Annotated in this window: 50 protein-coding genes (1 of these 50 cut by a window edge); 23 read left to right on the forward strand and 27 right to left on the reverse strand. The window is 65.9% G+C overall.

The window, feature by feature from the left end:
- Positions 1–76: 76 nt before the first annotated feature.
- The 5 genes from U1H99_RS09800 to U1H99_RS09820 form a co-directional block, all read right to left on the reverse strand.
- Positions 77–1,810 carry a tannase/feruloyl esterase family alpha/beta hydrolase gene (locus tag U1H99_RS09800; RefSeq protein ID WP_323141547.1) on the reverse strand — a complete coding sequence of 578 codons (1,734 nt, stop codon included), beginning with the start codon at positions 1,808–1,810 and terminating at the stop codon, positions 77–79.
- 133 nt (positions 1,811–1,943) lie between these two features.
- Positions 1,944–3,110: an ABC transporter substrate-binding protein gene (locus U1H99_RS09805; protein ID WP_323141548.1), complete on the reverse strand. Its 1,167-nt coding sequence runs from the start codon at positions 3,108–3,110 to the stop codon at positions 1,944–1,946.
- Between the two features lie 50 nt (positions 3,111–3,160).
- On the reverse strand, positions 3,161–5,032 hold the full coding sequence (locus U1H99_RS09810; RefSeq protein WP_323141549.1) for a feruloyl-CoA synthase: 1,872 nt from the start codon (positions 5,030–5,032) through the stop codon (positions 3,161–3,163).
- A gap of 12 nt (positions 5,033–5,044) precedes the next feature.
- Complete coding sequence (locus U1H99_RS09815) at positions 5,045–6,490, reverse strand: aldehyde dehydrogenase (protein WP_323141550.1); 1,446 nt, start codon at positions 6,488–6,490, stop codon at positions 5,045–5,047.
- A 95-nt stretch (positions 6,491–6,585) separates the two neighbouring features.
- Positions 6,586–7,419: a p-hydroxycinnamoyl CoA hydratase/lyase gene (locus tag U1H99_RS09820; RefSeq protein ID WP_323141551.1), complete on the reverse strand. Its 834-nt coding sequence runs from the start codon at positions 7,417–7,419 to the stop codon at positions 6,586–6,588.
- 89 nt (positions 7,420–7,508) lie between these two features.
- Between U1H99_RS09820 and U1H99_RS09825 the strand changes: the two genes are divergently transcribed.
- Positions 7,509–7,976, forward strand: a complete 468-nt coding sequence (locus U1H99_RS09825) for a MarR family winged helix-turn-helix transcriptional regulator (protein WP_323141552.1) — start codon at positions 7,509–7,511, stop codon at positions 7,974–7,976.
- A 54-nt stretch (positions 7,977–8,030) separates the two neighbouring features.
- Here the strand turns inward: U1H99_RS09825 and U1H99_RS09830 are convergent, their stop codons facing one another.
- Positions 8,031–8,399, reverse strand: coding sequence for a VOC family protein (locus U1H99_RS09830; RefSeq protein WP_323141553.1), 369 nt, complete (start codon positions 8,397–8,399; stop codon positions 8,031–8,033).
- A 408-nt stretch (positions 8,400–8,807) separates the two neighbouring features.
- On the opposite strand from U1H99_RS09830, the gene U1H99_RS09835 reads away from it, so the two are divergent.
- A complete protein-coding gene (locus tag U1H99_RS09835) occupies positions 8,808–9,959 on the forward strand; it encodes a hypothetical protein (protein WP_323141554.1) in 1,152 nt (383 codons plus the stop codon).
- Positions 9,960–10,054: 95 nt separating this feature from the next.
- Here U1H99_RS09835 and U1H99_RS09840 read toward each other — a convergent pair whose 3' ends face one another.
- The gene (locus tag U1H99_RS09840) at positions 10,055–10,597 is read right to left on the reverse strand and encodes a hypothetical protein (protein ID WP_323141555.1); all 543 of its coding nucleotides are present in this window, start codon (positions 10,595–10,597) and stop codon (positions 10,055–10,057) included.
- Positions 10,598–10,990: 393 nt separating this feature from the next.
- On the opposite strand from U1H99_RS09840, the gene U1H99_RS09845 reads away from it, so the two are divergent.
- Positions 10,991–11,683 carry a DUF1349 domain-containing protein gene (locus tag U1H99_RS09845; RefSeq protein ID WP_323141556.1) on the forward strand — a complete coding sequence of 231 codons (693 nt, stop codon included), beginning with the start codon at positions 10,991–10,993 and terminating at the stop codon, positions 11,681–11,683.
- A gap of 150 nt (positions 11,684–11,833) precedes the next feature.
- Here the strand turns inward: U1H99_RS09845 and U1H99_RS09850 are convergent, their stop codons facing one another.
- The 3 genes from U1H99_RS09850 to U1H99_RS09860 form a co-directional block, all read right to left on the reverse strand.
- Complete coding sequence (locus U1H99_RS09850) at positions 11,834–12,232, reverse strand: phosphate ABC transporter substrate-binding protein (RefSeq protein ID WP_323141557.1); 399 nt, start codon at positions 12,230–12,232, stop codon at positions 11,834–11,836.
- Between the two features lie 44 nt (positions 12,233–12,276).
- On the reverse strand, positions 12,277–13,539 hold the full coding sequence (locus U1H99_RS09855; protein WP_323141558.1) for a hypothetical protein: 1,263 nt from the start codon (positions 13,537–13,539) through the stop codon (positions 12,277–12,279).
- A gap of 216 nt (positions 13,540–13,755) precedes the next feature.
- Positions 13,756–14,688 carry a LysR family transcriptional regulator gene (locus U1H99_RS09860; protein ID WP_323141559.1) on the reverse strand — a complete coding sequence of 311 codons (933 nt, stop codon included), beginning with the start codon at positions 14,686–14,688 and terminating at the stop codon, positions 13,756–13,758.
- Positions 14,689–14,791: 103 nt separating this feature from the next.
- On the opposite strand from U1H99_RS09860, the gene U1H99_RS09865 reads away from it, so the two are divergent.
- The gene (locus tag U1H99_RS09865) at positions 14,792–15,823 is read left to right on the forward strand and encodes an NADP-dependent oxidoreductase (RefSeq protein WP_323141560.1); all 1,032 of its coding nucleotides are present in this window, start codon (positions 14,792–14,794) and stop codon (positions 15,821–15,823) included.
- A gap of 57 nt (positions 15,824–15,880) precedes the next feature.
- On the opposite strand, the gene U1H99_RS09870 is transcribed toward U1H99_RS09865, so the two are convergent.
- On the reverse strand, positions 15,881–17,026 hold the full coding sequence (locus U1H99_RS09870) for an ABC transporter substrate-binding protein (RefSeq protein WP_375341605.1): 1,146 nt from the start codon (positions 17,024–17,026) through the stop codon (positions 15,881–15,883).
- A 198-nt stretch (positions 17,027–17,224) separates the two neighbouring features.
- Between U1H99_RS09870 and U1H99_RS09875 the strand changes: the two genes are divergently transcribed.
- A complete protein-coding gene (locus tag U1H99_RS09875; protein WP_323141562.1) occupies positions 17,225–18,337 on the forward strand; it encodes a porin in 1,113 nt (370 codons plus the stop codon).
- 16 nt (positions 18,338–18,353) lie between these two features.
- Here the strand turns inward: U1H99_RS09875 and U1H99_RS09880 are convergent, their stop codons facing one another.
- Positions 18,354–19,199: an IclR family transcriptional regulator domain-containing protein gene (locus U1H99_RS09880; protein WP_323141563.1), complete on the reverse strand. Its 846-nt coding sequence runs from the start codon at positions 19,197–19,199 to the stop codon at positions 18,354–18,356.
- 174 nt (positions 19,200–19,373) lie between these two features.
- On the opposite strand from U1H99_RS09880, the gene U1H99_RS09885 reads away from it, so the two are divergent.
- The 8 genes from U1H99_RS09885 to U1H99_RS09920 all read left to right on the forward strand — a co-directional run bounded on the left by U1H99_RS09885 (position 19,374) and on the right by U1H99_RS09920 (position 26,687).
- Positions 19,374–20,039 carry a 3-oxoacid CoA-transferase subunit A gene (locus tag U1H99_RS09885; RefSeq protein ID WP_323141564.1) on the forward strand — a complete coding sequence of 222 codons (666 nt, stop codon included), beginning with the start codon at positions 19,374–19,376 and terminating at the stop codon, positions 20,037–20,039.
- Complete coding sequence (locus U1H99_RS09890) at positions 20,036–20,698, forward strand: CoA transferase subunit B (RefSeq protein ID WP_323141565.1); 663 nt, start codon at positions 20,036–20,038, stop codon at positions 20,696–20,698. The genes U1H99_RS09885 and U1H99_RS09890 overlap by 4 nt, the downstream gene beginning before the upstream one ends.
- Before the next feature lie 9 nt (positions 20,699–20,707).
- Entirely contained in the window at positions 20,708–21,913 is a 1,206-nt protein-coding gene (pcaF, locus tag U1H99_RS09895) for a 3-oxoadipyl-CoA thiolase (protein WP_323141566.1), read from the forward strand.
- Between the two features lie 87 nt (positions 21,914–22,000).
- Entirely contained in the window at positions 22,001–22,867 is an 867-nt protein-coding gene (locus U1H99_RS09900; protein WP_323141567.1) for a branched-chain amino acid ABC transporter permease, read from the forward strand.
- Entirely contained in the window at positions 22,864–23,901 is a 1,038-nt protein-coding gene (locus tag U1H99_RS09905) for a branched-chain amino acid ABC transporter permease (protein ID WP_323141568.1), read from the forward strand. Before U1H99_RS09900 ends, U1H99_RS09905 begins: the two co-directional genes overlap by 4 nt.
- The gene (locus U1H99_RS09910; protein ID WP_323141569.1) at positions 23,898–24,659 is read left to right on the forward strand and encodes an ABC transporter ATP-binding protein; all 762 of its coding nucleotides are present in this window, start codon (positions 23,898–23,900) and stop codon (positions 24,657–24,659) included. Before U1H99_RS09905 ends, U1H99_RS09910 begins: the two co-directional genes overlap by 4 nt.
- A complete protein-coding gene (locus tag U1H99_RS09915) occupies positions 24,652–25,353 on the forward strand; it encodes an ABC transporter ATP-binding protein (RefSeq protein ID WP_323141570.1) in 702 nt (233 codons plus the stop codon). The genes U1H99_RS09910 and U1H99_RS09915 overlap by 8 nt, the downstream gene beginning before the upstream one ends.
- Positions 25,354–25,502: 149 nt before the next feature.
- Positions 25,503–26,687 (forward strand): ABC transporter substrate-binding protein, encoded by a 1,185-nt coding sequence (locus U1H99_RS09920; protein WP_323141571.1) that lies wholly within the window; start codon positions 25,503–25,505, stop codon positions 26,685–26,687.
- A gap of 85 nt (positions 26,688–26,772) precedes the next feature.
- Here the strand turns inward: U1H99_RS09920 and U1H99_RS09925 are convergent, their stop codons facing one another.
- Positions 26,773–27,264, reverse strand: coding sequence for a MarR family winged helix-turn-helix transcriptional regulator (locus U1H99_RS09925; RefSeq protein WP_323141572.1), 492 nt, complete (start codon positions 27,262–27,264; stop codon positions 26,773–26,775).
- A 136-nt stretch (positions 27,265–27,400) separates the two neighbouring features.
- Between U1H99_RS09925 and U1H99_RS09930 the strand changes: the two genes are divergently transcribed.
- Together U1H99_RS09930 and U1H99_RS09935 are read left to right on the forward strand one after the other, a co-directional pair.
- Positions 27,401–28,492: an aromatic ring-hydroxylating dioxygenase subunit alpha gene (locus U1H99_RS09930; protein WP_323141573.1), complete on the forward strand. Its 1,092-nt coding sequence runs from the start codon at positions 27,401–27,403 to the stop codon at positions 28,490–28,492.
- Positions 28,489–29,457, forward strand: coding sequence for a PDR/VanB family oxidoreductase (locus U1H99_RS09935; protein ID WP_323141574.1), 969 nt, complete (start codon positions 28,489–28,491; stop codon positions 29,455–29,457). The genes U1H99_RS09930 and U1H99_RS09935 overlap by 4 nt, the downstream gene beginning before the upstream one ends.
- 139 nt (positions 29,458–29,596) lie before the next feature.
- Here the strand turns inward: U1H99_RS09935 and pcaCD are convergent, their stop codons facing one another.
- The 4 genes from pcaCD to pcaH are packed head-to-tail and all read right to left on the reverse strand — an operon-like array spanning position 29,597 to position 33,532.
- Positions 29,597–30,859 carry a bifunctional 4-carboxymuconolactone decarboxylase/3-oxoadipate enol-lactonase PcaCD gene (gene pcaCD / locus U1H99_RS09940; RefSeq protein WP_323141575.1) on the reverse strand — a complete coding sequence of 421 codons (1,263 nt, stop codon included), beginning with the start codon at positions 30,857–30,859 and terminating at the stop codon, positions 29,597–29,599.
- Between the two features lie 8 nt (positions 30,860–30,867).
- Entirely contained in the window at positions 30,868–32,262 is a 1,395-nt protein-coding gene (gene pcaB / locus U1H99_RS09945; RefSeq protein ID WP_323141576.1) for a 3-carboxy-cis,cis-muconate cycloisomerase, read from the reverse strand.
- Positions 32,263–32,292: 30 nt separating this feature from the next.
- Positions 32,293–32,826 (reverse strand): peptidase associated/transthyretin-like domain-containing protein, encoded by a 534-nt coding sequence (locus U1H99_RS09950; protein WP_323141577.1) that lies wholly within the window; start codon positions 32,824–32,826, stop codon positions 32,293–32,295.
- A gap of 10 nt (positions 32,827–32,836) precedes the next feature.
- On the reverse strand, positions 32,837–33,532 hold the full coding sequence (gene pcaH, locus U1H99_RS09955; RefSeq protein WP_323141578.1) for a protocatechuate 3,4-dioxygenase subunit beta: 696 nt from the start codon (positions 33,530–33,532) through the stop codon (positions 32,837–32,839).
- A 144-nt stretch (positions 33,533–33,676) separates the two neighbouring features.
- Between pcaH and U1H99_RS09960 the strand changes: the two genes are divergently transcribed.
- Entirely contained in the window at positions 33,677–34,453 is a 777-nt protein-coding gene (locus tag U1H99_RS09960; RefSeq protein WP_323141579.1) for an IclR family transcriptional regulator domain-containing protein, read from the forward strand.
- Positions 34,454–34,795: 342 nt separating this feature from the next.
- Positions 34,796–37,054, forward strand: a complete 2,259-nt coding sequence (gene katG / locus U1H99_RS09965; protein WP_323141580.1) for a catalase/peroxidase HPI — start codon at positions 34,796–34,798, stop codon at positions 37,052–37,054.
- Between the two features lie 157 nt (positions 37,055–37,211).
- Here katG and U1H99_RS09970 read toward each other — a convergent pair whose 3' ends face one another.
- Both U1H99_RS09970 and U1H99_RS09975 read right to left on the reverse strand, forming a co-directional pair.
- Positions 37,212–37,583, reverse strand: coding sequence for a DUF427 domain-containing protein (locus U1H99_RS09970; protein ID WP_323141581.1), 372 nt, complete (start codon positions 37,581–37,583; stop codon positions 37,212–37,214).
- 198 nt (positions 37,584–37,781) lie between these two features.
- The gene (locus tag U1H99_RS09975; protein ID WP_323141582.1) at positions 37,782–38,480 is read right to left on the reverse strand and encodes a glutathione S-transferase family protein; all 699 of its coding nucleotides are present in this window, start codon (positions 38,478–38,480) and stop codon (positions 37,782–37,784) included.
- A gap of 163 nt (positions 38,481–38,643) precedes the next feature.
- Here U1H99_RS09975 and U1H99_RS09980 point away from each other — a divergent pair, with 163 nt between their 5' ends.
- Positions 38,644–39,555, forward strand: coding sequence for a LysR family transcriptional regulator (locus tag U1H99_RS09980; RefSeq protein ID WP_323141583.1), 912 nt, complete (start codon positions 38,644–38,646; stop codon positions 39,553–39,555).
- Positions 39,556–39,651: 96 nt separating this feature from the next.
- Here U1H99_RS09980 and U1H99_RS09985 read toward each other — a convergent pair whose 3' ends face one another.
- The 3 genes from U1H99_RS09985 to U1H99_RS09995 all read right to left on the reverse strand — a co-directional run bounded on the left by U1H99_RS09985 (position 39,652) and on the right by U1H99_RS09995 (position 41,681).
- Complete coding sequence (locus tag U1H99_RS09985; RefSeq protein WP_323141584.1) at positions 39,652–40,131, reverse strand: DUF4188 domain-containing protein; 480 nt, start codon at positions 40,129–40,131, stop codon at positions 39,652–39,654.
- A gap of 132 nt (positions 40,132–40,263) precedes the next feature.
- The gene (locus U1H99_RS09990; protein WP_323141585.1) at positions 40,264–40,593 is read right to left on the reverse strand and encodes a hypothetical protein; all 330 of its coding nucleotides are present in this window, start codon (positions 40,591–40,593) and stop codon (positions 40,264–40,266) included.
- A gap of 143 nt (positions 40,594–40,736) precedes the next feature.
- On the reverse strand, positions 40,737–41,681 hold the full coding sequence (locus U1H99_RS09995) for a helix-turn-helix domain-containing protein (RefSeq protein ID WP_323141586.1): 945 nt from the start codon (positions 41,679–41,681) through the stop codon (positions 40,737–40,739).
- Between the two features lie 126 nt (positions 41,682–41,807).
- Here U1H99_RS09995 and U1H99_RS10000 point away from each other — a divergent pair, with 126 nt between their 5' ends.
- Together U1H99_RS10000 and U1H99_RS10005 are read left to right on the forward strand one after the other, a co-directional pair.
- Positions 41,808–42,974, forward strand: coding sequence for a 4-hydroxybenzoate 3-monooxygenase (locus tag U1H99_RS10000; RefSeq protein WP_323141587.1), 1,167 nt, complete (start codon positions 41,808–41,810; stop codon positions 42,972–42,974).
- 104 nt (positions 42,975–43,078) lie between these two features.
- Complete coding sequence (locus tag U1H99_RS10005; RefSeq protein WP_323141588.1) at positions 43,079–44,497, forward strand: MFS transporter; 1,419 nt, start codon at positions 43,079–43,081, stop codon at positions 44,495–44,497.
- Positions 44,498–44,501: 4 nt separating this feature from the next.
- On the opposite strand, the gene U1H99_RS10010 is transcribed toward U1H99_RS10005, so the two are convergent.
- On the reverse strand, positions 44,502–47,252 hold the full coding sequence (locus U1H99_RS10010) for a TonB-dependent receptor (RefSeq protein ID WP_323141589.1): 2,751 nt from the start codon (positions 47,250–47,252) through the stop codon (positions 44,502–44,504).
- Between the two features lie 329 nt (positions 47,253–47,581).
- Here U1H99_RS10010 and cyoE point away from each other — a divergent pair, with 329 nt between their 5' ends.
- Positions 47,582–48,520 (forward strand): heme o synthase, encoded by a 939-nt coding sequence (gene cyoE / locus U1H99_RS10015; protein WP_323141590.1) that lies wholly within the window; start codon positions 47,582–47,584, stop codon positions 48,518–48,520.
- A gap of 16 nt (positions 48,521–48,536) precedes the next feature.
- On the opposite strand, the gene U1H99_RS10020 is transcribed toward cyoE, so the two are convergent.
- The 3 genes from U1H99_RS10020 to U1H99_RS10030 all read right to left on the reverse strand — a co-directional run bounded on the left by U1H99_RS10020 (position 48,537) and on the right by U1H99_RS10030 (position 52,733).
- A complete protein-coding gene (locus tag U1H99_RS10020; RefSeq protein WP_510980331.1) occupies positions 48,537–50,468 on the reverse strand; it encodes an AI-2E family transporter in 1,932 nt (643 codons plus the stop codon).
- A gap of 166 nt (positions 50,469–50,634) precedes the next feature.
- Positions 50,635–51,255: an SAM-dependent methyltransferase gene (locus U1H99_RS10025; RefSeq protein ID WP_323141592.1), complete on the reverse strand. Its 621-nt coding sequence runs from the start codon at positions 51,253–51,255 to the stop codon at positions 50,635–50,637.
- Entirely contained in the window at positions 51,252–52,733 is a 1,482-nt protein-coding gene (locus tag U1H99_RS10030; protein WP_323141593.1) for an APC family permease, read from the reverse strand. The genes U1H99_RS10025 and U1H99_RS10030 overlap by 4 nt, the downstream gene beginning before the upstream one ends.
- Positions 52,734–52,970: 237 nt before the next feature.
- Between U1H99_RS10030 and U1H99_RS10035 the strand changes: the two genes are divergently transcribed.
- Positions 52,971–54,200, forward strand: a complete 1,230-nt coding sequence (locus U1H99_RS10035; RefSeq protein WP_323141594.1) for a zinc-dependent alcohol dehydrogenase — start codon at positions 52,971–52,973, stop codon at positions 54,198–54,200.
- Between the two features lie 19 nt (positions 54,201–54,219).
- Here U1H99_RS10035 and U1H99_RS10040 read toward each other — a convergent pair whose 3' ends face one another.
- Positions 54,220–55,101, reverse strand: a complete 882-nt coding sequence (locus tag U1H99_RS10040; protein ID WP_323141595.1) for a LysR family transcriptional regulator — start codon at positions 55,099–55,101, stop codon at positions 54,220–54,222.
- A gap of 118 nt (positions 55,102–55,219) precedes the next feature.
- On the opposite strand from U1H99_RS10040, the gene U1H99_RS10045 reads away from it, so the two are divergent.
- Positions 55,220–56,324, forward strand: partial view of an NADH:flavin oxidoreductase gene (locus tag U1H99_RS10045; protein WP_323141596.1) — the 5' portion only. 11 nt of this gene lie beyond the right edge of the window; 1,105 of the gene's 1,116 nt are visible here — the first part of the coding sequence; its start codon is at positions 55,220–55,222; its stop codon lies off the right edge, out of view.

A 56,324-nucleotide genomic window follows, 5' to 3' on the forward strand; every position in this document is an offset into this window, starting at 1 on the left:
CCGCATGCCGTCGTGCTGGCATGCGGCCACCGGAGGGGAGGGTTTGTCGGGCGCCTGTTGGACGCCTGTCGGATTCTTACTGGCAGCTGAAACTGGCAGCGTCCTCGACGCTGCCGCTGCCCTTATAGCGCGCCACCTTCGGATACGCGCACAGCGGGCGCGTGCGCGAGGCCGACCAGCCGGCCGGCAGGTCGGCATTGGCGCCGCCGGGGTTGCCGCTGGCGCGGGCGGCGGCGCCGACGCTGTCCGGCGCCTGGCCCTTCTCGACCCAGGCGACCAGCGGCGTCAGCATGTCGAACTGGTCGGTCGCCGGGCCGCCCGAGCAGTGGTTCATGCCCGGCACCCGGAAGAAGCGCGCGAAGTTGGACGCATCGCCGTTGTTCGCCGCGCGCAGCGCCTCGTACCAGGTGGTGGTGTCGTCGCTGGAGAAGATCGGGTCGCTGGTGCCGTGGTAGACCAGCATCTTGGCGCCGCGGTTCTTCAGCGTGCCGAGGCTGGCCGCGTTCGGCGGCGTCATGAAGGACATGGCGGACTCGGCATAGACGCCGCCGATCGCATTCACCTTGGCCAGCATGCTGTCGAGGTTCCCGCCAGACACGAAGGCGGCGCCGTTGAAGCTGGCCGGATTTTCCGGCGGCACCTGGAAGATCAGGCCGACGGCGCCGGCATCGCGCTCGATCGGCGACGAGAACTTCCAGCTGGCCCAGCCGCCGGGCGCCAGGCCGGCGTCGTACGGGAAGCTGGCGTAGATCGTCTTGCCGGTCTCGGTCTTGGCGCCCGCAAACAGCCCGGCGATGGCGGTCTTCTGGGCCGTGCTCAAGCAGGTGCCGTCGCGCGCGCCGCTGCAGGTCGGGACGTCGCGGTTCAGGTCGAAGGCGGCCTGGCAGGCGCCGGTGTCCTGCACCAGGCCGTCGGCGCTGCCGTCGAGCGCATCGCACTTGCCGAGCACCGCATTCGACACCAGCTTGCGCTCGGCCTGGGTAAAGCCACTGCCGAGGTCGCCCGGCGTGCTGGCCAGCGCGGCATAGGTCTTGCCGCCGGCGATGTTGGCGACGGCCGCCAGCGGCAGGCGGAAGCCGGGGTCGCCCACCAGGTAGCCGTCGTACTGGTCGGCGTAGCGCGCCGCCGCCACCATCGTGTGGCGGCCGCCGTTCGAGCAGCCGCCGATGTAGGAACGGTCCGGCGCCTTGCCATAGGCGAGGCGGATCAGGGCCTTGGCCATCGGCGTCAGCTTGCCGACCGCCTGGTAGCCGTAGTCGAGGCGCGCCTGCGGGTCGATGCCGAAGAAGGGTGTCGGCGCGCCGTGGCCGGCGTCCGAGCTGATCACGGCGAAGCCCTGGTTCAGCGCATTGTCGAGCGGACCGCCGCCGCCCACCGGACCGAGCGCGGTGACCACGCTGCCGTCGACGCCGCCGTTGGCCTGGTAGAAGAAGCGGCCGTTCCAGTCGAGCGGCAGGCGCATTTCGAAGCCGATCGCGTAGCTCTGGCCGTCGACGCTGCTGGTGCGCTGGGACATCTTGCCTGCTACCAGACAGTGGGCCGCGACCGGCTTGCCGCCGACCGTGACGGTGCCGGCGGCGATCGGGTTGACCGCGCTGATGGTGGTATCGGTAAAGCTGAGTTTCGCGGCCAGGTCGGCGCAGCTGGCCAGCTTGGCGCCGGTGGCGGCCGCCAGCTGGGGCAGGGCCTGGACCGGTGTGCCGCCGTTGCCGTTGTTGTTGCCGTTATTGTTGTCGTTGTCGCCGCATGCGGCCAGGCTCGATGCCGCGAGCGCCGCTGCCACCATGGCGTGCAGGTGTCGGATGTTCATTACGTGTGTCTCCCCTGTAGGATAAAACTGGATGCGACAGTCCGGATGTGGAAAGCTGGAACGAACGGGCCCGCGCGGCGCGTCCGGTGAGCGGACGCCGCGTCGGGGTACTGCAAGCAACGGAGGAAGCGCCTCAGTCGGGCATGACGTCCTTGAGCGTGCCGATCGGTGCGTTGACCAGCTTGCCGTTCACCTTCTTGACCTCGCGGATGTACATGTTCTGCACGATGTCGCGCGTCTTCGGATCGATGCTGATCGGTCCGCGCGGGCTGTTCCACTTCATCCCGGACAGGGTCTTGACGGCCTGGTCGCCCGTCACCTTGCCGTTCAGCTTGCGGATGGTCTCGTAGATCATGCCCATGGTGTCGTAGGCGGCCACGGTGACGAAGGTCGGCGCCGGCCGGTTCGGATTGGCGGCGGCGTAGGCCTTCAGGAAGCTCTTGTTGGCGTCGTTGTCGAGCGCGGTCGAGTAGTTCAGCACCGTAACGGCACCCAGGGCGCGGTCGCCCAGCGCTTCCAGGGTCGGGGTGTCGCTGGTCATGTCGCCGACCCCGAGGAACTTGATGCCGGCCTTGTCCAGGCCCTTGTCGCTGAAGGCCTTGAGCATGCCGGTGCCGTCCTCGACGCCGGGCGCGAAGAAGAACACGGCGTCCGGCTTCTGGTCCTTGATGCGCTGGACGAAGGGCGAATAGTCCGGGTTCGCCAGCGGCACCCGCGCCGAGCCGACGATCTTGCCGCCGCCGGCCGTGAGGCCCTTGGTGAAGCGCGCCTCGGCATCCAGGCCGGTGCTGTAGTCGGTGACCAGCGAGTACACCTTGCCGATCTTGTTCTTCGCGGTCCAGTCGCCGAACGGTTCGGTCATCTGCTGCATGCTCATCGAGGTACGCAGCATGTAGGGCGACTTCGCCGTGATGCCGGTGGTGACCGCGTTCATGACGATCATCGGCACCTTGCCCTGGGTCGCCACCGGTGCCACCGCCAGCGCGCTCGGCGTCAGCGAAAAGCCGATCAGGAAGCTGACCCTCTCGCGTCCGATCAGTTCCTGCGCCGCGCGCTTGGACAGCTCCACGTTGCTGCCGCCGTCGTCGCGGTACAGGATCTCGATCTTCTTGCCGGCCACCTTGTCGCCGTACTGCTGCATATAGGTCTTGATGCCGTCCTCGAAGGGCTTGCCGATGTTGACGAAGGGCCCGGTGAGGGCCGCGATCACGCCGATGCGGATGGTATCGCCTTCCTGCGCGTGGGCGGCGGCGAGGGGAAGGAAGGCCAGTCCGATGCAGGCCAGTGCTTTCAGTTTCATGCTGTCTCCTGTAATTGTCGTTGTGAGTGTTTCAGAAACTTCAGTCGGCCTCAGTTGGCGTAAATGGTCTGCGCCTCCGTGCCGTCATACATGGCGTCCACCAGCGCGGCGCGGCGCTGCAGCACCACCGCCTGGTTGATCGAGCCCTTGTCGGTCTGTTCGCGCGCGTCGATCGAGGGTGGTTCGGCCAGCAGCAGCAGGCGGTCGACCCGCTTCGAAGACCCGCCGCAGTCGCGGTTCAGCGCATTCAACAGGTCCTTGAAGAAGGCGCGCACCGGCGCGCTGGCCAGCACCTCGGTTGCCGGAATGCCCGCCGGAAGGCCCGACAGGGCGAGGCAGTGATCCATGCGCGGGAACACCAGCAGCCCGGTGAATGGCCGGTTGATGCCGGTGACCACCGCGTCCTGCACGTAGGGCGCGCCCATGCTCACCACGCGTGCGCGCAGCGGCCCGACGCTGACGAACACGCCGGAGCTGAGCTTGAAGTCCTCGGCGATGCGGCCGTCGAACATGAAGCCGAGCGTCGGCTGGGCCTCGTCGACGAAGCGCAGGGCGTCGCCGGTGCAGTAGTAGCCGTCGGCGTCGAAGGCCTCGGCCGTCAGGTGCGGCGCGCGCCAGTAGCCGGGCGTCACGTGCGGGCCGTGGAAGCGCGCTTCCAGCTTGCCGCCGATCGGCACCAGCTTGACCTTGCAGCCCGGTGCCGGCACGCCGACGTAGCCGGCCTTGACGATGGGGCCGGTGCCGAAGGTGCACGAGGGCGAGGTCTCGGTCATCCCGAGCCCGGTCATGATGCGGATCGACTCGCCGCAGCAATCCACCGCCACCTGGTCGAGGCGCTCCCAGGCTGATTGCGATAGGCCGGCGCCGGCGCAGAAGAACAGCTTGACGCGCGAGAAGAAGGTGTCGGCCAGGACGGTGTCCGTGCGCAGCGCCTCGGTCAGCATCTCCCAGCCGGCCGGGATGTTGAAATACACCGTGGGCGCGATCTCGCGCAGGTTGCGAAGTGTCGCAGCGAAGTCGCGCGGCGTCGGCCGGCCGTCGTCGATGTACAGCGTGCCGCCGTTGTACAGCACGATGCCGACGTTGTGGCTGCCGCCGAAGGTGTGGTTCCAGGGCAGCCAGTCGAGCAGCACCGGGGGCGCCTCGGCAAAGAAGGGAAAGGTCTGCAGCAGCATCTGCTGGTTGCTGCACAACATGCCGTGGGTGGTGATCACCGCCTTCGGCTTCTTGGTCGAGCCGGAGGTGAACAGGAACTTGGCGATGGTGTCCGCGCCTACTTGGGCATTGCGCGCGTCGACCGTGCTCGGTTCGGTCGCCAGCAGTTCGGAAAAACGGGTGGCGGCCTGGCCCGGCACCTCGCCGTCGCACAGGATCAGCTCCGCGTCCGCCGGCAGCACGGCCCCGATCGCCCGGGCGAAAGTGGTGCCGTTGCAGGCGAAGACGGCGCCCGGCGTCAGCTGGGCGATCAGGTCGGCCAGCTTGGACGGGTCGGTCGCCACCAGCGAATACGCCGGCGACAGTGGCGAGAATGGGATGCCGGCATACATGGCGCCGAGCGCGAGCTGGAAGTGCTCCAGGTCGTTGCCAGACAGGATGGCCAGCGGCCGCTCGGCACTCAGGCCGCGGTCGAGCAGGGCCTGGCCAATGCGGCGCGCGCGCTGCAGCACCTCGGCATAGGACAGGCGGATCCACGCGCCGTCCGGGCCGCGCCTTGCCACCAGGGTGCGCTCGGGGTGCTGCTGCGCGCCCTCGACCAGGCGGTCGGTGAAGCGCACCGGGAAGGGGCCCAGCGGCGTGACGGCATCGACGTGCCAGGTGCCATCCACCTGGAACGCCGCGACCTCGGGGTTGCCAAGATCGACCTGCCGCCGTGTCGCCTGCTGCTGCACCGCCTCGCCGGACTCAATCGTCGATTGGGTCATGGCGGCCTCCGCTCAGATCGGGTAGTGGCGCGATCCGGTCTGCACCGTGATCCAGCGCAGGTCGGTGAATTCGGCGATCGCCGCCTTGCCGCCGAAGCGGCCGTAGCCGCTGCCCTTGACGCCGCCGAACGGCATCTGCGCTTCGTCGTGCACGGTCGGGCCGTTGATATGGCAGATGCCGGATTCGATGCGCTGGGCCACCGCCATGGCGCGCCCGATGTCGCGCGAGAACACGCTCGAGGACAGGCCGTATTCGCTGTCGTTGGCCAGCCGGATCGCTTCCTCGTCGCTGTCGAAGCGCAGCACCGAGACGATCGGGCCGAACGATTCTTCCTGGTAGACGCGCATCTCGGGCGTGACGGCATCGACGATGGCCGGCTGCATGATGTTGCCGTCGGTCCCGCCCTGGGATTGGATCACGGTGGCGCCGCGCGTACGGGCATCTTGCAGCATGGCGTCGACGCGGGTGGCCGCGGCCGGGTCGATCATGCCGGCCAGCGGGGTGTCGCCGCGCGAGGCCTTCAGGGTGGCGGTCTTGGCGCCGAGCTTCTCGATGAACTGGTAGGCGATCTTGCGGTCGACCAGGATGCGGTCGGCCGACATGCAGATCTGGCCCTGGTTGAAGAAGGCGCTGAAGGCGGCCGCTTCGACGGCGGCGTCGAGGTCGGCGTCGTCCAGCACCACGACCGGGTTCTTGCCGCCCAGTTCCAGCAGCACCGGCTTCAGGTGCCTGGCCGCCTGCTCGGCGATGATGCGGCCGACGCGGGTGGAACCGGTGAAGTTAATGCGGCGCACCGCCGGGTGCGCGATCAGGCGCTCGACCACCTGGGCCGCATCCTGGGGCGCATTGCTGATCAGGTTGACCACGCCGGCCGGGAAGCCGGCGTCGACGAACACCTGGGCGATCAGGCGGTGCAGCAGCGGGCACAGTTCCGACGATTTCATGACCACGGTATTGCCGCAGGCGAGCGGCATCGCCAGCGCGCGCGTGCCAAGGATGATCGGTGCGTTCCACGGCGCGATGCCGACCACCACGCCGCACGGCTGGCGCACGCCCATCGCCAGCGAGCGGGGGACGTCGGACGGGATCACTTCGCCGCTGATCTGGGTGGTCATGGCCGCGGCTTCGCGCAGCATGTTGGCGGCCAGGGTCACGTTGAAGTGGTACCAGCCGGGTGCGCCGCCGCATTCCTCGACGGCGGTTTCGACGAAGCGGCCGCGCATGGTTTCCATGCCGTCGGCAGCTTTCAGCAAGAGGGCACGCCGTGCGCCCGGCAGCATCGCGGCCCAGGCCGGGAAAGCGGCGCGGGCGGCGTCGCAGGCGGCGTCGACGTCATCCAGGGTGGCGGCGGCAGCGCGGGTGGCGACGGCGCCGGTGGCGGGGTTATGGCGCTCGAAGGTGGCACCGTTCGATGCGGCGCGGGCTTCGCCGCCGCACAGCAGGTCTGATTGCAGCATGAGGGTCTCCTCGTGAGATTGGAAAGCGGCAGTCCGGGCAAGGGCCCGGCTGCCGTTGTTGTTTTTCTTCTCTTGTTTTATAGCGGCGCGATCGCTCAGCCGCGCTTGTAGCTCTGCAGGCCCGGCTTGATCGTCTTATCGTCCAGGAACTGCTTCAGGCCTTCCTTGCGGCCCTTTTCGGGGTCGCGGTAATTCGACTGGTCGGTCTTCGCGTACAGGTAATCCTCGCCCTGTTCCCAGGTCAGTTCGCGGCAGCGCTTGAAGCCGACTTTCGCATAGCGCAGCACCACCGGGTTCTTTTCCAGCAGCTTATTGGCCAGTTCGATCACCGCTTCGCGCAGCTGCTCTTTCGGCACGCTCTTGTTGATCAGGCCCATCGCGGCCGCTTCCTTGCCGGTGAAGGTGTCGCCGGTCATGATGTAGTGCAGCGCCTGGCGGTGGCCCATGGTGTCGGCCACGGCCTTGCTGACCAGGTTGCCCGGCGGGATGCCCCAGTTGACTTCGGACAGGCCGAACACCGCATCGTCGGCGGCAATCGCCAGGTCGCACGCCACCAGCGGCGAGAAGGCGCCGCCGAAGCACCAGCCGTTGACCATCGCGATGGTCGCCTTGCTGTACATGCGCAGCAGCTTCCACTGCCATTGCGAGCAGTCGCGGCGCATCCGTTCCTGCATGATCTCCGGCTTGCCGTCGGTCTCGCGGAAGTACTCCTTGAGATCCATGCCCGCGGTCCAGGCTTCGCCGGCGCCAGTCAGTACCACGACCTGCGCCTCGTCGTCGAGCTCGAGGGTCTCGAGCACGTCGATCATTTCGCGGTTCAGGGTCGGGCTCATCGCATTGCGCTTTTCCGGACGGTTCAGGGTGATCCAGCCGATGCCGTTTTCGACGTCGACCTTGACTGTTTGCCAGCGCGCTTCGTATTTGGACATAATGTCTCCTTCTTGGTAGGTTTATTATCAGGCTACCTGATATGCAACTTATACTATACGCAGCGGTTTCCCCTGACAAGCATCTTTTTATGGCAAGCGAAAAAAAATCCGATTCCACCTACACCGCTGTCAAGCCGATGGGCCTGGCCTACCTGGTCGGACGCCTCGACCACATCCTCAGCCAGCGCCTGCGCGAGACCCTGGCCCCGGCCGGGCTGACGGTGCCGCAGTACACGGCGCTGTCGGTCTTCCGCGCGCATGGCTCGCTTTCGAACGCCCAGTTGGCAACACGCACGATGATGGCGCCGCAATCGGCCAACGAGATGGTCAAGCAGATGGAAGCCCGCGCCTGGATCGAGCGCCGCCCGGACCCGGCGCACGGCCGCATCATCCAGATCAGCCTGACGGCCGCCGGCGAAGCGGTGCTGCGCGACTGCGACCTGCGCGTGGCGGAAGTGGAAAACCTGATGTTCGCCGAGCTGGGCAAGGAAGAGCGCGTGCAGCTGCAAGGGCAGTTGCGCGCCGCGGTGCGTGCGCTGAGCACCCAGCGCACCTGAAGCGGGTCTAACTTCGTTCAGTCAGCTACATGGTGCTTCCGTGATTGGTCGCGGTCACACTTCGCGCACATGCCACAACACGCCGGCGGGATCGCAGAACTGCATCATGATCCCGCCTTCCTGCGCATGCGGAGGGGAGAGGACCTTGGCGACGCCGCCGTAGCGGTGTGGCAAATCGAGGCTGTCCAGGTGCCGGACCCACGCCTGGATGTCTTCCACATACAGGCATAACATGGTGTTTGCCGCCCAGGTCTCGACATAGTAATCCTGCAGCCAGAAGCCATACTCGTCCAGCATGAATTGCGCCGCGTTGTCGGTCGCGCCGGTCTTGGTGAAGCCGATATCTTCGTAGAACCGGCTGCTTAACTGGAAATCCCTGGACGGAAGAAACGCCATCACGTTCTTGGGGCGGAGTCGATGCATGGTTGGTATCCCGTTGCGTGCCTCTCGGCGAAAATGAAACCTGCTGGTTAAAACTTTAGCAGCGATCGAGGCGGGATGGATGAGATTTCTATCCGCAGCCCGTCCTCTATGCACATATGTTAACGGTCGCCTGCCGTTATAAATATGACATGTGCATTTGTGTAAATCAATTTCGTTCGTTACAATGCGCCCCAGTTCAAGCCGCGTTCGCCGCGGCCTGCGCAAATGCGCGCCCGTCACCCTCTACCATGCATATCGCGCACCGGCCGCCCCGGTCGCAGTGGCGATTTGCACATATGCCCGTTCGCCGCTGTTGCGTCCGGCGCAGTCGATCTTGGAATTTCACACAGCGTTATGAGTATCGTTATCAGGAGAATCATTGCCGCCGCGTTCACCGCAGGAGGCCTGTTGACCAATCCGGCCTGGGCCGACGGGCCACCCCCTCCAGCGCTGACAGTCGGTGGCGCGATCCGCTTCAATTACGTCCACAAGAGCTGGCAAGACGAGTACCCGAGCGGCTTTTTCGGCCTCGATACCGCGCGCCTGGACGTGAACTACGACGACGGCATGCTGATCGGCTCGGCCCAGTACCGTTACAACCATTTTCCGAAAGGCCAGGGCGGCTACTGGCAGCACTTCCTGCATCATGGCTGGGCCGGCATCCGCCTGGCCGACAGGAGCGAACTGCATGTGGGCTTGGACCGCAATCCCTTCGGCCTGCAGCCGCTGGCGTCGAACAATTTTTACGAATCGATCGCCTTTTACGCTGGCCTGGAAGACAAGTACGACCTTGGCGTGACCTACCTGAGCGCTCCCGGCCCGTTCGAGTGGCAATTCGCCTTTTATCCGCGCGATGGCGGCTCCTATGGCGGCGGCAGCAATACGGCAGGCAAGTCGAACCGCTACTCCTACAACATCGTCCCGGACGATGACGCACAGGGCTACGGCACCGGCCAGCGCGACCGCGAGCGCGATACGCTGGTGGGGCGCATGGCGTGGCACGTCGGGCCCGGCGGCAGCTACGAGATCGGCGTGTCCGGCCTGACGGGCGCGATCGACAACGGCCGTGGCACCCGGACCCGGCGCCACGCCATGGCGGTGCATGCCCAGGGGACCGTCGGTCCGGTCAAGGTCATGCTGGAGGCGGCGCGCTATCACTATGGCACCGCCCATGGACCGACGCAAACCTATGCCGGCCTCGATCCGAACAGCTTCGTCATGCTCGGCGCCTTCGGCTACCCGTTTCCGGTGGCATCGAAAGGCGACATCTATCTGGTCAACGTCAGCCGCGAACTGCCGGGCAGGCTCGGACCGTTCGGCGGATTCAGGGTGTACAACGACTACAGCGTGCTGCGCAAACGCAGCGGCGCCTGGAAAAATTCGGTGCAGAACGTGACCGGCATGAGCTTTTCGTCGGGGAAGTGGACCTTCTATTTTGACTTCATGCTGGGCAAGCACCATCCCTACCTGTCGCCGGACGGCGGCGGACTGGCGTCGACGTCCGCCGCGCATGACGGCTTCACGCGCAGGATCAACCTGCAGGCTGGTTATTATTTCTGATCTTTGTGGATGTGCACAGCGTGCGATTCGGGCGATGCAACCGACAATGGGGGGTTCACATTGGGGTGCTAATACAAGACCGGCATCGCGATGTGTTAACTGCGCCTCAGCGCCCAGCTGGCACTAAGCCACAAGATGAGCCCGGTACCGAGTAGTCCAATCGGATCGGCTGGGCCGGCAGGAGACACGAGAGGGTATGCCAATCCAAGCAATATCAGTGCGACTCCCGTCACATAATGTGGGCGGTTCGAAAAAACAAAGGCAAGCGGTAGGAAATGAAGTCCTACCACAAGTATGATCATTGGTACGATCCACGCACTCAGCCCGTTACGTGAGAGCAGGTTGGCGCCGATGAAGATCAGTACCCATTGCATTGCATTGACGGTATGAAATACTCGCTTGGCGCGTCGACTCCTGGGCGTATCGGGTCGCGAGGCCAATTCCACGGCATGGCGCTTGTAGATGACATAGGCGGCAACGGCAAGCGCGACGGCCAACAAGGCAATCAAGGCTTCCGTCGCGAGCGATCGGGCGCTCTCGATAGCCCAGCTCTCCAGCCAGATACCGCCGAAGACGGCGAAGAACATCGCGCCTGTGGCACGCAGTGCGCGACTGGCACCCAAGGTCATCTCGGTCATCGGTTTGCTCCTGATGTTCAATGCCAGCGTCAAGACGAAGCCATGGTCTATCGATCGTGGCCGACCTGGCCAGCATAGCATGTGGACGGACTGCCAAACTGCTTATTTACCTGACGGGCGGATCCGGAACCAAAGCGAACGCGCGGATCGGCGCGGTCCGCGCCATGCCAGTGCCGGTTCGAGAGCTGCGCTGGTGACAATCAATGACATGTCGACTTTATCGAAATGCTATGCTTGGCCGGCCCGTACCGCAGGGTGACGCATTCGGTGTACGGCATGTCGTCGACGATGCCATATCGACCGCGGGAAGCTGCGAAAAAGGCTGAGCTTTGTCAATTCCCGCGCGCGTCGGATATGGTCGCGGATGCGCTATAACATGTAAGGAACCTTGCCATGCGCCGTCGTACAATTTTGCGTGCAATCCCCTTGGTTGCGTTTTCCACCCAAGCCCTATCCAAAGACAAAAAAATGCCACGATCCGCTCCACAGAACCTCGAGACTTCCGGCACCAGCTTCGCCGACTGCAGTTGGATGAATTCTCCCCCGCAATCGCGTATTGTCGAAGACACCCTGTACGTGACCACTGCCCACGATACCGATTTCTGGCGAATCACGAGCTACGGCTTCATCCACGATAACGGGCACTTTTTCGCGAAAAAGGTCAACAGGGGCTTTACGGCGCAGGTGCGGATCCATGCCGATTTCAAGGATCTGTATGACCAGGCCGGGCTGATGGTCCGCATCGACGAAAAAACGTGGATCAAGGTAGGCGCTGAATTTTCGGACGGACAACCCATGTTCAGCACCGTCCTGACGAACGGGAAGTCAGATTGGAGCGTGATGCCCGCGCCCGCCTACAAAGACGGTTTCTGGATTCGCGTCACGGTGAGCGACGGTGTCGTACGCGCCCAGTATTCCGTCGACAAGAAGAACTGGCCGATGCTCCGGCTGGCGCCGTTCCCGGATGTGGCCGAATACGCTGTCGGCCCGATGTGCTGCACACCGAAAGGTCAAGGGCTCGATGTGAGGTTCAGCGAATTTGCACTGACACAGGCTTTAAAGAAAGACCTGCACGACCTCAGCTAAGTCATCCGGGACAGCAGTGCACGCATTACGCGTTGCCGTATTGCGATCCTGCGTGAAGCCGGAGCGCCTGGTCGTGTACCGTCCGTCGGTTCCGGCGCGAACGATCCGCCAGGCGCCTGTATTACCTGCCCGCATGCCGGTAGAAATTCGTCAGCGCACGAGCAGCACCGCGCGCACGCTCGGGTCCAGATCTGCGCGTTCGATGTAGCCGATCATGCCTGGCGTGTCGGCCACCAGTTTGCGCATGCTCGCATTGTCATCCACCTCGGTCGGCGGCTGTCCCCGGCCTGTAAAAATCAGTTTTGTCCAATAGGCTTTCATGAGTGCCCGCGAACGGTGAACCACCTTGTCGTAGAACTCGTCACGCAGTGGTGAGCCCAGTTTCTGGTCGACCGCTACCGCCTCGCTGCCGTCCGGGAAGCGGCTTGTCTGGGAGAGGAAAATGTCCGCCACCTGGTCGACGCGTAGGACGGTCAACGAGGTGCGCGCCGAGACGATCACCACCAAATCAGCGGCTTCAGCTGCATTGTTCGAGAATGCCAGGGTCAAGATAAAAACAAGGTGGAATATTCGTATCATAGTCTTAACCCCGCTCAAAATACGAAATCCAGCCCGACGCTGACCACGCGGAACGATTGTCCTGAATTGAATCCCGGCTGGACATTGATCAGGGTGCCGATGGAGCCGCCCTTGGGGGTAACGTGATCGACTTGTGCCTTGAACGCCATATTCGGCGCCAAGTCCCAGCGCACGCCGATGCTGGCGGTGTCCTGGATACCGATCTGATGCAGTTGGAGGTTCAGCTGTTCGTTGAGAAAACCTGCCACACCCGCAGCCTCGGGTGGCATACCGTCCAGCGCGATCCCCGCCGTGTGCGTGGGCATGTTCGCCACCAGGTGCGCATATGTCACGTAGGGCGCCACCCTGTCGAATCGGTAGCCTCCGGATAGATAGGAGGCGGTCTGGTCACCCAGTATCGATCTGGTATTAATGCGGCCGCTTTCCCCGATCAGGAACCAGCTCCCTGGATCGTAATTGAAGCCGGCGCTGAGCACCCGTACCTGGCGCTTGGTGGGATCATAACGGGCGGCCAGCGATTCCCCTGCCGGACCGAAGGCGCGCAGGCTGTCGAACAATTCCGCCGTACCCGGCACCGCAAGCTGTGATTGGGACGCGGTAAAGCGCAGCGTCAACGCACCGGCAACCATGTTATGTGTCATGGCCGCGATGGTGCTGGCAGTGCCTTTGAAGTCCTTGTTCAGCTGGACATGTGCACGTCCGAGCAATACTTGTGTTTCGTTTTTCACTGTCCCGACTTGCCAGCGGTAGGTCGCATCGATGCCGTCGCTATTCGAGATAGGGATGAGGCTGTACAACTCCACCGGCGAGCGTAGCCAAGGCAAGGCATAAGCGGCCTTGCGATAGTCCGCCATGAGAAACAAGGGCAACGCGATCCGTCCGGCACGCAGGGCAATCTCCGGCGTCACCTGGAATTTGACATTGGCCCAGGTGAGGAAGGTCTTGTAATCGTTTTCGACACTTTTTTCCTGGGTTACTTGAACCACTGCTGACCAACGCTTGTCGAATTGGGCGTTAATTTGGGCGCCGAGCCTGCTATCGACATCGAGGGCCCATTTTTTTGAATAGCCGGCTTCGCCAGGTGAGTTGGGATTGGCCGTGTAGTCGCCTTGGTCCGTCGTCGCATGCGTGGCCGCGAATGTGCCGAAACCGCCGAAAGACCACTTGACCTGTGCGGCTGCATGGATATGTATGCAAGCCAGCAAGAAAAAAAGAGTGGCGCCATGAAGGGCATGGCGGGGCCGGAATAGGTGGAGTCGTATCAGCCTGAAGAGCATTTTTGGCGAAATTTCTATTAAGCAACTAAAATTTAATAGAAGAAACTTATCACGCCCGCTTCACGGTGTCGATTTTTTCAACCAACATATCATCAAATCTGTCAAAAAACCAACAGCATGTGTGTCTTCGCATAGTGCATGCATCCATGTGCGCTCCCAGAGAATGCAGCCGGGGGGCGAATATGCCCTCGCTACCCGGGTTATGCCTCACAGGTTTCAGGTCCCGGCCATCAGCGAGGCGCGTGCATCCTCCAATGCCGGCCAGGGAGCGCCCTGGGCCACCTGCGCGACCCAGCCCGGCGCATGCGCGCGGTCGAATACCAGTACCACGCGCTGGCGGCAAAAATACGGGCAGCCGCTGACCGGGAGTATATCCAGGCCCAGGTCGCGGATCAGTCGGTCGGGCAAGTAGGCCAGCGCTTGCCCGGTACGCACCAGCTTGCCCAGCAGCGCCAGGTCGTCGCTGCGGTAGCGGACCGTGCGTGGGAAGCGCTCGTCGTGCCAGCCATCGCTCGACACGCCCGTTTCCAGTTGCGCGAACGGCGGCGTCAGTAAGGTCGCGAACGCGTGGGCGATGACCTCCTCGATCGCGCCGCCGCCGGGAAAGCGTGCCGCGTGCAGGGGATGCGCGGCGCCGATCGCGACGCGGAACTCGGTGTCGCCCAGCGCGCAGCTTTCCAAGCGTGTATCCAGTCCTTCCAGTATCCCGCCGGTGACCAGCGCCACATCCGCGCCGCCGTTGACCAGCGCGCGCAATGCCTGCGCCTCGCTCATCTGCTGGATGCCGACCGCAGCCTTCGGATAGGCTTGTGTCACCCGCGTCGCCAGCGTTTCCGCCCAGTGCACGTGCAGCAGCGCCGGCGCCGCGATGCGGCAGGCGAAGGCATGTTTTTCGCCGGCGAAGTCGAACTGCAACTGGTAGGCCTGCGCGAGCAGGGCGGCGGCGCGCGGACGCAGGCGTTCGCCGTTCAAATTCAGCCGCAGCGTGCGGCCGTCGCGATCGAACAGCGTGACCTGCAGCTGTTCTTCCAGGCGCTTGAGGGATTTCGACAGCGCGCCTGGCGTCAGGTGCAAGTGTGTGGCGGCCGCGGCCAGTGTGCCGTGCGTGGCGATGGCTAGGAAATGGCGCAGGGTTTCCAGGTCGGGCATGAAGTCGATGCGTGAATGGCGGGAAACGATTATGTCATTTCTATCGCTTTTTGGGAAAGCTCGGCTGGTCGATAATTTTCCCACACCGACCACAGGAGCGAAGATGACGATCACCACCTACACGAACCGCCAATGGATCTACGCCACGCAGCCGATGGGCCGCGTCGGCGCCGAACACTACACCCTGCGCGAGACGCCCATCGACGACCGCCTGGCCGCCGGTGAAGTGCTGCTGGGAGCGCGCTACCTCAGCGTCGACCCTTACATGCGCGTGCAGCAGCATACCCGCCGCACCTACGATGCGCCGCACCCGCTCGGCATCGTCCAGCAAGGCGGTGCGGTGTCGCAGGTGCTGGCGTCGAGCAGCGCGGCGCTCAAGCCCGGCGACTGGGTGCTCGGCTACAACGGCTGGCAGACCTACGACAAGTGCCACGCATCCCAGTTGCAGAAGCTCGATCCGGCGGCGGCGCCGGTGACCACTGCGCTCGGCATCCTCGGCATGCCGGGCCGCACCGCCTGGTTCGGGCTGATGGAGGCGGGGCGGCCGCGCCCTGGCGACACGCTCGTGGTCTCGGGTGCGGCAGGCGCGGTCGGCTCGCTGGTGGCGCAGTTCGGCAAGCGCGCCGGCTGCCGCGTGATCGGCATCGCCGGCGGCCCGGCGAAGTGCGCCTGGCTGACCGGACGCCTGGGGCTGGATGGCGCGATCGACTACAAGTCCTTCTCCAGCACCGAGACGCTGGCGGCCGAGGTAATGCGCCAGAGCGGCGGCGTCGACATCTATTTCGACAACGTCGGCGGTGCCGTCAGCGATGCCGTCATCCCGCTGATCAACCTGCGCGCGCGCATCGTCGTATGCGGCACGATCAGCCAGTACGAAGGCGGCATCGACGCGCCCGAGCTGGCACCGCGCGTGCTGCAGCACCTGCTGTTCCAGCGCGCCACCGCGCAGGGCATCCTGGCGCGCGACTTCGCGCATCGCATGGATGAACTGCGCGCGGTGGTCACGCCCTGGGTGCGCTCCGGTGAGGTGTTCCTGGACGAAACCGTGGTGGACGACTTCGAGCGCCTGCCGCACGCCTTGAACATGCTGTTCGAGGGCGTCAACACCGGCAAGCTGCTGGTCAAGGTGGCGTAAGGCTGCGCCGGTATGGGTCGCCGGCGCGCCGGATTGCCAGGTGCGGAGGGCGAGAGATCACTTGCCCGGATCCTTCTGGTTCGCAAACTGGTCGAACTCGACGTTGTACGGCTGCCCACCCACGTTCTCCACCTTGCGCACGTACACGGTCTGCACCACGTCGCGCGTCGCCGGGTCGATCGTGAGCGGGCCGCGCGGGCTGTCCAACTTGAGGCCCTTGAGCACGGCCATCGCCTTGTCGCCGTCGATGCGGCCGCCCAGTTTCTGGCTGACCTGGTAGATCGCGTTCATGCCGTCGTAGGCGGCGACCGCCATGAAGTTGGGACGTCCGCCGCCCGGGTTGGCGGCGGCGAAGCTTTTCAAAAAGGCGTCGTTGGCGGGTGACTTGTGCGCCGCCGAATAATGGAAGGTGGTGATCACGCCGAGCGTGGCGTCACCCATAATGGGCAGCACGTGGTCGTCGGTGAGGTCGCCGGTGGCGATCACGCGGATGCCGGCGTCCTGCAGGCCGCGCTCGCGGTAGCCCTTCATGAAGGCGATGCTTTGCTCGCCGGCCGGCACGAACACGAACACCGCATCCGGCTTGGCGTCCTTGATGCGCTGGATGAAGGGCGCGAATTCCGGGTTGCGCAGCGGGACCCGGATCGCCTCGACCACCTTGCCGCCGTTCTTCTGCAGGCGCTCGCTGAAGGCCTTCTCGGCGTCGATGCCGGGACCGTAATCCGCCACCAGCGTCACGACCTTGCCGATCTTGTTTTTCATTGCCCAGTCGCCCATCGGCGCCGAGACCTGCGGCAGCGTCATCGACACCCGCGCGATGTAGTCGGATTTGGTCGTGATCACCGACGTCGCCGCATTCATGACGATCATCGGCTTCTTCGCCTGCTGGGCCAGCGGCGCCACCGCCAGCGCTTCCGGCGTCAGGCCGAAGCCGGCCAGGAAGTCGACCTTGTCGCGCACCACCAGTTCCTGCGCCAGGCGCTTGGCGATGTCGGGGGAGGGGCCGGTGGTGTCCTTGTAGATCACCTCGATCTTCCTGCCGGCGACCGTGTCGCCGTGGCTGGCCATCCAGGCCTTGATCCCGCCCTGCATCTGCTTGCCGTAGTCGGCGAAGGGGCCGGAGAAGGGGGCGATGACGCCCACCTTGATCGTATCCTGGGCCCCGCTTTGGGCCTGCACGGGTAGGGCGGCAAGTGCCGCCATTGCGGCCAAGCCTGCTGCAATCGTCCTGCGCTTCATGCTTTGTCTCCTGGTTGTGGTGTTCTGTCGACAAGCGATTATCAGGTGAACTGACAATGATGTTGACAACGCTTGTATAAGAACAATAGTATTTATTCAGCGTTCGGTAAGCAACTACTTGTTCGATTACCGAACGCCATATAAATATACTCAGGAGACAACATGAAGAACACCCTCTGCAGCGCGCCCCTGCCGCTGATTGCGCTTTCGCTCGGCCTGGCCGGCCTCGGCTTCGCCGCCCCGGCCCAGGCCCAGACCAGCGTCCAGATCTACGGCCTCGTCGACAGCGGTCTGGCCCACGTCACCAACGTCGACGCCGCCGGCCACTCGATTACCAAGGTGCCGACGCTGACCGGCTCCTTCCCCTCGCGCATCGGCTTTCGCGGTACCGAGGACCTGGGCAACGGCCTGCAAGCGTTCTTCATCCTGGAAAACGGCTTGCAGCTGGATACCGGCGTCACCGGCCAGGGCAACCGCCTGTTCGGCCGCCAGGCGCTGGTCGGCCTGAAGGGCGCCTGGGGTGCCCTGAGTATCGGGCGCCAGCTGAACATGACCTATCTCGCGCCGATCAAGTCCGACGTGCTGGGGCCGAACCTGTTCGCCATCGGCAGCATCGATCCCTACCTGCCGAATGCGCGCAGCGACAACTCGATCGCCTACTACGGCAACTTCAACGGCATCGTGGTCGGCGCCACCTGGAGCACCGGGCGCGACGCATCGAACGCCGGCGGCCCGCCTGCCACCAACTGCCCGGGCGAAGTGGCCGGCAATGCCAAGGCCTGCCGCCAGTACACCGGCCTGTTCGGCTACGAGTCCAAGGACTATGGCCTGAACGTGTCCTACGACCGCCTGTACGGCAACACCGGCGCCGCCGGCGGCCTCACCAGCAGCAACAATACCGACGTGCGCAAGACCATCAACGGCTACTTCATGGTGGGCCCGGCCAAGATCGGCGCCGGCGTGGTCGACCGCGACACCAACGCCGCCACCGGCGAGACCAAGTCCGATTTGTATTACCTCGGCGTCAGCTATCCGATCGGCCTGTACACGATCGACGTCCAGGGGGCACGGCGCGACACCAAGAACTCGCCGTCCGACGTCAACATGCTGGTCGGCCGCCTGACCTATAACTTCTCCAAGCGCACCGCCGTGTACGGCGCAATCGGCCGCATGGCCAACAAGGGCAACTCGGCGGTGGCGCTGGATGCCGGCGGCACGGTCGGCGCCGGCATGGGGCAGAACGGCGTCATGATGGGCCTGCGCCACAACTTCTGACGCGGCGGGCGCCGGTTCAGGGCAGCAGCACCGACAACTCCTGGGCTCCTCGCAGCAGCACCGGCAGGAATTCCTGGCGCATGCGGTCGGCGCTGACGCGGGCCGCCTGGGCGCCGACGTTGAGGGCGGCCACGATCTGGCCCGAGGCGCCGCGCACCGGCACCGCGATCGAGCGCAGCCCGAGTTCGAGTTCCTCGTCGATGACGGCGTAGCCGTCGCGCCGCACGCCGGCCAGGATCTCGCGCAGGCGCTTCTGGCTGACCACGGTGTGTTCGGTCATGGCGCGCAGTTTCACGCGCGCGAAGTAGGCGTCCAGCTGGTCGGGCGGCAGGTGGGCCAGCATCACCCGGCCCAGCGAGGTGCAGTAGGCGGGCAGGCGGCTGCCGGTGTTCAGGGCGACCGACATCACGCGCGAGGCGGCCGAGCGGGCGACGTACAGCACCTCGCCTTCGTCCAGCACCGCCAGCGAGCTCGACTCGCCGAGTTCGCGGCTGATGTTGTTGAGGTAGGGCTGGCTGGAGACGGTCAGCGGGGTCGACGACAGGTAGGAATAGCCGAGCGTGAGCACCTTGGGGCGCAGCGAAAAATTGTTCAGCTCGGCGTCGACGTAGCCGAGCTGCTGCAGCGTGTACAGGCAGCGCCGCACCGCCGCGCGCGGAATGCCGGTCTTCTGGCTGATCTGGGCGATGGTCTGCGGCTTGCGCGAATCGCTGAAGGCGCGCACCACGGCCAGGCCGCGCGCCAGCGAGGTCATGAAGCTGGGGTCGGTCAGGGCATCGATCTGTTCGGCGATGGTCGGTTCGCGCTCTTCCGGCGTGGCGCCGGCGTCGATGCTGTCGGTCTTGGGGGTCGATGAAGTCATGGTCGGATGCTGGACTGGATTGGTTTGCGTGGTTTGCGTTCGGCGCGCGTAAGCGCTACACTAAATGTACGGTAATCGAATATTTGTGCGATTATCGAACAACGTAATTATCTGGGATTGTTAACGAGATTTCAAGGGGTGCGGATCCCGCCGCGCTCCGGACAAGGCGGAAACATGATTGACAAGACTTACGAATCGCTCGAGAGCGCGGTCGCCGACATCCACGACGGCGCCACCGTGATGATCGGCGGCTTCGGCAATGCCGGCATGCCGGCGGCACTGATCGACGCGCTGATCGCCCATGGCGCGCGCGACCTCACCATCGTGAACAACAACGCCGGCAACGGCGACACCGGCCTGGCGGCCCTGCTGGCCGCCAAGCGCGTGCGCAAGATCATCTGCTCGTTCCCGCGCCAGGCCGATTCCTGGCACTTCGACGCGCTCTACCGCGCCGGCGAGATCGAGCTCGAACTCACGCCGCAGGGCAACCTGGCCGAGCGCATCCGCGCGGCCGGCGCCGGCATCGGCGGCTTCTTCACCCCGACCGGCTACGGCACCCTGCTCGCCGAAGGCAAGGAAACCCGCCTGATCGACGGCAAGCACTACGTGCTGGAATCGCCGATCCACGCCGACTTTGCGCTGATCAAGGCGCTGCGCGGCGACCGCTGGGGCAACCTGGTGTACCGCAAGACCGCGCGCAACTTCGGCCCGATCATGGCGATGGCGGCCAAGACCACCATCGCCCAGGTGAGCGAGATCGTGGCGCTCGGCGAACTCGATCCGGAAAACATCGTCACCCCGGGCATCTTCGTCCAGCGCGTCGTGAAGGAGGCCGCATGAGCACCAACAAATACACGCGCGACCAGATCGCCGCCCGCGTCGCCCAGGACATCCACGAGGGCGCCTACGTCAACCTCGGCATCGGCCTGCCGACCAAGGTCGCCAACTACCTGCCGGCGGACCGCGAAGTCTTCCTGCACAGCGAGAACGGCGTGCTGGGCATGGGTCCGGCGCCGGCAGCCGGCGAGGAAGACGAAGACCTGATCAACGCCGGCAAGCAGCCGGTGACGCTGCTCACCGGCGGCGCCTACTTCCACCATGCCGACTCGTTCGCGATGATGCGCGGCGGTCACCTCGACATCTGCGTGCTGGGCGCCTTCCAGGTCTCGGAAAAGGGCGACCTGGCCAACTGGCATACCGGCGCGCCGGATGCGATTCCGGCCGTCGGCGGCGCCATGGACCTGGCGATCGGCGCCAAGCAGGTGTTCGTGATGATGGACCATCAAACGAAGACCGGCGAGAGCAAGATCGTGCGCGAGTGCAGCTACCCGCTGACCGGCGTCGGCTGCGTCAACCGCATCTATACCGACCTGGCCGTGCTCGACGTCACGCCGGACGGTTTGCGCGTGCGCGAGATGGCGCCCGGCCTCACCTTCGACGAACTGCAGGCCGCCACCGGCGCCACACTTGTGCCGCCAACCTCGCCGATTACCGAATAAGGAACCACCATGACTACCGAAGCTTATATCTGTGACGCCATCCGCACCCCGATCGGCCGCTACGGCGGTGCGCTGAAGGACGTCCGCGCCGACGACCTCGGCGCCATCCCGCTGCGCGAACTCATGAAGCGCAATCCGGGCGTCGACTGGACCCAGGTCGACGACGTCATCTTCGGCAACGCCAACCAGGCCGGCGAAGACAACCGCAACGTCGCCCACATGTCCTCGCTGCTGGCCGGCCTGCCGGCCGACGTGCCGGGCACCACCGTCAACCGCCTGTGCGGTTCCGGCATGGATGCCATCGGCATCGCCGCGCGCGCGATCAAGGCCGGCGAGACCCGGCTGATGATTGCCGGCGGCGTCGAGTCGATGACGCGCGCGCCGTTCGTGATGGGCAAGGCGGAAACCGCGTTCTCGCGCAACGCCCAGATCTACGACACTACCATCGGCTGGCGCTTCCCGAACAAGCTGATGAAGCACCAGTACGGCACCGATTCGATGCCGGAAACCGCCGAGAACGTCGCCGTCGACTACCAGGTCTCGCGCGAAGACCAGGACCGCTTTGCGCTGGCCAGCCAGGAAAAGACCGCACGCGCCCAGCAGGAAGGCCTGTACGCCGACGAGATCGTGCCGGTCGAGATCCCGCAGAAGAAAGGTGACCACATCCTGTTCAGCCAGGACGAGCACCCGCGCGCGACCAGCCTGGAAGCGCTGGCCAAGCTGAAGGGCGTGGTGCATCCGGGCGGCAGCGTCACCGCCGGCAACGCCTCGGGCGTGAACGACGGCGCCTGCGCGGTCCTGATCGCGAACGAGGAAGCCGCGCAAGCCTACGGCCTGACCAGGCGCGCCCGCATCGTCGGCATGGCCACCGCCGGCGTGCCGCCGCGCGTGATGGGCATCGGCCCGGCGCCGGCCACGAAAAAGCTGATGAAGCAGCTCGGCATGACGCTCGACCAGATGGACATCATCGAGCTGAACGAAGCGTTTGCTTCGCAGGCGCTGGCCGTGCTGCGCGAACTCGGCATCGCCGACGACGACCCGCGCGTGAACCCGTACGGCGGCGGCATCGCCCTCGGCCACCCGCTCGGCATGAGCGGCGCGCGCCTGGTGACCACCGCCATGTACCAGCTACACCGGACCGGCGGCCGCTATGCGCTGTGCACCATGTGCATCGGGGTCGGGCAGGGGATTGCGATGGTGATCGAGCGGGTGTAACCAGCCGCTTGTTCCTGCCGTTTCACAGATAAAAGAATAGTAGGAGACAAGGATGGACAAGCGGTATAAACAAAAACGGAGGCACGCATGATTGGGAACATGATCGGCGTGCTGTTCGACGGGATTGCCTACGGCAGCCTGTTGTTCCTGATTAGCGTCGGCCTGTCGGTGACGATGGGCATGATGAACTTCATTAACCTGGCCCATGGCGCTTTCGCCATGGTCGGCGGCTACGTCTGCGTGACGCTGCTGTCGAAGCTCGGGCTGCCTTTCCTGGCCACGCTGCCGCTCGCCTTCATCGTGGCGGCGCTGGTGGGGCTGGTGCTCGAGCGCACGCTGTACCGCCGGCTGTACCGGGCGCCGCACCTCGACCAGGTGCTGTTCTCGATCGGCCTGACCTTCATGGCGGTGGCAGGCGCCACCTGGCTGTTCGGCCCGACCCAGCAGCCTGTCAACCTGCCGGACTGGCTGCGCGGCCAGGTGCACGTGCTGGGCCTCGACCTCGGCACCTACCGCCTGTTCCTGATCGGCGTGGTGGTGCTGGTGACGGCGGCGCTGGTGCTGCTGATCGAGCGCACCCGCTTCGGCGCCCGCATCCGCGCCGCGGTCGACAACCAGACCGCGGCCGAAGGCCTCGGCATCAACGTCAGCCAGGTGTTCAGCCTGACCTTCGCCCTCGGTTCCGGCCTGGCCGGCCTGGGCGGGGGCCTCGGCATCGACGTGCTCGGCCTCGACCCCAGCTTCCCGGTCAAGTACATGGTCTACTTCCTGCTGGTGGTGGCCGTCGGCGGCGCCGGCTCGATCAAGGGGCCGCTGATCGCCGCCCTGATCCTCGGCGTGTTCGACGTCGCCGGCAAGTACTACGTGCCGGAAGTCGGCGCCTTTGTCATCTACACGCTGATGGTGGTGCTGTTGATCCTGTTCCCCTTCGGCCTGGTCAGGAGGAAAGCATGACGACCCCCCTCGATTCCACCGTCGCGCCGGCGCGCCTGCCGGCGTCTAGCGCCGGCCTGGCGCCGCGCCTGCCGAACGACCGCTGGAAGCCGCTCGAGATCGCGTTCTGGCTGCTGCCGGTCGCGGCCTGGTTCCTGTTCCCCAACCACCTGGTGCTGGTCAGCCAGATCATGATCGTCGGCCTGTTCGCGCTGTCGCTCGACCTGATCCTGGGCTACGCCGGCATCGTCTCGCTCGGCCACGCCGCCTTCTTCGGACTCGGGGCTTACAGCGCCGGCCTGCTGTCGGCGCATGGCTGGGGCGAGCCGCTGTCCGGCCTGCTGGTGGCGGCGCTGGTGGCCGGCGCGTTCGGCTTCATCGTCAGCTTCCTGGTGGTGCGCGGCCAGGACCTGGCGCGCCTGATGGTCACCCTCGGCATCGGCCTGATGCTGTTCGAGGCGGCCAACAAGGCTGCCTTCATCACCGGCGGCGTCGACGGCCTGTCCGGCATGGCCACCGCGCCGCTGTTCGGCACCTTCGAGTTCGACCTGTACGGCAAGACCGCGTTCTGGTACAGCCTGGGCGTGCTGTTCCTGCTGTTCGTGCTGCTGCGCCGCCTGGTGAATTCGCCGTTCGGCATGTCGCTGCGCGGCATCCGCGAGGGCGGCAAGCGCATGCCGGCGATCGGCGCCAACGTCGACCGCCGCCTGCGCGCCGCCTTCACGGTCGGCGCGGCGATCGCCGGCGTGGCCGGGGCGCTGCTGGCCCAGACCACCCAGTTCGTCGGCCTCGACTCGCTCGGCTTCCCGCGCTCGGCCGAACTGCTGATCATGCTGGTGCTGGGCGGGACCGGACGCCTGTACGGGGCGCTGGTCGGCGCCGCCGTGTTCATGGTGGCCCAGGATTATATTTCCGGCCTGGATCCGGCCTACTGGCAGTTCTATATCGGCCTGCTGCTGGTGCTGATCGTGCTGTTCGCCCGCGGCGGCATCCTGGGCGGGCTGGAGAGAGTGGTGCAGCGCCTGAAACCATCGGCACGCAAGGAGGTCGCATGACGACATCGAACCTGAGCCTGCGCACCGCCGGGCTGTCCAAGCAGTGGGGCGCGTTCAAGGCGAATACCGACATCTCGCTGACCTTCGAGCCCGGTGCGCGCCACGCGCTGATCGGCCCCAACGGCGCCGGCAAGACCACCTTCATCAACCTGCTGACAGGCGCGCTGGCGCCCACCAGCGGCGAGGTGTGGGTGGGCGAGCGCAACATCACGCACCTGGCGCAGCACGAACGCGTCAAGCTCGGCATGACGCGCACCTTCCAGATCAACACCCTGTTTGCCGGCATGACCGTGCTCGAATCGGTGGCGCTGGCCATCTGCGAGCGGCGCGGCCTGCAGCGCGTGTGGTGGAAGACGGTCGAGAAGCATGCCGACGTGGTCGACGAAGCGATGGCGCTGCTGGCCACCCTGAAGCTGACCAAGGAGGCCAACAGCATCACCCGCAGCATGGCCTACGGCAAGCAGCGCCTGGTGGAAATCGCGCTGGCGCTGGCGACCCGGCCCGGCATCCTGCTGCTGGACGAACCGGCCGCCGGCATCCCGCAAGCCGAAAGCCGCGAACTGTTCGAGGTAATCGCCGGGCTGCCGCGCGACGTGACCATCCTGTTCATCGAGCACGACATGGGGCTGGTGTTCCGCTTCGCCGAGCGCATCACGGTGCTAGTGGGCGGCAAGGTGCTGACCGAAGGAACGCCGGCACAGATCGCGGCGGACCCGCGCGTGAAAGAAGTCTATCTGGGGGAGGCCGAACATGCCTGAACTGCTCGCATTCGACAGGGTGAGCGCCGGCTACGGCGAATCGGTGGTGCTGGAAGATGTCTCGTTTTCCGTGGAAGAGGGCGGCAGCCTGGCCCTGCTGGGCCGCAACGGCGTCGGCAAGACCAGCCTGCTGGTCACGCTGATGGGCCTGACCCGCCTTCACAAGGGGTCGGTGCGCTTCCAGGGCCGCGACATCGGCCGCATGCAGACCTGGAAGCGCGCGCGCGCGGGCCTGGGCTGGGTGCCGCAGGAGCGCCACATGTTCCCGTCGCTGAGCGTCGAGGAGCACCTGACCGTGGTCGAGAGACCGGGGCCGTGGAATCTGGCCAAGGTGTACGAACTGTTCCCGCGCCTGCACGAGCGCCGCGCCAACATGGGCAACCAGCTCTCGGGCGGCGAGCAGCAGATGGTGGCCATCGCGCGCGCCCTGATGACCAACCCGCGCATCCTGCTGCTGGACGAGCCGATGGAAGGCCTGGCCCCGATCATCGTGCAGGAACTGGTGCGCGCGATCCGGCGCCTGGTGGCGGAAGACGGCATGTCGGTGATCGTGGTCGAGCAGCATGCGCGCCTGGCGCTGTCGCTGACCGAGCGCGCCATCGTGCTCGACCGCGGCCGCATCGTGCACGATTCCGACAGCGCCAGCCTGCTGGCCGACGGCGAAAAGCTGGACCGGCTGGTGGCCGTAGCTTGACCACGCGCGTAGGGTGGACGGCTCGTCCGTCCACGCGTCGATCGTTATCGGCTCGGCCGTCGAGCGCCACGGACTTGCGATTGACTGTCGCCGCGTGGACGGCAAGCCGTCCACGCTACAGACGACATTTCATAATAATGGAGACATAGATGAAGCAACTGAAATTGAACCGCCGCGCCATCCTGGCCGGCGTCGCCCTGCTTGCCAGCGGACTGGCCGCCATCCCCGCCGGCGCCGCCGAACCGATCAAGGTCGGCCTGATCGTGCCGATGTCCGGTCCCTTCGCCTCGACCGGGCGCCAGGTCGACGCCGCCGTCAAGCTCTTCATGCAGCAGAACGGGGCCAGCGTCGCCGGGCGCGAAGTGCAGATCATCCTGAAGGACGACGGCGGGGTCTCGCCGGACGTCACCAAGCGCCTGGCCCAGGAACTGGTGGCGCGCGACAAGGTGCAGGTGCTGGCCGGCTTCGGCCTGACCCCGCTGGCCTTTGCCGCCGCGCCGATCGCGACCCAGGCCAAGGTGCCGATGATCGTGATGAACGCGGCCACCTCCAGCATCCCGCAGCGCTCGCCCTACATCGTGCGCACCGGCTTCACGCTGCCGCAGGTGACCGCGCCGCTGGCCCAGTGGGCGGCCAGGAACAAGATCAAGTCGGTGGTGACCTTCGTGTCGGACTACGGCCCCGGCATCGATGCCGAAAAGGTGTTCGTGCGGGACTTCGGCAAGGCCGGCGGCAAGGTCGTGGCCTCGCTGCGCGCGCCGCTGCGCAATCCGGATTACGCCCCCTTCCTGGCGCGCGTGAAGGATGCCAAGCCGGATGCCGTGTTCGTGTTCGTGCCCTCGGGCGAAGGCGCCGCCGTGCTCAAGCAGTTCACCGACCGCGGCCTGGCCGCCGCCGGCATCCGCCTGATCGCCACCGGCGACGTGCTCGACGACGACCTGATGCCCTCGATCGGCAAGGCCGCGCTGGGCGTGATCAGCAGCCACAATTACTCGGCCGCGCACCCGTCGCCGGAAAACAAGGCCTTCGTGGCGGCTTTCACCAAGGCGAATCCGACCATGCGGCCGAACTTCCATGCGGTCGGCGCCTACGATGGCATGCAGCTGCTGTACGCGGCGCTGAAGAAGACCGGCGGCGCCAGCGACGGTCCGAAGCTGCTGGAAGCGATGAAGGGCATGTCCTGGACCAGCGTGCGCGGCCCGGTCACGCTCGATGCGGCCACGCGCGACATGGTGCAAAACGTGTACATCCGCAAGGCCGAGCAGGTCGGCGACGGCGTCTACAACGTCGAGTTCGACCAGGTCGCCAACTTCAAGGACCCGGGCGTCGAATAAGCCCCAATTCGGGGTCAGAGCACAATTTCGGGGTCAGCAATTTCGGGGTCAGAGCAGAAACCACATTGTGCTCTGACCCCGAATGTCAGGCAGCGGGCCGGGCCAGTGGTGCCCGGCTTTGGTCGTTGTTTTCGTTGACCAGCTTGGCCAGCAGGGCCATGAACTGTGCCTGTTCTTCGGGGCTCAAAGGGTCCAGCAGGCGCTGGCGCAGGCGCTGGGCGCCCGGCACCAGCGTGTCGAGCAGGCGCATGCCGGCGGCCGTGATGGTCAGCGCGCGCTGGCGCCGGTTGTGCGGGATCACCTTGCGCTCCAATAAACCTTTTTCCTCGAGGCGGGCGCACACCGTGGCGCCGGTCGAGGTGTCGATCGCGGCCAGGCCCGCCAGCGACACCTGGTCGATGCCGGGATGGGCCGCCAGCCGGGTCAGGATCGCATACTGCACCGGTGTCAGCTCGCTTCCCATTTCGTCGTAGAAGATCGACACCGAGATCTGCTGGGCGCGCCGCAGCAGGTGGCCCGGGTGTTCATGAAGGTCGTGCATGCTGCCCTGGCTGTCTTGTGCGCGCTCGGTTGCCATCGTTCCTGGAAAAGTGTCGGGATGGTGCGCCGCACCATCGAAATAATCGAATCGCTAGTTTACTTTGTCGCGCAAAAGGTGAATACTTTTTTCAACATTCAGTGCACTGAAGATCAATCCACAAAAGGAGACAAGCATGTTCCCAAAGAACGCCTGGTACGTGGCCTGCACGCCCGACGAGATCGAAGGTAAACCCCTGGGCCGCCAGATCTGCGGCGAAAAAATCGTGTTTTATCGCGGCAAGGAAGGCAAGGTCGCCGCGGTCGAGGATTTCTGTCCGCACCGCGGCGCGCCGCTGTCGCTCGGCTTCGTGCGCGACGGCAACCTGGTGTGCGGCTACCACGGTCTGGAAATGGGCTGCGAAGGCAAGGCGATCAGCATGCCGGGCCAGCGCGTGCGCGGCTTTCCCTGCATCCGCAGCTACGCGGTCGAAGAGCGCTACGGCTTCATCTGGGTCTGGCCGGGCGACAAGGCGCTGGCGGATCCGGCGACCATCCACCACCTGGAGTGGGCCGAGAACCCGGAATGGGCCTACGGCGGCGGCCTGTACCACATCAACTGCGACTACCGCCTGATGGTCGACAACCTGATGGACCTGACCCACGAGACCTACGTGCACGCGTCCAGCATCGGCCAGAAGGAAATCGACGAAGCGCCGGTGACGACCAAGGTCGAGGGCGAGGAAGTGATCACCAGCCGCTTCATGGAAAACATCATGGCGCCGCCGTTCTGGCAGGCCGCACTGCGCGGCAACGGCCTGGCCGACGACGTGCCGGTCGACCGCTGGCAGATCTGCCGCTTCAACGCCCCCAGCCACGTGATGATCGAGGTCGGCGTGGCGCATGCGGGCAAGGGCGGCTACCACGCCGATCCGGCGCACAAGGCGTCCAGCATCGTGGTCGACTTCATCACCCCGGAAACCGAAACCTCGCACTGGTATTTCTGGGGCATGGCGCGCAACTTCAAGCCGCAGGACCCCGCGCTGACCGACACCATCCGTGAAGGCCAGGGCAAGATCTTCAGCGAAGACCGCGAGATGCTAGAACTGCAGCAGCAGAACATCCTGCGCCACCCGGAGCGCAAGCTGCTGATGCTGAACATCGACGCCGGCGGCGTGCAGTCGCGCCGCATCATCGACAAGTGGCTGGAGCGCGAGCAGGCGCCGGCGGCGGCAGCGGCTCCGGCTCCGGGAACCCCGGCGGCACCGGCAGGGCAGGTGGCGGCATGAGCACGATCGAAGTCCGCGTGACCGGCAAGGCCAACGAGGCCGACGGCATCTGCAGCTACGAGCTGGTGACGCTGGACGGCGCGCCGCTGCCGCCGTTCGAGGCCGGCGCGCACATCGACGTGCATGTGTCGGCGCCGTCCTCCAGCTCTCTGGTGCGCCAGTATTCGCTGTGCAACCCGCCCGGCGAAACCCACCGCTACCAGATCGGCGTGCTGCGCGACGCCAATTCGCGCGGCGGCTCGCAAGCCATGCACGACCACATCGACACCGGCTCGGTCCTGCACATCAGCGCGCCGAAGAACCACTTCCCGCTGGTCGACGCCGCGCGCACCCTGCTGTTCGCGGGCGGGATCGGTGTGACGCCGATCCTGGCGATGGCGGAGACGCTGGCCGCGCGCGGCGCTGCCTTCGAGCTGCACTACAGCGTGCGCTCGCCGGAGCGCGCCGCCTTCCGCGAGCGCATCGCCGGCTCGCGCTTCGCCGACCGCGTGCACTTCCATTACGACAGCGGCGACGCCGCCCAGAAGCTCGACCTGGCGGCGCTGCTGGCCGCGCCGGCGCCGGACACGCATCTCTATGTGTGCGGCCCGCAGGGTTACATCGAGTATGTGCTGGGCACGGCCAAGGCGATGGGCTGGCCGCAGGCGCAGCTGCACGTCGAGTACTTCGGCGCGGCGGCGATCGATACCGGCGGCGACCAGCATTTCGAGGTCAAGCTGGCGTCGAGCGGGAAGATCGTGATGGTGCCGGCCGGGACCACCGTGATCAAGGCGCTGCAGGAGCAGGGCGTGGAGATCCCGTATTCGTGCGAGGAAGGGGTGTGCGGGACTTGCCTGACGCGGGTGCTGGAAGGGGTGCCGGATCACCGCGACATGTACCTGACCGAGGAGGAGCAGGCGGCGAACGACCAGTTTACGCCTTGTTGTTCGCGGTCTAAATCGCCGGTGCTGGTGCTGGATTTGTAAGCGTCCGAATGAGCCGTCGCCCCTGCGAAGGCGGAATAATGCCCCCGGCATTATTCCTCCAAGTTTTGCGCGTTATCGAAATGCGTGCAATTTGGGACCCTGCCTGCGCAGGGGCGACGTGCTCAAGCTGCGGGCCGAATCAGACAGTATCGATAAACCCCATCACCGCCGCCTTGAACGCCTCCGGCTGCTCCACCGCACTCAAATGCGAAGCCTCCCTCAGCACCACCAGCGACGCATTCGGGATCCCGTCTGCCAGCGTCTGCGCCATGCTCACCGGCGTACCCTGGTCCAGCTCCCCGGCAATCACCAGGGCCGGCACGCCGATCTGGCCCAGGCGCGCCGTCGTGTCGACGTGCCCGACCGCGCTGCAGCAGCCGACATAACCATCCGCATCGGTACTGACCACCCGCCGGCGGAAGCGTGACACGGTGCCCGCCTTCTCGGCGCGGAAGGCCTCGGTGAAGTAGCGCGCCATGACCGCATCGGCGATCGCCTCGATCCCTTCCGCATTCACGGTGGCGATGCGCTGTTCCCAGACCGCGCGTGCGGCGTCCGGATAGGCGCTGGTGGTGTTCGCCAGCACCAGCGCGCGCACCAACGACGGGTGGCGCAGCGCCAGTTCCTGGCCGACCATGCCGCCCATCGACAGGCCGACCCAGACCACCGGACCCGTATCGAGTTCGCGCAGCAGGCGGGCGGCGTCGTCGGCCAGTTCCGCCATCGCGTACGGACCGGTGGGCGCCTCGGACGCGCCGTGGCCGCGGTGGTCGTAGGCGATCACGCGGTTCTCCAGCGACAACGCGTTCGCCAGGCTGTCCCACATGGTGAGGTCGCAGCCGAGCGCATGGCTCAGCACCACCGTGTGGCGCGGCGCCTTGCCGTTACGTGGTTCGCGGACGCTGTAGTGCAGCGACGGGGTGCCGGCGCTGCTGCCTTCGCGGCCGCTGCCGGCGTGGGCGGCCGCGCCCGGTGCGGCTGACTCCAGTTCATAGCCGATCTGCCCGGCCACTTCGCGCAGGATCGCCAGCGCGTGGGTGAAGCCGGTGTTCGCGGCCGGCACGCCGGCATAGATCGCCGACTGCATCAGGATTTCCTTGATCTCGTCCGGCGTGAGGCGGCTGCCTTCCTGGCCGAGCAGGGCGGCGCGCACGTGCAGGTCGAACTCTTCCCAGCGGCCCAGCGCCACCGTGATCGACAGCACGATCGCGCGCCGGGTCTTGTGGTCCAGGCCCGGACGGCCCCAGATCTCGTGCCAGGCGAAGCGGGTGATCAGGTTCTGGAAGTCGGCGTTGAAGCTGTTGGCGTTGTTCAGCGAACGGTCGACCCAGGCGTCGCCGAGGACGTCGCGGCGGTTCTGCAGGCCGCGTTCGAAATCGTGGTCAAGCGGATCGAAACTCATAATGGGATTCACTCATGAAAAGGGTGGGTGGCATCCAGCTTGCCGATGCTCGGGCGCAGCGCATGCAGCTGGGACTCGGCCAGGCGCCGCGCCGGTTCGGCGGCCAGCACTGGATCGAACAGGGCGGCGATCCGCGCCAGGTCGACGTGGGCGCGCAGCTCGGGGTCGTGTTCGACGGCGTCGCGCACCAGGCCTTCGAGGCCGCGCGCATCCGTGGAAGCGCGTTTGCTGAGGTCTTCCAGCAGCGCGTGCGCCTTGGGACGGCCGATGGCACCGGCCAGGTAGCTGGACACGGCTTCGGCAAACACCAGGCCGTGCAGGGCGCGGATGTTGTGCAGCATGCGTTCGCGGTCCACCGAGAGGCCGGCAAAGGCTTCGTTCAGCGCCTGCAGGGCGCCGTGGGCGGACAGGAACAATTGCGGCCATTCGGCCAGTTCGGCCTGCCAGTTGCCCAGGCCGCGTTCGTGCTGCTGGTCCATGCAGGCCAGCAGCGCCGCCGCATGCTGGGGCGTGCGGCGGGAAGCCGCCAGTGCGATCATGGTCGACACCGGGTTGCGCTTGTGCGGCATGGCCGACGAGCCGCCGCGGCCATTGCCGGACGGTTCGGCCAGCTCGCCGACCTCGCCCTGGGCCATCAGCCCGAGGTCGGTCGCCAGCTTGCCCAGGCTGCCGCCCAGCACCGCCACTTCCAACCCCAGGCGCACCCACTCGTCGCGCTGGGTGTGCCAGGCGGCGTCTGCCACGCGCAGGCGCAGCTCGCCGGCCACGCGCGCGGACACCGCGGCGCCATGCTCTCCCATGGTCGCCAGCGTGCCGACCGCGCCGCCCAGCTGCAGCTGGAGGGCACGCGCGGCCGCAGCGCGCAGCTGGGCGCGCGCACGGACCAGCGGCGCCAGCCACCCGGCCGCCTTGAAGCCCAGGCTCGTCACCTGGGCCGGCTGCATCAGCGTGCGCGCCAGCACCGGCGTCGACAGATTATCCTGTGCCAGGCTCAGCAGATGCCCGGTCAGCTCCTGCAGGCTGTCGTCAAGCAGGCGCAGGGCCTCGCGCGTGACCAGCACCATTGCGGTGTCGATCACGTCCTGGCTGGTGCTGCCCCAGTGAACGTGGCGGGCCGCATCGGCGTCGTACAGCGCCACGGTTTTCTGCAGTTCCTTCACCAGCGGGATGGCGAGGGCACCGGCCTTGCGGCCGGCCCGTACCAGCGCCGGAATGTCGTACAGCTGGGCCTTGCAGACGGCGCCGATGGCGCTGGCCGCGGATGGCGGAATCAGGCCCTCGGCCGCCTGGGCCCGTGCCAGCGCGGCCTCGAAGGCCAGCATGCCCTGCACCACGGCTTCATCGTCGAAGGCGGCGATCATGTCCGGCGTGGTCAGGAAACTGTCGAAGATCGATGCGCTCATGGCCGGCCTCCCGCGTTCATCAGGCAGCCATCATACATAATCGAAGAAGGGCGTCTCGTTCTCGCCCTGCATGCGGATGTCCCAGCGGTATTCGCCGTCGCCGCTGCGGCGCGCCACCAGCAGCGCGCGGCGCGCTTCCGGCACCTGGTTCAGGATGGTCGACTGGGCCAGGCCGGCGTCGTCTTCCAGGAACACGGCGGTGAACTGGTGCTTGACCAGGCCGCGCGCGAACACCGTGATGTAGGCCAGCGGCTCGCCGCGGCCTGCCTGCGGCGCGGGGACGCGCATGCTGAATTCGCCGCCGTCGCCGCTCGGCATGCGGCGCAGGCCCGGGATCAGCTGTTCGGTCTCGAGGCCGGCACCCTCTGGCGTCCAGGCTTCGACCTGGGCGTCGTTGATCGGGTTGCCGTCGCCGTCGTAGATGCAGCCGCTGAGCTGGATGCTGTTTTCCGCGGTCTTCAGGTTGCCGGGCAGGCCGGTGTCGACGAGCCATTGCCAGGCTTCGTGCGAGAACGGGCCGATGGTTTGCGACGTCGTGATGTCACTGCGGGTGATCTTGCTCATGCGGTTCTCCTTACAGGCCCATCGGGGTGGCGTCGCGTCCGCGCAGGACGATATCGAATTCGTAGCCCAGCATCTCGGCGCCTACCGTGTGCTCGAGGCTGAATTTCGAGATCAGGCGCTGGCGCGCCGCTTCGTCGGGCACGCTCTGGAAGATCGGGTCGTAGTCGAACAGCGGGTCGTTCGGGAAGTACATCTGGGTGACCAGGCGCTGCGCATACACGTTGCCGAACAGTGAAAAGTGGATGTGGGCCGGGCGCCAGGCCTTGTCGTGGTTACCCCAGGGGTAGGGACCGGGCTTGATCGAGACGAAGCGGTAGCGGCCGTCGTCGTCGGTCAGCATCTTGCCGAGACCGTAGAAGTTGGGGTCGAGCGGCGCGGCGTGCTGGTCGCGGCTGTGCCAGTAGCGGCCGGCGGAGTTGGCTTGCCAGACTTCGACCAGCGAATTCCGTACTGGCTTGCCGTCTTCGTCGGTCACGCGGCCGGTGACGACGATTTTTTCGCCGAGCGGCTCGCCGCCCTTGCCGTGCAGCGTCAGGTCGGTGTCGTTGGGCAGCAGGATGTGCGGACCGGCCTGGATGTTGCGGCTGGCGGGAATCGGCGCCTCGATACGCAGGGTCGGCTGCAGCGGGCCGCGCTTGACGGTCGATTTATAGGCGGGATAGACGAGTTCGGGCCAGACGCCCGGTTCGACGGGATCGAATTTCACAGCATGTCTCCTTCGTGAAGTGTTGTGGAAGCGCCCGACGATGGTAGAAAAAGCTTGTGCCCTCGACAAGACGTCCATGTCGTGCAACGTTCACTCCGCGAACACATTGTGCGATACTCGCACAAAACAGGAGGCATTTTGCAGGTGAGCGAAGATGACGACAATGCGCCGCTGGCGCGCGACCTGGTCGGCGGACTGGAAAAGGGACTGAAAGTCATCGAAGCCTTCGACCAGGAGCGCGCGCGCCTGAGCATTGCCGAAGTGGCGCAGGCCACCGGGCTGACGCGCGCGGCCGCGCGGCGCTACCTGATCACGCTGACCCACCTCGGCTACATGCGCCACGAAAACAAGCTGTTCTCGCTGACGCCGGCCGTGCTGCGCCTGGGCCAGTCCTACCTGCATTCGGCGCGCCTGCCGCGCATCGCCCAGCCGGCGCTGTACCGGCTGGCCTATTCGCTGGGCGAGGCGGCGTCGGTCGGGGTGCTCGACCACGACCAGCTGGTGTGTGTTGCTGCCGTCAGCGCCGGCCGCCTGGTGTCGGCGACGCTGCAGCCGGGCACCCGGGTGCCGGCCTACTGCACCGCCAACGGGCGCATGCTGCTGGCCTTTCTGCCGCAGGCCGACATCGAGCGCTTCCTGGCCCAGGCCGTGCCCGAGCAGATCACCCAGCACACCATCGTCGACAAGGAGCGCCTGGCGCTCGAAATCGCGCGCGCGCGGGCGCAGGGCTATGCGCTGGTCGACCAGGAGCTGGAACTGGGCTTGCGCACGATTGCGGTCCCGCTGCGCAACTTCCGCGGCGAGGTGGTGGCGTCGATGAACGTGAGCGTACATGCGGGGCGTCTGCCGGCCGAGCAGTTGGTGGAACACTGCCTGCCGGCGCTGATCAAGACCCAGGTGGAATTGGGGGCGATGCTTTAGCTTGCTTCTGTACGCATGATGCGAACCCGTGCTTGCCACCTTGAATTCCGGTTCGAAGTAAAACTTCTTGAATGTCCACTTGCCGTTACCGTTCTTTTTAAAAGTTGTGATGCCGGTGCCGACATCCCTGGTGCCTGGGTCGGTATGTGCAAAGTAAATCGCAGCGGTAGTCCCTTGGGTCGCGGCATGCCCTGGGTAGGGGCCATAGCCGGGCAGGTCCGGGAAATTGCGGTTTTTGCGTGCCGAACAGGATACTATCGGTGCCATCAACATTCACCATCCCACGAATGCCCGAAATTACCTATAATTTCGTTAAATTTATTCATTAAACAGGAGTGAAGAATGAGTGTAGACAAGACCCCAGGCAAGTGTCCGTTCAACGCCGCTGCCGGTACCGGCACGACCAACCGTGACTGGTGGCCAAAAGCACTGCGTCTCGATTTGCTGGCACAACATTCCACTAAATCAGACCCGATGGGCGGCGACTTCGATTACAAGGCGGCCTTCAACAGCCTCGATCTCGCAGCGGTCAAGGCCGACCTGGCCCAAGTGATGACCGACTCGCAGGAATGGTGGCCGGCCGACTTCGGCCACTACGGTGGCCTGTTCGTGCGCATGGCCTGGCACAGCGCCGGCACCTACCGCATCGGCGACGGCCGCGGCGGCGCGGGCCGCGGTCAGCAGCGCTTCGCCCCGCTGAACAGCTGGCCCGACAACGTCAGCCTGGACAAGGCGCGCCGGCTGATCTGGCCGGTCAAGCAGAAGTACGGCGAAAAGATCTCCTGGGCCGATCTCATTATCTTGACGGGCAACGTCGCCCTCGAAACGATGGGCTTCCAGACCTTCGGCTTTGCCGGCGGCCGCCAGGACGTGTGGGAGCCCGACCTGGACGTGTACTGGGGCCGCGAGAACAAGTGGCTGGGCAGCGATGAGCGCTACACGGTCGGCTCGCCCGGTGTCGAAGGCAGCGGCGTGATCGACAAGGATGACGACAGCGAGATCAGCCACTCGCGCGACCTCGAGAACCCGTTGGCGGCAGTGCAGATGGGTCTGATCTACGTGAATCCGGAAGGCCCGGACGGCAAGCCGGATCCGGTCGCGTCGGCACGCGACATCCGCGACACCTTCGGCCGGATGGCGATGAACGACGAGGAAACTGTCGCGCTGATCGCCGGCGGCCACACCTTCGGCAAGACGCACGGCGCCGGTCCGTCCGAGCATGTGAAGGAAGAGCCGGAAGGCGCCGGCCTGCATGCCCAGGGTTTCGGCTGGCATAACACCTTCGGCACCGGCAAGGGCCCGGACACGATCACCAGCGGCCTGGAAGTGACCTGGACCAGCACCCCGACCCAGTGGGGTCACGATTACTTCACTTATCTGTTCGCACATGAGTGGGAATTGACGCGCAGCCCGGCTGGCGGCTACCAATGGGTGGCCAAGGATGGCGAAGCGACCATCCCCGACGCCTACGACGCGGACAAGCGCCACCGTCCGACGATGCTGACCTCGGACCTGGCCCTGCGCATGGACCCGGCCTACGAGGCGATCTCGCGCCGTTTCCTGGCCAACCCGGACCAGTTCGCGGATGCCTTCGCGCGCGCCTGGTTCAAGCTGACCCACCGCGACATGGGCCCGCGTGCCCGTTACCTCGGCCCGGAAGTGCCGGCCGAAGTCATGATCTGGCAGGATCCGCTGCCGGCCGCGGAAGGCGAGCCGATCACCGAAGACGACGCCAAGGCCTTGAAGGACAAGGTACTGGCGTCCGGCTTCGGCGTCGGCGAACTGGTATCGACCGCCTGGGCCTCGGCCTCGAGCTTCCGCGGTTCGGACAAGCGCGGCGGCGCCAATGGCGCCCGGGTGCGCCTGGCGCCGCAAAAGGATTGGGCGGTCAACGAGCCGGAACAACTGGCTCGCGTGTTGTCCAAGCTCGACGCCATCCGTGCCGAGTTCAACGCTGCGCAAACCGGCAGCAAACGGGTATCGCTCGCCGACCTGATCGTCCTGGCCGGTAACGCAGGTGTCGAAGCGGCAGCCAGGGCGGCCGGACACGATGTGGCGGTGCCGTTCACGCCAGGCCGCACCGATGCGTCGCAAGAGCAGACCGACGTGGAGTCCTTCCATGCGCTCGAACCGGTCGCCGACGCCTTCCGTAACTACGAGAAGACGCTGTACAGCCTGCCTGCCGAAGCGCTGATGATCGACCGCGCCCAGTTGCTGACGCTGACGGCGCCGGAAATGACCGTGCTGGTCGGCGGCCTGCGCGTGCTGGGGGCCAATACCGGCGGCAGCGACGACGGCGTGTTGACGCAGTCGAAGGGCAAGTTGACGAACGACTTCTTCGTCAACCTGCTCGACATGGCCACTGAGTGGCGTCCCGCCACCGTGCCGGGCCAAGGCGTCGAACGCTTCGAAGGCCGCGACCGCAAGACCGGCGCGCCCAAATGGACGGCGTCGCGCGTGGATCTGGTATTCGGTTCGAATGCGCAACTGCGCGCGATCGCGGAGGTGTATGCCAGCGCCGATGCCGGCCGCAAGTTCGCCACCGACTTCGTGGCGGCCTGGACGAAGGTGATGGAGCTGGATCGCTTCGACGTGAAGTGATTCCGAGGCTGGTCCGGGCTCGATAGTGCGGGCCGACCGCCAGCTTGTGCGCTGCGTGCACCGGACTGGCGGTCAAGGTTTGCCGGCAACCTGCACAAGCATCACCTGGGGCGTCAGCGACCCGGTGTTCACGAAGCCCAGGCAGCTTCGTCAACCCTTAAGCGACCTTGATAGCATCAACCCGGTCAGGATAGAACGCCAGGTAAGAGGCTATCTGTGCGGCTGCGGGAAACGGATGTTCGTAACTCCATACGGCATTCACGCTGCGTTCTCCCCCTGATGGAATACTGTAGTAAGCGCAATCCCCTTTGTAAGGGCAATACGTTGCATGTTCGGTGCGCTCAAGCTGATCCATGCGCACGTCGTCGCGCGGGATGTACAGGACAGCCGGATAGCTCGCTTCTTTCAGGGATAACGCTCGCGTGCTGTCCGCAATGACAGTGCCGCCCAAGGTGACGGTAACGCGGCGAGACTCGGGCGTGATCGTGATCGGATGGTCCGGCCCAGGCAGTTTCATGGTCTTGTTCATGCGGCACACGTCCTCAGAATTGGTTGAAAATGCGCGGCAGATAATGTACCTGCCGCGTCAAACCTTGACCTTGATGTCACCGGAGCGACTGTCCCCGGGTCAAAAGCAGACTACCACGACTGCCCTCTACCAACCAGCTAGACCCGTTCAATCGCGCGAACTCTATTAGCTTTGGCAGCGCCCGGCTTTAAGCTTGATTCAAGCCTTGTTGTCGAGTTCAGGGATGCCACTGCTACGATCGGCATACGCGGCCTGGAAGCTCGGACGTTGCTGCCAGCGCTGCCAGTAGGCATCCAGGAACTCAAAACGCTCATCCAGCGGCGTGGCATTCACAGGGAATTTTGAAAACGCGATCGCGGTCGCCAGCGTGATGTCGGCGAAAGTAGGCTCGTCGCCTCCCAGCAGCCATTTGCGTCCATCCGAAAGGTGCTTGTCGACCAGAGCAGCGTGGGCCAACGCTTCTTTGCGGCAGTGTTCGCCCCAAGCTTCGTTTTTCGTCAGTTCGAGTTTGAAACCGAGACCGGTATGCAGAACATGGAAGGCCGTGACGATGCGATACAGGATGTGAACCCAGATGCGGTTATCCCACATGTTGTCCAGGCCCTGTTCCAACGGCGTGTCCCCCATGATCTTGCGGCCGGGGTAGGACTGGTCCAGGTAACGGACGACCGCTGCCGTTTCGGAGATGGTGCTGCCGTCCGCGAGCTCGAGGGTCGGTGTCTCACCCCAGGAATTCATTTTCAAGTGACGCCAGCCACGCTGTTCACCGACTGTCGTCATGTCGTAAATGGTCTCCTGGAACTGCTCAGCAATCCCTTTTTCGTGCATGAACAGGCGCAGGCGTTGCGGGTTGGGGAAAGCCGACGGCGAGGTGTAAACGTTCAGTTTGCTGGTCATTTTGAAACTCCTTCAAGTATGTCGAGGGGGAGGCCAACCGCGTGATGCTTGAGCGGGGAGCCCTTGGCGCGTTGCTGCTGAAGCAATGGATGTACTTTAAGGCGTTGTTCAAGATTGATAAACCGTGTGACAATCAATTCATTTATTACATACGGTAATCAATATGGTCGCAGGCAACCTACTTCAGCTTGGCAGCATTGAACAGTTTTGTAGAGCGGCGGAGACCGGTAGCTTTACCGGTGCAGCCGAGATGCTCGGTTTGACGCCGGCTGCGGTCAGTCGGTCGATCAGCCGCCTCGAGCAGCGGCTTGGCGTACGTCTGTTTTTGAGGACGACCCGGGCCGTCAAGCTGACAACTGAAGGCGAGCTGTATTGGAAGGAATGTCAGCGAGCACTCGAGCAAATTGCCGAGGCCGAGCGTGCAATCACGGGTGCGCAAAACGTCCCGAGTGGGCCGCTACGCATTAGTGTCAGTGCTGCATACGGAACGTTTCGGCTGTTACCCCTGATGCCTGCGTTTACAACGCTTTATCCGCAGATCGACATCGAGATCAGTATCTCGGACAAAATCATTGACTTCGTCGAAGAAGGCTTTGACCTGGCGATCAGGCTGGGCATTCCACAAGATTCACGTCTTGTCGCGTTCAAGCTCGAGGACGCAATGCTGGGGGTATTTGGTACGCCAAGCTACCTTGCGAAAAAAGGCGTACCTCGCGGTATTCAGGATCTTAGTGAACACGATTGTATCCAGTACATATCGCCAAATACAGGGCGCCCGCTCCAGTGGCTGTTCACCGATGAACACGGTACCTTGATCGAGAAACCAATAACGAGCCGGATGCGCGTACTGAACGATGCGTTAGGCGCTGTCGCCTGGGTGAATGCGGGCGGCGGCCTTTATCAAACCTACCGCTTTGCAGTGGCCGACGCCCTGAGGCGCGGTGACCTTGTCGAGGTCCTTCAAGCGTATGGCGGCCGCTCCCGCCCGTTTTCGATTCTCTACCCCCAGAATCGTCACCTGTCAGCGCGCGTGCGCGCATTCGTAGAGTTCTTGCGCTCGGCAGTGAAATCTTAGCTTGCAGGATGCGCGCCGTAGCGAAGCCGCAGCTTTTCAGCCCGGTCAGCCGCACGCCGTACATCTGCTGTCGACCCATTTTCGACGCTTAGCGTTTCAGTCACCCGGGCCGCCACGTCGGAGCCGAGCCGCGGCCGATTGCTTGTGGCCAGTTGCCGCTACCAGCTTACCCGCACGGCCCAAGCCAAAGGCAGGCATGTTGACGTACACGCTTTCGTGGCCACCTTCAGCGATGGAATATGTTTCGTGCCAAATACCGACTGAACCATCAGTGCCGACTGACTGATTGAATGCCTTCCACGCCGGTAGATGGCTGGCTTGCTTGTTCGTTGCATAGGACAATAGTTGCTCCATCGAGCGCCAGTACTGGACAAGGACAATCGTCCTTGAAAACCACATCTCGGCATGGAGAAACCCCAGTTCAGGCTGACGCTGTAGTTCGCTGATCATTCGGGGCATGGCGGTGGCGACGGGCCACCACTTATGCACTCTCCAAGGCTGATTCAGGCGCATGCCGATCAGGAAGACGACAAAGTCCCCATCGATCGTTGCGGACAAGCGTTCACGGTTAATCAAGTTGTTCTCGCGCGAGCATCAGTGTCTTCTTTTAGCCGATCTCGGCCATTTGACTCAGCATAGCAGCGTGCCACGCAAGAAAAGTCGCAAATTGTCACGGGGCACCGCCATCGACCCGACGTGGACATTTGCTTACCGAAGCACGGTCCAGGCAAGTACAGCGAAAATTGCAAGCACCGGAAATACACCGCAAACGGCAGCCCGGCGAAGCCAAGTGGAACAACGGGTGTCAAGACCGAAAGATTTTGTCAATGAGTGCGACCACAAGGATGCAGGGTAGGCAATGACCAGGGCGACTACGTACGCTACGGCGATACCCAGGATCGTTATGAACACCGCAGCCAGAGCTGCGTCCCCGGTCGAGCGGCTCATTACAACCATATAGCCGATAACAGCGAGGTAAGGAAGCAGGCCCATAAACATCAAACCATTTGCGACACGAAATTTGGTCTCAGGTTGCATGGATGTTCTTCCAAATATTGGTCGTCGTGTCCCGCGCCTCATCGTTGAAGCACCTGGCTTCTTCGCACTGTCTATCCCTGGCCGGTTGCCGCCATCGGCTCAGTGTACGAGGTACTTCCTGCGGCAGCAAGCAAGAGGTTTTGTCATGGCTCCAGGATTGGCGCTTCCTTACCGCGATCCAGTGTCTCGGAAGCCTGCGTCCGCTGCCGGAACTCCTTCGGCGTGGTACCGACCAGCTTCTTGAACAGCCGGCTGAAATAGGCCGGGTCCTGGAACCCGAGTTCATAGGCGATCCCGGCCACGCTGGCCGACACGTAGGTCAACTTGCGGCAAGCCTCCAGCATCAGCCGCTCCTGGGTGATCTCGAAGGCCGACTTGCCGGCGATTTTCAGGCACAGCCGGTTCAGGCGTACCGCCGGGATACGCAGGCGCTCGGCGTACTGCGGCACGCGCCACTGTTCCTTGTAGTGGCGCTCGACCTCGGTGCGGAAGCGGCTGAACAGCTCGAAATCGTTGCGGCCGGTCTTTTCGGCGATGTGGCGCTCGGCCTGCACCCGCGCCAGCATCAAGAGGATGCAGCGCGCCAGCCAGTCCAGCATCAAGGTGTGGCCCTGGCGCGGCCAGGTCGCCTCCAGGATCAGGTTGCGCAGCAGCGTCTCGATGCGCTCGCGCGCCTCGGCCACCGGTCCGAGGCCGATCGCGAGCGGTTCCACGAACAGGGAGGTGAACAGGTTGCCGTCCTGGCCGGCGGCGGCGAACAGCAGGTTCTGGTCGATCGTCAGCACGTAGCCGTAGGCTTCTTCGGAGAATGCGAAACCGTGGACCAGCGACGGGTGGATGGTCAGCGCGATCGGTCCGTCGAGCTCGACCACGGTGTCGCCGAGGGTGGCGCGGACCTGGCCGCCGAATAAAAAAAGTACCTGGAACAAGCCGGCGTGGGTATGCGTGCCGATGTGCCAGTCGTAGACGCGGCTGCGGGTTTCGATCAGCTCGATATGGACGCCTTCGGCCCCGGCGCCCCACGTGAGTTCGCCATACAGGGCGAATTGCGGGATGGCGGCAGCGGGAGGGGCGGAGGCAGGACGCATGAGGAAGACCGTCGAGTCGGAAGCGGAATGAAAAAATAGTACAAGTTTTTTCGGATTTCATCCATTCATATCGGTCGCCGCACGCACTAGGATGACACCAATAGAACATAAAACGGAGACATCATCATGCGTACCCAGGTCGCCATCATCGGCGCCGGTCCGGCCGGCCTTTTGCTTTCCCACCTGTTGCACCTGAACGGCATCGAGTCGGTCGTCTTGGAGTCGCGCAGCCGCGCCGACATCGAAGCCACCATCCGTGCCGGCGTGCTCGAGCAGGGCACCATGGACATCCTCAACGAAGCCGGCGTCGGCGAACGCATGCGGCGCGACGGCGCGCTGCACCACGGCGTCGAGCTGGCCTTCGGCGGACGCCGCCACCGCATCGACCTGACCGGCCTGACCGGCAAGGCGATCACCGTCTATCCGCAGCACGAGGTCATCATCGACCTGGTGGCGGCCCGCATGGAGGCCGGCGGCGCGCTGCTGTTCGAGACCAGCAAGGTCGAAATGAGCGGCATCGACGGCACCCGCCCCAGCGTGACGTTCGAACACGACGGCCAGGCGCGCCGCATCGAGGCCGACTTCGTGATCGGGGCCGACGGCTTCCACGGCGTGTCGCGCCCGATGATCCCGCAGAGCCAGCGCCAGGACTACCAGCGCATTTATCCGTTCGGCTGGTTCGGCATCCTGGTCGAATCGCCGCCGTCGTCGGATGAACTGATCTACGCCCGCCACGAACGCGGCTTCGCGCTGGTCAGCACGCGCTCGCCGACCGTGCAGCGCCTGTATCTGCAGTGCGACCCGCGCGACAGCGTCGACAACTGGTCCGACGACCGCATCTGGTCCGAGCTGCATGCGCGTACCGAAACCAACGACGGCTGGAAGCTCAAGGAAGGCCGCATCTTCCAGAAGGGCATCATCGGCATGCGCAGCTTCGTGTGTGCGCCGATGCGCTCGGGCCGCCTGTTCCTCGCCGGCGACGCCGCCCACATCGTGCCGCCCACCGGCGCCAAGGGCATGAACCTGGCGATCTCGGACGTCAAGCTGCTGGCCAATGCGCTCGACGGCTACTATCGCCGCGGCAGCGAAGAGGGACTGGACAGCTACTCGAGCGACGCGCTCAAGCGCGTGTGGCGCGCCGAATTCTTCTCGTGGTGGATGACGCGCCTGCTGCACACCTTCGACGACGCCTCGCCGTTCGAGCGCCAGGTGCAGCTGGCCGAGCTGGAAAACATCGTGGCCTCGCGCGCGCTGAGCACGGCGCTGGCAGAGAACTACGTCGGCGCATTCTGAGGCACCCGGCCCGTGCCCGACCCACGGGATTCCATATAAATAGTATTATCCAATAAGAATAAACGATCGGCCGCCCCCGCGGACCGGCAATTTGGAGACACGCCATGCACCAGCAGACCCCTGCGCAAGGACGCGGACCGGGCACGCCCGTCGACGTCCAGGATTTCCTCAACCAGCACCGCTTTTCCGCTTTCCAGTGGAGCATCTTCGCGCTGTGCTTCCTGATCGTGCTGCTGGACGGCTTCGACACCGCCGCCATCGGCTTCATCGCGCCTTCGCTATTGAAGGAGTGGGGCCTGAGCAAGGCGGCGCTGGCGCCGGTGCTCAGCGCCGCGCTGTTCGGGCTGGCCGCCGGGGGCCTCACCGCCGGTCCCTGTGCAGACCGCTTCGGCCGCAAGACGGTGCTGGTGGTGGCGGTTACCCTGTTCGGTGCCGCCTGCACCTGGTCGGCGTTTTCGGGCAGCCTGACCGAGCTGACCATCCTGCGCTTCATCACCGGCCTCGGCCTGGGTGCGGCGATGCCGAACGCGGTCACCCTGATGAGCGAGTACTGCCCCGACGGGCGCCGCGCCACCCTCACCAATGCGATGTTCTGCGGTTTCCCGCTGGGCGCCGCGCTGGGCGGATTCCTGGCGGCCTGGATGATCCCGCAATGGGGCTGGCGCAGCGTGCTGCTGCTGGGCGGCCTGGTGCCGCTGGTGCTGGCCGTCGTCATGCTGGTGCGCCTGCCGGAATCGGTGCGCTGGCTGGTCGCCCGCAAGGTGCCGGCCGCGCGCATCCGCGCCGCGCTGGAGCGCATCTCCCCGAGCGCGCGTGAGGTGCAGGCCTTCACGATGGCCGAGAAGACCGCCGGCGCAGGCACGGCCGTCAAGCGCACCGGCCTGCGCGTGATCCTGTCGCGCCCCTTCATCGTCGGCACCGTGATGATCTGGCTGGCCTATTTCATGGGCCTGGTGATCTTCTACTCGCTGATCAACTGGATGCCGATCCTGTTCAAGGAAGCCGGCCTGGATGCGCGCACCGCGACCCTGGCGGCCTCGCTGTTCCCGCTCGGCGGCGTCGGCGCGGTGTTCCTCGGCGTCCTGATGGACCGCTTCAATCCGAACCGCGTGATCGCCCTGTGCTTCAGCCTGAGCGCGGTCAGCATCTATGCGATCGGCCTGTCGGCCGGCAGCGTGGGCCTCTTGATGACGATGGTGTTCGTCGCCGGCACGCTGATGAACACGGCCCAGTCCTCGCTGCCGGCGCTCGCCGCCAGCTTCTATCCGACCCAGGGCCGCGCCACCGGCGTGGCCTGGATGATGGGCGTGGGCCGCTTCGGCGGCGTCGCCGGCTCCTTCCTGGTGGCCGAACTGGCGCGCCGGCAGGTCGGCTTCCAGGGCATCTTCGCGGTGGTCGCGGTGGCCGGCGTGTTCGCCACCCTGGCGCTGCTGGTCAAGCACTGGGCCCATCCGGACCGTCCGCAGGAAGGCTCGCCGGAAAGCGAGCCGGCCGCCCGCCGTTCGGCCAGCCTGGGGCATTGAGCGGTCAGCGCAACGCGTAGTTGATGCTGGCGTAGAAGCGCCGGCCGCGCGGGTCGGTGTAGGTCGGATCGTAGCCGGACAGGAAGAAGTAGGCTTGGTTCGAGTACGGCGGGCTGCGGTCGAACATGTTCTGCACGCCCGCGCGCAGCTTCAGCGCCGGGTTGAACTGCCAGGCCGCCGACAGGTCCCACAGCGAATACGGCTGCACGCGGTTCCGCGCCACCACGCTGCCGTCGTCGATGTTGATTGCCGTGTTCTGGTCTTCGTAGCCGCTCGAATAGGTGTTCGACAGGCTGGCCGACAGCGGGCCGCGTTCCCAGTCCAGGGTGATGGTGTGGCGCCAGCGCTGCACCACGCCGTCGGTCACGAACCTGCCCACGTTGCTGATGTAGCTGTCGCCCGGGCTGTTCTGGATTTTGGAATCCAGCACATAAGTCCCGTTGAGGCGCCCGCCGAAGCGGCCGACCGCGGTGTCGATGCCGCGCACCGTGACCGCCAGGTCCAGGCCCTTGGCGACCTGGGCGCCGCGGTTTTCCTTGCGCAGGTCGATATAGTCGATGTAGCCGTCTTCGTCGCGGTGCACCAGGTCGCCGTACTTGGCCAGGTTGCCGAGGATGACGTCGTCGCCGATCTCGCTGATCAGGTCGGTGCGCTTGATGTTCCAGTAATCGAGCGAGGCATTCACGTGGCGGCCGGCGGCGAACACGGCGCCCAGCGAGAACTGGCGGCTGCGTTCCGGTTTCAGGTTTGGATTGCTGTAGCGGCGCGTGTCCCAGTTGTCGGCGCAGTCGGCATAGTTGTTGTCGACCGTGGCGCAATACACCGGGTCGGGCAGGGTGGCGGTGCTGCTGTAGACCGTGGGGCGGTGCAGCTCGGTCATCGACGGCGCGCGGAAGCCGCGGCCGGCCGACCCGCGCAGCAGCAGCGCCGCGCTCGGACGCCAGCTCAGGCCGATCTTCGGGCTGGCCGCGCCGCCGACCTGCTGGTAATGGTCGTAGCGGCCGGACAGCTGGGCTTCCCACTGTTTGGCAAAGGGTACCAGCAACTCGCCGTACACGGCCTGGATGTTGCGGCTGTCGTGGGTGGCACGGCCGCCTTCCGGCGCGGCGTCGTTGTTGATGTTGTCGCTCAGGAGCAGGGCGGAGGGCGTGAAGTCGTTCTTTTCGCGCCGCAGCTCGCCGCCGACGGCCACCGCCAGGTCGCCGCCGTCCATCTTCATCAGCGCGCGCGAAAGCTTGAAGTCCCAGGAATCCATGGTGCCGCGCGCGTGGCGCACGTCGTCGTGCACCTGGATGCTGTCGAGCAGGGCGCGGCCTTCGGCGCCGGACGGACCGAACGGGTTGATGCGGCCGTCGGCGATCCCTGCCAGCAGCTCGTTGTACAGCACGTAGCCGTGGGTGTCCTGGTCCTTGACGGTGTTGATGCTGTGGTTGAACGCGGTGTCGTAGTCCCAGCCGCCCAGGTTGCCGCTCAGGCCGACCACCACGCGCACGCCTTCGCTGGTAAGGGTGCTGGTGCGGCGCCCGGCTTCGTTCAGGCGCATGCGCAGTTCGAGTTCGCCAGGCACGTCGTCGTCGGTGACCTGGTCGAGGCCGGTGCCCGCCAGTTGCGGCACCTTGCGGTAGTCGATGTAGCCGGTCACGCGTGCCGACGAGCCGGCGTAGTCGGTCTTCGCGCGGCTCAGGGCAACTTCGGCATAGGCCTGGTGGCCGGCGCCGAGCCTGATCACGCCGCGGCCGAGCAGGCTGGCCTTGTCCGACTTCGGATACAGCTCGGTGTCGTTCATGTAGTCGTAAGTACAGGCATCGACGCCGCCGGTGCCGGCCGGCAGGTACACATTGTCCGGCGGCGCGCAACCGGGCACCGACAGGTTGATCAGGCGGTTGGTGATCGGCTTGCCGTTGATGGTGAAACCGTTCTCCTGCAGGTAGTCGCGCTGCGCCGTGCTGAGGCGGATGTTGGCCGGGCTGGTGTAGCCGGACAGCAGGTGGCCCAGGCGCTGCTCGACCTGCAAGCCTTTGACGAAGCTGCGCTGCGACGTGCTCAGGGCATTGGTGCGCTGGAAGTCGGCCACCGCGAACACGTTGTAGCCGTCGCGGTCGAGGTCGCCCTTGCCGGCGCCGATGCTGGCGGTGCGCTTGCCGGCGCCGCCTTCGCGCGTCTTGAGGCCGTAGGCATTCAGTTCCAGGCCCTGGAAGTCCTTGCGCGTGATGAAGTTGATGACGCCCCCGATGGCATCGGTACCATACAGCGCCGAGGCGCCGTCCAGCAGCACTTCGACCCGTTCGAGGGCGGCGGCCGGTATGTTATTCAGATCGACGCCGCTGTCGTCGCCGGGCGAGGCGAAGTTGGCCATGCGCCGGCCGTTCAGCAGCACCAGCGTCGAGGAGGTGCCGATGCCGCGCAGGTTGGCGCTGTTGAACCCGCGCTGGTCGCCGCCGACGTTGATGCTGACGCCGTCGGTCAGGCCGCCGACGTTCGACGAGATCCGCGTCATCAGTTCGGCGGCGGTGGTCACGCCGGCCTTGTCGATCTCGGCGCGGGTGACGGTCTGCACCGGGAGCGCGGTCTCGGCCTGCACGCGGCGGATCGCCGAACCGGTTACTTCCACCGTCGGCATCGGCGCGGCCTGCACGGCCTGCGCGTCCGGGGCGATTGGTGTTTCCTGCGCCATTGCGTGGCCGGCGAAGCCGCCGGCTGCCATCCACGTGCCAGCCAGCACCACGCCGCGCACGGCGTGGGCAACCCCTGTCATCCTCGTCTTCATGCTGTCCCTTGGTTAATACGGCATGTTTGACGATATTCAACAGGCGAGGCTCAGGCAAGCAGAACCGCCTTGGTGCCCAGGAAACGTTGTAGAACTGATACGGAAGACGGTCGCGCGCGCGACGAATGCGCCGCCATGGCGCGGCGCCGCCCCATTGCCTGTCTCGCAACTGGGACATTTTGCCCCAATGCTTGCGCCGCGAATTCCGGTAGCATTAGCGTCCCCGAATACCGAGCCGCCCGCTTTCCGCCGCAGTCTCCGCCGCAGCGCGGCCCGATGTGACTGCGCGCCGCACCCGTTGCCATGAGAGTTTGACCATGCGAAACCATCCCGCCGCCCAGCTGCGGCCAGAATCCGCCGCCGGCGCCGGCAGCGCCCCGCTGCGTGCGCTCGCCACCCGCATCCCGCAGTACTGGGCGCTGACCAAGCCGCGCGTGACCCAGATGACGGTGTTCTGCGCCGTGATCGGCAGCCTGCTGGCGACGCCGGGCGCGCCGGACTGGGCGCTGCTGGCCTGGACCGCCGCCGGCATCTGGCTGCTGGCCGGCGCTGCGTTCGCGGTCAACTGCCTGATCGAGGCCGAGGTCGATGCCCGCATGGCGCGCACCGCGCGCCGCGCCACCGCAAGCGGCGCGCTGTCGCGCACCCAGGCGCTGTTGTTCTCGCTGGCGCTGGGCGGTGCCGGCGCGGCGCTGCTGTACGCGCGCGTGAATCCGCTGACCATGTGGCTGACGCTGGCCACCTTCACCGGCTACGCCTTCATCTACACCATCTTCCTGAAGCCGAACACGCCGCAGAACATCGTCATCGGCGGGCTGGCCGGGGCCATGCCGCCGGCGCTGGGCTGGGCCGCGGCCACCGGCAGCGTGCCGCTGCAGGCCTGGCTGCTGGTCTTGATCATCTTCCTGTGGACGCCGCCGCACTTCTGGGCGCTGGCGATGGCCCGGCGCGACGACTACGCGCGCTCCGGCCTGCCGATGCTGCCGGTCACGCACGGCATGGCCTATACCGGCATGTGCGTGTGGCGCTACAGCCTGCTGCTGGCGGCCGGTTCGGCACTGCCGTGGGCGGTCGGCATGAGCGGGCTGCCTTACCTGGGTGCGGCGGCGCTGCTGAACGCCGTGTTCCTGCGTTACGGCTGGCTGGTGCACAAGCGCTATACTGATGAGATCGCCCGCAGGGCGTTTGCCTGGTCGATCGTCTATCTGGCGCTGCTGTTCGCGGCGCTGCTGGTGGATCACTACCTGCCGCGTTGAGACTTCCCTGGCCGCCTCAGCGCACCGCGGCCGCCGTCCCCTGCCACTTGGCCGAGCGCTCCGGCGCCACGAAGGCCAGCGCTTCCTCGAACGAACGCAGCACGATGTCGACGTGCTGCTCGACCACGGGCTGGCTGACGGTCGAGGTGTCGATCGACAGCCGGATCGTGGCCAGCAGCGCATGCGGCACGTTGTCGCGCAGGCGGGTGGCGGCGCCGATCCATGGTTCCAGCTGGTCTTCCAGCGGATAAGGCAGGAAGATCGTCGACACCAGCTCCGACTTGTCCGGGTCCGGGCGCTCGTCGTCGCGGTCGATGGTGGCGCTGCGGGCGTCGACGTCGGCCTCGCGCAGCGAACGCACCAGCAGTTCGCTCAGCACGGCGTCGCGTTCGCCCGGCAGGCCGGCGCACAGCACCACCGAGCGCAGCGGCACGTCGAGCGAGCCTTGCCAGCGGCCCTGGCGCGCTTCGCGCATCTGGCGCAGGTGGGCGCCGAGATTGGCGTCCAGCAGCGAGACGTCGCGGCTGCGGCGGCGCCGGCTGAGCATCGGCCCGCGGCCGCCCTGGGTCAGCGCGGCGGCGACGGTGGCGGTCGTGCCCTGGATCGTTGCGACCTGGGTGGCGTCGATCTGGCCGCTGCGGCGGTCGGCCGCGGCGATCGACAGGCCCGGCAGCAGCACCTGGTCGCAATAGCGCGCGAAGCTGGCGCGGCGCAGGTAGGCCTGGGCGTCGCGCAGGATGGTGTAGGCGTCGCCGGTCAGGGCGCGCTGGTAGAAGCGCTGGCCGCCGCTGACGCTGGGGGCGTCGCCGAGCAGGATGGTGACCGGCTCGAGCCCGCGCACGTGGCGGCCGGCCACGACCAGGCACAGCGTCAGCGGGGTCGACAGCAGCAGGCCGACCGGGCCCCACATCGCACCCCAGAACAGCGCCGACACGATCACCGCCAGCGGCGACAGCCCGGAGCTGTGGCCGTAGACTTTCGGTTCCACCACGTTGGCGACGATGACTTCCAGCGCCACGAACAGGACGATGCAGGACACCGCCAGCTGCCAGCCCGGGTCGATGGCGGCAACGAACATGGCGATCACGATGCCGGCCGCCATCACGCCGAGGTAGGGTACGAAGCGCACCAGGCCACTGAGCGCGCCCCACAGCGCCGCGTGCGGCACGCCGGCCACGCCCAGTAGCACGCCGATCAGCGTGCCGAAGGTCAGGTTCACCACGAACTGCGAGAAGAAGAAGCGCGACACGCCCTGGGCGGCGTCGCCCAGCGTCCGGATGGTGCGGCTGACCTCGGTCTGGCCGGCCAGCCGAATCAGGCGGTCGCGCAGCGATTCGTGTTCGATCGAGATGAAAATCAACAGCACCAGCACCAGGCCGGCTTCGCCGATCGGCCCCCAGGCCAGCGAGAACAGGCGCGCCAGCTGGTCGCGCGTGGTCAGGCGCGGTGCGCGCACCTCGACCGGCAGCGGCATGGTCGGGCTGACCGTCACGGTATTGATGCCACGCTTGCCGACCGGCGTGGACGGCGCCTGCGGCGATACCGCGCTCAGTTCGGCCTCGATGCGGGCGAACGGGCGCTCGGTCAGCTCGCGCACGGTGGCGATCTTGGTGCGGATCGCGGCGCGGTACTTCGGCAGGTCGCCGGTGACCGCCACCAGCTGGAAGGCCAGGATGGTGCCGATGCCGACCACGGCGGTCGACACCAGGACCACGGACAGCAGTGTGGCCGGGAGCTGGCCGATGCCGACGCGGCGCATGGTGCGGATCAATGGCGCGATCACCAGGCTCAGGATGGAGGCCAGGGCAAGCGGTTCAAGCACGTCGCGGCCAAAATACAGCAGGCCGAGAAAACAGGAAGCCGTTACGAGGGAGCCGGAGCTCAGGTGCTTGAGTAATGGAGAATCGCGCATCGCGGGGAGCGGCCGGGAACGGCCGGGCCACCCCATGTCAATAAAACCTCCAATGTAACGAAAAAATGGCAGCGGATCAATTCGGAAGAACCGCAACCACGCCGCATTTGCGCATCGACAGCGCCGCAACGGCAGGCGGGATACTGTCGAGCGAGCCCGGCAGTGCTCGGGCGGCACGCTCCGTGCCGGTTACAGGGCGGGTTCAGGCCCGGCCCAGGGCGGCCGGCGCGGCCGCCGATTTCTGCGCGGCGGTGATGGTCCACAGGCAGATCGTGCGTCCGGACGCGTCCACGGTCTGCTCGGGCGGCCAGTCGGCGCCCATGTCGAAGGCGTGCGATACCACGCGGCTCCCCACGCGCAATTGCTTCCAGAGCTGGGGGCGCAGCTTCACGTTGATATTTGGTAGCAGGTACAGCGTGACCACCGAGGCCGGCGACAGGTCGGTATCGAACAGGTTTGCCACGCGCAGGTCGACGCGTTGCGAGACCCCGGCCTTCTTGGCATTCGCCCTGGCTTCGGCGATGCGTTCCGGATTGATGTCGATGCCGACCCCGCGCGCACCGAACTGCCGGGCGGCGGTGACGACGATGCGGCCGTCGCCGCAGCCGAGGTCGTAGACGACGTCGTTCTTGCCGACCTTGGCCACGGCCAGCATGCGGTTGACCACGTCCTGCGGGGTCGGCACGTAGGGCACGTCGAGCCTGTGCGGCGCAGGCGCGATGGACTGCGCGGCCTGGGCCAACGGGGCGCGCCCCGGAACCAGGGCCAGGCCGGCACCGGCGGCGGTGCCCAGCAGCAGTGTGCGGCGGGTATGCGATGTCATCGTCGGTTCTCCTTGGCTTGGGTTTCAGTAGGGCGGTGGCCGGTGTACGCCCGGGCCTGCAGCGCCAGCAGCGCCGCCAGCACCAGCACGCCGGCGGCCAGCACGGCGACGCCGATCCAGGCGGCACTCAGGCCACCCAGCGACTGCGCCGACACGTACGACAGGCTGGACCACAGCATGCCGGCGCAGGCGAGACAGAACACGGCCGGCAGCAGCGGGTACAGCGGCACCCGGTAGGGACGCGGGCGTTCCGGCTCGCGCCGCCGCAGCACGAACAGGGCGATCCCGGTGAGCAGGAAGAACAGCCAGAACACCGGCGCCGTAAACTCGACCATGGCGCGGAAGCCGCTGCCGAGCGCGGTGCCGAGTCCGACCAGCGCCAGCGCGGCCGCGCACTGCAGCAGCAGCGCCACCCGCGGCGTGCCGCGCGCGCCGTCCCAGCCCCCGAGCCAGCCGAGCGCACGCCAGTCGCAGCCCAGCGCATAGCCGGTGCGGGCGCCGACGATCATGGTGGCGTTGATCGAGGTGAGCGCCGACACCGCCACGAGCAGTGCCAGGATGCGCTCGCCCGGCGCGCCGAAGGCCATCCGCACGACATCGGCCGCCGGCGCGCTCGATGCCGCCAGCCCAGGCATCCCGAGCGCGTGCCAGCAGGCCCAGGCGACCAGCAGGTAGAGCAGGGTGATCAGGCTGACCGACAGCACCAGCGCGCGCACCATGTTGCGGCGGCCGTCGCGCACTTCGGCGCTGATATAGGCGGCTTCGTTCCAGCCGCCGTAGGCCAGCAGCACGAACACCATCGCCAGGCCGAAAGACGCCGGCGGGCCGGTGCCGGCCGCGGCGGCTGCGGCGGATGTTGCGGATGCGGCCGAGGGGACGCCGGCCAGCAGCGCGGCCGCGGCCGCCACCCCCAGCAGGGCCGCCACCTCGAGCAGCGTCAGCCCGGTCTGGGCCAGGCTGGCGCCGCGCAGGCCGGCCAGGTTGAGCGCGGCCAGCGCCACCACCGCCAAGGCCGCCCAGGCTGCCGCGCCCAGCGCCGGCGTGGCGGCCGGCAGCGGCAGCACCTGCTGCAGGTAGTCGCCGAACACGAAGGCGAGCAGGGCGATGGAACCGGTGGTGATCACGGCGTAGCGCGCCCAGCCGAACAGGAAGGCCAGGCCGCGCCCGTAGGCCAGCTGCAGGAAGTGGTAGTCGCCGCCCGGATGGGCGTAGGCGGTGCACAGTTCGGCGTAGCACAGCGCCCCGGCCAGCGACACCACACCGCCCAGCACCCAGGCCAGGAACATCCAGGGGACGTCGGCGGTCATACCGGCCACCAGCGCCGGTGCCTTGAAGATGCCGGCCCCGACCACCACGCCGACGATCAGCGTGACAGCTTCGCGCAGGCCGAGCAGCGGACGCGGGCCGTCGAGGGCATCGAGAGCATCGAGAGCGTCGGCGTTCGGCGCGGGGGCGGCTGGCGGAGCTGGAATCGGCATCGGTGGCGGCGCATGTGCTGTGTGTCCAGTTAGGCTGCCGCAGCCGTCGCGAGTTCCGCATGTGGGCGGGCGCTAGACCGGGATCAAGCGGGCGTCCGGCCGTGGGAACGCCGCCGGCCGACCCTGGAAGTACCGATGATCAAGAGTAACGTACGGCCGTGCAGCAAAAAGCGATGCTAGCCTGTTATGTCCCATGCCGGCCAACGCCCGGCGTGCCCTCCCATTGAAAGGACCCCGATGAAAGCCGTTGTATTCCACGCCATTGGCGACATCCGCCTGGACGACGTCCCGGAACCGAAGATCGAGCAGGACCAGGACGCCATCGTCCGCATTACCACCAGCGCCATTTGCGGCACCGACCTGCACTTCGTGCGCGGCACCTTCGAAGGCATGAAGGAGGGCACCATCCTCGGCCACGAAGCGGTCGGCATCGTCGAGCAGATCGGCAACAATGTGCGCAACCTGTCGGTCGGCGACCGCGTGGTGGTGCCGTCGACCATCGCCTGCGGCTACTGTTCCTACTGCCGCGCCGGCTACTATGCGCAGTGCGACAACGCCAACCCGGGCGGCCCGGGCGCCGGCACCGCGTTCTACGGCGGTCCGCAGCCGGCCGGCGGCTTCAACGGCCTGCAGGCGGAAAAGGCCCGTATCCCATTCGCCAACGTGAACCTGGTCAAGTTGCCGGACAATGTCACCGACGACCAGGCGATCCTGCTGTCGGACGTGTTCCCGACCGGTTACTTCGGCGCCGACCTGGCCGACATCAAGCCTGGTCACACGGTGGCGGTGTTCGGCTGCGGCGCCGTCGGCCAGTTCGCCATCGCCTCGGCCAAGCTGATGGGCGCCAGCCGCGTGCTCGCCATCGACCACCTGCCGGACCGCCTCGAGATGGCGCGCCGCCAGGGCGCGGAAGTCATCAACTATGACGAGGAAGACCCGGTCGCGACCATCAAGGCGCTGACCGGCGGCGTCGGCGTGGACAGCGCGATCGATGCGGTCGGCGTCGATGCGCAATGCCCGCACCACGGTCCGGCCGCCGCCGAAGCCGCGCAAAAGAAGGACGAGTTCGCGGAAGAAGTGAAGAAGGTCGCGCCGCACCAGCATCCGCACGGCGACAACTGGGTGCCGGGCGATGCCCCGTCGCAGGCGCAGCAGTGGGCGGTGCAGGCGCTGGCCAAGGCCGGGACCCTGTCGATCATCGGCGTCTACCCGCCGGCCGACAACAGCTTCCCGATCGGCGCCGCGATGAACAAGAACCTGACCATCCGCATGGGCAATTGCAACCACCGCAAATACGTGCCCGACCTGGTCGAGCTGGTGCGCGTCGGCGCGATAGATCCCACCGCCATCGTTACCAAGCGCGAGCAGATGCCGTCGGTGATCGATGCCTATAAAGAGTTCGACCTGCGCCATCCGGGCTGGATCAAGGTCGAGCTGATCGCATCGCGCGAAGGCCGGATGGGCTGAACGTTCAGCTCATCTCGGCTCAGCGCAGGCGCGCGAGTTCCTGTTCGAGCGCGTCGAGGAAGACCTTGACGCGCGTCGGCACATGGCGGCGGGTGGGCGTCATTGCCCAGACCGACAGGTCTTCCATCGCCGCGTCCTCGAGACCGATGTCCAGCAGGGTGCCGTCGCGCAGCTGCTGCTGGACATCCCAATAAGTCAGCATCACCAGTCCCAACCCCTGCTCGGCCGCTGAACGTGCCGTGGCGACATTGCTTGTAGTGATACGTGCGTTCACGCGGATACGCTGCAGCCCCTTGTCGACTACGAAGGGCCAGCGCGGCACCGCCTGCAGGACGACGCAGTCGTGCCCTTCCAGGTCGCCAAGCGTGCGCGGCCGGCCCCGCTGTTGCAGGTATCTTGGCGAAGCCACCAGCACGCGCGGGTTGGCGGCGATCCTCCTGGCCACCAGTTCCGAATCGCCCAGCGTGGCGATGCGGATCGCCAGGTCGAGGCCCTGGCCCACGATATCGACGACGCGATCCGACACGTCCAGCTCGATCCGCAGTTCCGGATGTTGTTCGAGCAGCGTGGGCAGCAGGCGCAGCACAATGGTCTGCCCGAACACGCTGGGCGCGGTCAGGCGCAGCAGGCCCGATGCTTTGGTGGCGGATGGCCGCAGTTCGCCCAGTGCGCTGTTCTCGGCCTCGACCATGGTCGTGGCATGCGGCAGGAGCGCTTCGCCCTCGGCGGTCAGCGCGACCGAGCGCGTGGTGCGGTGGAACAGGCGTACGCTGAGTTCCTCTTCGAGGACTGCGATCCTGCGTGACACCTGCATCGGACCGATATCGAGCTGCCGCGCCGCCGCCGACAAACTGCCCGCGGACGCCACGGCCAGGAAGATCCGGAGATCCGCTATCTGCATTTATAACCTTTTATGTTAAAGCGGTTTCACACTTGCAGTGCTTTTTCTCACAAACAAGTGCCTTTATTATGGCATCCACCGCTGCACCAGCAGCGTAATCCTCAAGAAAGAGTCGACCATGAAGCAAGCCCTATCCTCGATTTTATCCAGACATGATAAGAACGGCGTGTCCGTCAAGAACCGCCTGGCGGTGGCGCCGATGACGCGCGTGACCGCGACGCCAACCGGCGTGCCGACCGCGACGATGCGCGACTACTACGCGCGCTTTGCCAAGGGCGGGTTCGGCCTGGTCATCACCGAAGGCTTGTACACGGACAAGGCGTTTTCGCAGGGCTACCGCAACCAGCCCGGCATCACCGACGACGAGCAGGCCCAGGGCTGGAGCGCGGTGACCCGCGACGCCCATGAGCAAGGCACGCTGGTATTCGCCCAGCTCATGCATGCAGGCGCCCTGAGCCAGTTCAATCCCTACCGCGATCACACGGCGGGGCCGTCGGCAGTCAAGCCGGCCGGCAAGCAGATGGGCTTCTACCATGGCGAGGGCGACTACGCCGACCCGGTCGCCATGACGGAGGAACAGATCGCCGAGGCGGTCGACGGCTTTGTCCAGTCGGCAGTGCGCGCCGTGCGTGTCGCCGGTTTCGACGGCATCGAAATCCACGGGGCCAACGGCTACCTGCTCGACCAGTTCCTGACCGCGCACACCAATGTGCGTGAAGACCGCTGGGGCGGCAGCACGCAGGGCCGGGTCAGCCTGCTGGTGGAAGTGGTGAAGGCCGTGAAGGCGGCCATCGGGGGCGAGGTGCCGGTCGGCATCCGCATCTCGCAGGGCAAGGTCAACGATTTCACCAACAAGTGGCCGGGCCGCGAAGCCGATGCCGCCATCATCTTCGGTGCGCTGGCGCAGGCGGGTGCCGACTTTATCCACGTCACCGAATTCGAGGCATGGCAACCGGCCTTCGAAGGCGGCAGCAACAGCCTGGTCGCGCTGGCGCGCCGCCATGCGCCGGACGTCACCATCATCGCCAACGGTTCCCTGCATAGCCTGGAGCGCGCCGCCGAGATCCTGCAGCATGGCGCCGACATCGTGGCGCTGGGCCGTGGCGCGCTGGCCAACCCCGACCTACCGCACCTGTTCGAGAAGGGCGAGGCGCTGCGCGAATTCGACGGCGCGATCCTGGGTCCGATCGCCGACGTCAAGGACAGCGAGCTGGCCATCGAGC

It is taken from the genome of Massilia phyllosphaerae (genome assembly GCF_034659755.1).
Lineage (GTDB): Bacteria > Pseudomonadota > Gammaproteobacteria > Burkholderiales > Burkholderiaceae_D > Telluria > Telluria phyllosphaerae.

Bases quoted from the DNA above. Each gene is read 5' to 3' on its own strand.
- U1H99_RS10035 (WP_323141594.1), top strand. From the start codon at position 52,971: ATGAAAGCCGTTGTATTCCACGCCATTGGCGACATCCGCCTGGACGAC.
- U1H99_RS09970 (WP_323141581.1), bottom strand. From the start codon at position 37,583: ATGAACAAGACCATGAAACTGCCTGGGCCGGACCATCCGATCACGATC.
- U1H99_RS09995 (WP_323141586.1), bottom strand. From the start codon at position 41,681: ATGCGTCCTGCCTCCGCCCCTCCCGCTGCCGCCATCCCGCAATTCGCC.
- U1H99_RS09805 (WP_323141548.1), bottom strand. From the start codon at position 3,110: ATGAAACTGAAAGCACTGGCCTGCATCGGACTGGCCTTCCTTCCCCTC.
- U1H99_RS09825 (WP_323141552.1), top strand. From the start codon at position 7,509: ATGGCAAGCGAAAAAAAATCCGATTCCACCTACACCGCTGTCAAGCCG.
- U1H99_RS09975 (WP_323141582.1), bottom strand. From the start codon at position 38,480: ATGACCAGCAAACTGAACGTTTACACCTCGCCGTCGGCTTTCCCCAAC.
- U1H99_RS09930 (WP_323141573.1), top strand. From the start codon at position 27,401: ATGTTCCCAAAGAACGCCTGGTACGTGGCCTGCACGCCCGACGAGATC.
- U1H99_RS09910 (WP_323141569.1), top strand. From the start codon at position 23,898: ATGACGACATCGAACCTGAGCCTGCGCACCGCCGGGCTGTCCAAGCAG.
- U1H99_RS09880 (WP_323141563.1), bottom strand. From the start codon at position 19,199: ATGACTTCATCGACCCCCAAGACCGACAGCATCGACGCCGGCGCCACG.
- U1H99_RS10020 (WP_510980331.1), bottom strand. From the start codon at position 50,468: ATGGGGTGGCCCGGCCGTTCCCGGCCGCTCCCCGCGATGCGCGATTCT.
- katG (WP_323141580.1), top strand. From the start codon at position 34,796: ATGAGTGTAGACAAGACCCCAGGCAAGTGTCCGTTCAACGCCGCTGCC.
- U1H99_RS09920 (WP_323141571.1), top strand. From the start codon at position 25,503: ATGAAGCAACTGAAATTGAACCGCCGCGCCATCCTGGCCGGCGTCGCC.
- U1H99_RS10025 (WP_323141592.1), bottom strand. From the start codon at position 51,255: ATGACATCGCATACCCGCCGCACACTGCTGCTGGGCACCGCCGCCGGT.
- U1H99_RS10030 (WP_323141593.1), bottom strand. From the start codon at position 52,733: ATGCCGATTCCAGCTCCGCCAGCCGCCCCCGCGCCGAACGCCGACGCT.
- U1H99_RS09840 (WP_323141555.1), bottom strand. From the start codon at position 10,597: ATGACCGAGATGACCTTGGGTGCCAGTCGCGCACTGCGTGCCACAGGC.
- U1H99_RS10040 (WP_323141595.1), bottom strand. From the start codon at position 55,101: ATGCAGATAGCGGATCTCCGGATCTTCCTGGCCGTGGCGTCCGCGGGC.
- U1H99_RS10000 (WP_323141587.1), top strand. From the start codon at position 41,808: ATGCGTACCCAGGTCGCCATCATCGGCGCCGGTCCGGCCGGCCTTTTG.
- U1H99_RS09925 (WP_323141572.1), bottom strand. From the start codon at position 27,264: ATGGCAACCGAGCGCGCACAAGACAGCCAGGGCAGCATGCACGACCTT.
- U1H99_RS09905 (WP_323141568.1), top strand. From the start codon at position 22,864: ATGACGACCCCCCTCGATTCCACCGTCGCGCCGGCGCGCCTGCCGGCG.
- U1H99_RS09885 (WP_323141564.1), top strand. From the start codon at position 19,374: ATGATTGACAAGACTTACGAATCGCTCGAGAGCGCGGTCGCCGACATC.
- U1H99_RS09865 (WP_323141560.1), top strand. From the start codon at position 14,792: ATGACGATCACCACCTACACGAACCGCCAATGGATCTACGCCACGCAG.
- U1H99_RS09870 (WP_375341605.1), bottom strand. From the start codon at position 17,026: ATGGCGGCACTTGCCGCCCTACCCGTGCAGGCCCAAAGCGGGGCCCAG.
- U1H99_RS09860 (WP_323141559.1), bottom strand. From the start codon at position 14,688: ATGCCCGACCTGGAAACCCTGCGCCATTTCCTAGCCATCGCCACGCAC.
- U1H99_RS10005 (WP_323141588.1), top strand. From the start codon at position 43,079: ATGCACCAGCAGACCCCTGCGCAAGGACGCGGACCGGGCACGCCCGTC.
- U1H99_RS09815 (WP_323141550.1), bottom strand. From the start codon at position 6,490: ATGCTGCAATCAGACCTGCTGTGCGGCGGCGAAGCCCGCGCCGCATCG.
- U1H99_RS09980 (WP_323141583.1), top strand. From the start codon at position 38,644: ATGGTCGCAGGCAACCTACTTCAGCTTGGCAGCATTGAACAGTTTTGT.
- U1H99_RS09810 (WP_323141549.1), bottom strand. From the start codon at position 5,032: ATGACCCAATCGACGATTGAGTCCGGCGAGGCGGTGCAGCAGCAGGCG.
- U1H99_RS09845 (WP_323141556.1), top strand. From the start codon at position 10,991: ATGCGCCGTCGTACAATTTTGCGTGCAATCCCCTTGGTTGCGTTTTCC.
- pcaCD (WP_323141575.1), bottom strand. From the start codon at position 30,859: ATGAGTTTCGATCCGCTTGACCACGATTTCGAACGCGGCCTGCAGAAC.
- U1H99_RS09855 (WP_323141558.1), bottom strand. From the start codon at position 13,539: ATGCTCTTCAGGCTGATACGACTCCACCTATTCCGGCCCCGCCATGCC.
- pcaF (WP_323141566.1), top strand. From the start codon at position 20,708: ATGACTACCGAAGCTTATATCTGTGACGCCATCCGCACCCCGATCGGC.
- U1H99_RS09915 (WP_323141570.1), top strand. From the start codon at position 24,652: ATGCCTGAACTGCTCGCATTCGACAGGGTGAGCGCCGGCTACGGCGAA.
- U1H99_RS09820 (WP_323141551.1), bottom strand. From the start codon at position 7,419: ATGTCCAAATACGAAGCGCGCTGGCAAACAGTCAAGGTCGACGTCGAA.
- cyoE (WP_323141590.1), top strand. From the start codon at position 47,582: ATGCGAAACCATCCCGCCGCCCAGCTGCGGCCAGAATCCGCCGCCGGC.
- U1H99_RS09875 (WP_323141562.1), top strand. From the start codon at position 17,225: ATGAAGAACACCCTCTGCAGCGCGCCCCTGCCGCTGATTGCGCTTTCG.
- U1H99_RS09950 (WP_323141577.1), bottom strand. From the start codon at position 32,826: ATGAGCAAGATCACCCGCAGTGACATCACGACGTCGCAAACCATCGGC.
- U1H99_RS09800 (WP_323141547.1), bottom strand. From the start codon at position 1,810: ATGAACATCCGACACCTGCACGCCATGGTGGCAGCGGCGCTCGCGGCA.
- U1H99_RS09990 (WP_323141585.1), bottom strand. From the start codon at position 40,593: ATGCAACCTGAGACCAAATTTCGTGTCGCAAATGGTTTGATGTTTATG.
- U1H99_RS09830 (WP_323141553.1), bottom strand. From the start codon at position 8,399: ATGCATCGACTCCGCCCCAAGAACGTGATGGCGTTTCTTCCGTCCAGG.
- U1H99_RS10010 (WP_323141589.1), bottom strand. From the start codon at position 47,252: ATGACAGGGGTTGCCCACGCCGTGCGCGGCGTGGTGCTGGCTGGCACG.
- U1H99_RS09935 (WP_323141574.1), top strand. From the start codon at position 28,489: ATGAGCACGATCGAAGTCCGCGTGACCGGCAAGGCCAACGAGGCCGAC.
- U1H99_RS09890 (WP_323141565.1), top strand. From the start codon at position 20,036: ATGAGCACCAACAAATACACGCGCGACCAGATCGCCGCCCGCGTCGCC.
- pcaB (WP_323141576.1), bottom strand. From the start codon at position 32,262: ATGAGCGCATCGATCTTCGACAGTTTCCTGACCACGCCGGACATGATC.
- U1H99_RS09900 (WP_323141567.1), top strand. From the start codon at position 22,001: ATGATTGGGAACATGATCGGCGTGCTGTTCGACGGGATTGCCTACGGC.